Source organism: Pontibacter populi (genome assembly GCF_040278685.1).
Classification (GTDB): domain Bacteria; phylum Bacteroidota; class Bacteroidia; order Cytophagales; family Hymenobacteraceae; genus Pontibacter; species Pontibacter populi.
This window is the reverse complement of record NZ_JBEOKT010000020.1, coordinates 1-57,671: the sequence shown is the minus strand read 5'-3', so window position 1 is coordinate 57,671 and position 57,671 is coordinate 1. Positions and strand designations below refer to the sequence as shown.

43 protein-coding genes and 1 pseudogene (1 of these 44 running past the window's edge) are annotated in these 57,671 nt (G+C 44.5%); 15 read left to right on the top strand and 29 right to left on the bottom strand.

The features are described from left to right. Together ABS362_RS17045 and ABS362_RS17040 are read left to right on the top strand one after the other, a co-directional pair. Nucleotides 1-689: the final stretch of a BCCT family transporter gene (locus ABS362_RS17045; RefSeq protein WP_350413954.1), read on the top strand. It extends 976 nt beyond the left edge of the window; 689 of the gene's 1,665 nt are visible here — the last part of the coding sequence; the start codon falls outside the window, past its left edge; its stop codon occupies nucleotides 687-689. Next, entirely contained in the window at nucleotides 686-1,564 is an 879-nt protein-coding gene (locus ABS362_RS17040) for a universal stress protein (protein WP_350413952.1), read from the top strand. The genes ABS362_RS17045 and ABS362_RS17040 overlap by 4 nt, the downstream gene beginning before the upstream one ends. A 1-nt stretch (nucleotide 1,565) precedes the next feature. Here ABS362_RS17040 and ABS362_RS17035 read toward each other — a convergent pair whose 3' ends face one another. From ABS362_RS17035 to ABS362_RS17000, 8 genes are all read right to left on the bottom strand, one after another. Continuing rightward, complete coding sequence (locus ABS362_RS17035) at nucleotides 1,566-2,174, bottom strand: MarC family protein (protein WP_350413951.1); 609 nt, start codon at nucleotides 2,172-2,174, stop codon at nucleotides 1,566-1,568. A gap of 22 nt (nucleotides 2,175-2,196) precedes the next feature. Next, complete coding sequence (locus tag ABS362_RS17030; RefSeq protein WP_350413949.1) at nucleotides 2,197-2,877, bottom strand: site-2 protease family protein; 681 nt, start codon at nucleotides 2,875-2,877, stop codon at nucleotides 2,197-2,199. A gap of 544 nt (nucleotides 2,878-3,421) precedes the next feature. Further along, nucleotides 3,422-5,749: an ABC transporter permease gene (locus tag ABS362_RS17025; protein ID WP_350413948.1), complete on the bottom strand. Its 2,328-nt coding sequence runs from the start codon at nucleotides 5,747-5,749 to the stop codon at nucleotides 3,422-3,424. A gap of 1,195 nt (nucleotides 5,750-6,944) precedes the next feature. Next, on the bottom strand, nucleotides 6,945-7,310 hold the full coding sequence (locus tag ABS362_RS17020; RefSeq protein WP_350413946.1) for an oxygenase MpaB family protein: 366 nt from the start codon (nucleotides 7,308-7,310) through the stop codon (nucleotides 6,945-6,947). Between the two features lie 93 nt (nucleotides 7,311-7,403). Then, entirely contained in the window at nucleotides 7,404-11,009 is a 3,606-nt protein-coding gene (locus tag ABS362_RS17015; RefSeq protein WP_350413945.1) for an ABC transporter permease/M1 family aminopeptidase, read from the bottom strand. After that, complete coding sequence (locus ABS362_RS17010; protein ID WP_350413943.1) at nucleotides 11,006-14,671, bottom strand: ABC transporter permease/M1 family aminopeptidase; 3,666 nt, start codon at nucleotides 14,669-14,671, stop codon at nucleotides 11,006-11,008. The genes ABS362_RS17015 and ABS362_RS17010 overlap by 4 nt, the downstream gene beginning before the upstream one ends. Continuing rightward, the gene (locus ABS362_RS17005) at nucleotides 14,668-15,567 is read right to left on the bottom strand and encodes an ABC transporter ATP-binding protein (protein WP_350413941.1); all 900 of its coding nucleotides are present in this window, start codon (nucleotides 15,565-15,567) and stop codon (nucleotides 14,668-14,670) included. Before ABS362_RS17005 ends, ABS362_RS17010 begins: the two co-directional genes overlap by 4 nt. Before the next feature lie 55 nt (nucleotides 15,568-15,622). Continuing rightward, a complete protein-coding gene (locus ABS362_RS17000) occupies nucleotides 15,623-17,602 on the bottom strand; it encodes a serine hydrolase domain-containing protein (RefSeq protein ID WP_350413939.1) in 1,980 nt (659 codons plus the stop codon). A gap of 915 nt (nucleotides 17,603-18,517) precedes the next feature. Between ABS362_RS17000 and ABS362_RS16995 the strand changes: the two genes are divergently transcribed. Beyond that, entirely contained in the window at nucleotides 18,518-20,518 is a 2,001-nt protein-coding gene (locus ABS362_RS16995) for a TonB-dependent receptor (protein WP_350413938.1), read from the top strand. An 18-nt stretch (nucleotides 20,519-20,536) separates the two neighbouring features. Beyond that, nucleotides 20,537-21,541 (top strand): AAA family ATPase, encoded by a 1,005-nt coding sequence (locus tag ABS362_RS16990; RefSeq protein WP_350413937.1) that lies wholly within the window; start codon nucleotides 20,537-20,539, stop codon nucleotides 21,539-21,541. Nucleotides 21,542-21,836: 295 nt separating this feature from the next. On the opposite strand, the gene ABS362_RS16985 is transcribed toward ABS362_RS16990, so the two are convergent. The 3 genes from ABS362_RS16985 to ABS362_RS16975 form a co-directional block, all read right to left on the bottom strand. Next, nucleotides 21,837-22,028 (bottom strand): serine hydrolase, encoded by a 192-nt coding sequence (locus ABS362_RS16985; protein ID WP_350413935.1) that lies wholly within the window; start codon nucleotides 22,026-22,028, stop codon nucleotides 21,837-21,839. Nucleotides 22,029-22,258: 230 nt separating this feature from the next. Continuing rightward, a complete protein-coding gene (locus ABS362_RS16980) occupies nucleotides 22,259-26,164 on the bottom strand; it encodes a hypothetical protein (protein WP_350413934.1) in 3,906 nt (1,301 codons plus the stop codon). Nucleotides 26,165-26,434: 270 nt separating this feature from the next. Then, complete coding sequence (locus ABS362_RS16975; protein WP_350413932.1) at nucleotides 26,435-26,848, bottom strand: hypothetical protein; 414 nt, start codon at nucleotides 26,846-26,848, stop codon at nucleotides 26,435-26,437. A 335-nt stretch (nucleotides 26,849-27,183) separates the two neighbouring features. Here ABS362_RS16975 and ABS362_RS16970 point away from each other — a divergent pair, with 335 nt between their 5' ends. Together ABS362_RS16970 and ABS362_RS16965 are read left to right on the top strand one after the other, a co-directional pair. After that, the gene (locus tag ABS362_RS16970; protein WP_350413931.1) at nucleotides 27,184-27,624 is read left to right on the top strand and encodes a hypothetical protein; all 441 of its coding nucleotides are present in this window, start codon (nucleotides 27,184-27,186) and stop codon (nucleotides 27,622-27,624) included. Between the two features lie 91 nt (nucleotides 27,625-27,715). Then, a pseudogene (locus ABS362_RS16965) lies at nucleotides 27,716-28,094 on the top strand (transposase family protein); the annotation flags it as partial. Between the two features lie 5 nt (nucleotides 28,095-28,099). Here the strand turns inward: ABS362_RS16965 and ABS362_RS16960 are convergent. The 11 genes from ABS362_RS16960 to ABS362_RS16910 form a co-directional block, all read right to left on the bottom strand. After that, entirely contained in the window at nucleotides 28,100-28,816 is a 717-nt protein-coding gene (locus ABS362_RS16960) for a DUF4328 domain-containing protein (protein ID WP_350413928.1), read from the bottom strand. Between the two features lie 34 nt (nucleotides 28,817-28,850). Continuing rightward, nucleotides 28,851-29,468, bottom strand: a complete 618-nt coding sequence (locus ABS362_RS16955; protein ID WP_350413927.1) for an immunoglobulin domain-containing protein — start codon at nucleotides 29,466-29,468, stop codon at nucleotides 28,851-28,853. A gap of 363 nt (nucleotides 29,469-29,831) precedes the next feature. Continuing rightward, nucleotides 29,832-31,409, bottom strand: a complete 1,578-nt coding sequence (locus ABS362_RS16950) for a DUF6770 family protein (protein WP_350413925.1) — start codon at nucleotides 31,407-31,409, stop codon at nucleotides 29,832-29,834. A gap of 26 nt (nucleotides 31,410-31,435) precedes the next feature. Then, complete coding sequence (locus ABS362_RS16945) at nucleotides 31,436-32,755, bottom strand: M48 family metallopeptidase (protein WP_350413924.1); 1,320 nt, start codon at nucleotides 32,753-32,755, stop codon at nucleotides 31,436-31,438. 799 nt (nucleotides 32,756-33,554) lie between these two features. Then, a complete protein-coding gene (locus ABS362_RS16940; protein WP_350413922.1) occupies nucleotides 33,555-34,130 on the bottom strand; it encodes a helix-turn-helix domain-containing protein in 576 nt (191 codons plus the stop codon). 192 nt (nucleotides 34,131-34,322) lie between these two features. Beyond that, nucleotides 34,323-35,027 (bottom strand): hypothetical protein, encoded by a 705-nt coding sequence (locus ABS362_RS16935; protein WP_350413921.1) that lies wholly within the window; start codon nucleotides 35,025-35,027, stop codon nucleotides 34,323-34,325. A 123-nt stretch (nucleotides 35,028-35,150) separates the two neighbouring features. Continuing rightward, entirely contained in the window at nucleotides 35,151-35,567 is a 417-nt protein-coding gene (locus tag ABS362_RS16930) for a hypothetical protein (RefSeq protein ID WP_350413919.1), read from the bottom strand. 169 nt (nucleotides 35,568-35,736) lie between these two features. Next, complete coding sequence (locus ABS362_RS16925; RefSeq protein WP_350413918.1) at nucleotides 35,737-37,206, bottom strand: FAD-binding oxidoreductase; 1,470 nt, start codon at nucleotides 37,204-37,206, stop codon at nucleotides 35,737-35,739. A 122-nt stretch (nucleotides 37,207-37,328) separates the two neighbouring features. Next, nucleotides 37,329-43,151 carry a carboxypeptidase-like regulatory domain-containing protein gene (locus ABS362_RS16920; protein ID WP_350413917.1) on the bottom strand — a complete coding sequence of 1,941 codons (5,823 nt, stop codon included), beginning with the start codon at nucleotides 43,149-43,151 and terminating at the stop codon, nucleotides 37,329-37,331. Nucleotides 43,152-43,352: 201 nt separating this feature from the next. Further along, nucleotides 43,353-43,862 carry a hypothetical protein gene (locus ABS362_RS16915; RefSeq protein WP_350413916.1) on the bottom strand — a complete coding sequence of 170 codons (510 nt, stop codon included), beginning with the start codon at nucleotides 43,860-43,862 and terminating at the stop codon, nucleotides 43,353-43,355. A gap of 50 nt (nucleotides 43,863-43,912) precedes the next feature. Continuing rightward, nucleotides 43,913-44,380: a type II toxin-antitoxin system RatA family toxin gene (locus tag ABS362_RS16910; RefSeq protein ID WP_350413915.1), complete on the bottom strand. Its 468-nt coding sequence runs from the start codon at nucleotides 44,378-44,380 to the stop codon at nucleotides 43,913-43,915. Between the two features lie 482 nt (nucleotides 44,381-44,862). Here ABS362_RS16910 and ABS362_RS16905 point away from each other — a divergent pair, with 482 nt between their 5' ends. Genes ABS362_RS16905 through ABS362_RS16875 form a run of 7 tightly spaced genes read left to right on the top strand, consistent with a single transcriptional unit; the run spans nucleotide 44,863 to nucleotide 51,347 of the window. Continuing rightward, nucleotides 44,863-45,345: a DUF4178 domain-containing protein gene (locus tag ABS362_RS16905; protein ID WP_350413914.1), complete on the top strand. Its 483-nt coding sequence runs from the start codon at nucleotides 44,863-44,865 to the stop codon at nucleotides 45,343-45,345. Beyond that, nucleotides 45,332-46,639 carry a DUF4178 domain-containing protein gene (locus tag ABS362_RS16900; protein WP_350413913.1) on the top strand — a complete coding sequence of 436 codons (1,308 nt, stop codon included), beginning with the start codon at nucleotides 45,332-45,334 and terminating at the stop codon, nucleotides 46,637-46,639. The genes ABS362_RS16905 and ABS362_RS16900 overlap by 14 nt, the downstream gene beginning before the upstream one ends. 9 nt (nucleotides 46,640-46,648) lie before the next feature. After that, the gene (locus tag ABS362_RS16895; protein ID WP_350413911.1) at nucleotides 46,649-46,831 is read left to right on the top strand and encodes a hypothetical protein; all 183 of its coding nucleotides are present in this window, start codon (nucleotides 46,649-46,651) and stop codon (nucleotides 46,829-46,831) included. Between the two features lie 5 nt (nucleotides 46,832-46,836). Beyond that, nucleotides 46,837-47,055, top strand: a complete 219-nt coding sequence (locus ABS362_RS16890; protein ID WP_350413909.1) for a DUF350 domain-containing protein — start codon at nucleotides 46,837-46,839, stop codon at nucleotides 47,053-47,055. A 16-nt stretch (nucleotides 47,056-47,071) separates the two neighbouring features. Further along, nucleotides 47,072-48,583 carry a polyamine aminopropyltransferase gene (locus ABS362_RS16885; protein ID WP_350413907.1) on the top strand — a complete coding sequence of 504 codons (1,512 nt, stop codon included), beginning with the start codon at nucleotides 47,072-47,074 and terminating at the stop codon, nucleotides 48,581-48,583. A 56-nt stretch (nucleotides 48,584-48,639) separates the two neighbouring features. Next, nucleotides 48,640-50,277: an NAD(P)-binding protein gene (locus ABS362_RS16880; protein ID WP_350413905.1), complete on the top strand. Its 1,638-nt coding sequence runs from the start codon at nucleotides 48,640-48,642 to the stop codon at nucleotides 50,275-50,277. Beyond that, nucleotides 50,277-51,347 carry a hypothetical protein gene (locus ABS362_RS16875; RefSeq protein ID WP_350413903.1) on the top strand — a complete coding sequence of 357 codons (1,071 nt, stop codon included), beginning with the start codon at nucleotides 50,277-50,279 and terminating at the stop codon, nucleotides 51,345-51,347. Before ABS362_RS16880 ends, ABS362_RS16875 begins: the two co-directional genes overlap by 1 nt. Before the next feature lie 628 nt (nucleotides 51,348-51,975). Here the strand turns inward: ABS362_RS16875 and ABS362_RS16870 are convergent. From ABS362_RS16870 to ABS362_RS16845, 6 genes are all read right to left on the bottom strand, one after another. Continuing rightward, complete coding sequence (locus tag ABS362_RS16870) at nucleotides 51,976-52,053, bottom strand: hypothetical protein (RefSeq protein WP_350413978.1); 78 nt, start codon at nucleotides 52,051-52,053, stop codon at nucleotides 51,976-51,978. Nucleotides 52,054-52,156: 103 nt separating this feature from the next. Beyond that, nucleotides 52,157-52,513: a cupin domain-containing protein gene (locus ABS362_RS16865; RefSeq protein ID WP_350413901.1), complete on the bottom strand. Its 357-nt coding sequence runs from the start codon at nucleotides 52,511-52,513 to the stop codon at nucleotides 52,157-52,159. A 3-nt stretch (nucleotides 52,514-52,516) separates the two neighbouring features. Beyond that, nucleotides 52,517-53,476 (bottom strand): adenylate/guanylate cyclase domain-containing protein, encoded by a 960-nt coding sequence (locus ABS362_RS16860; protein ID WP_350413899.1) that lies wholly within the window; start codon nucleotides 53,474-53,476, stop codon nucleotides 52,517-52,519. 23 nt (nucleotides 53,477-53,499) lie between these two features. Further along, complete coding sequence (locus ABS362_RS16855) at nucleotides 53,500-53,796, bottom strand: GNAT family N-acetyltransferase (protein ID WP_350413898.1); 297 nt, start codon at nucleotides 53,794-53,796, stop codon at nucleotides 53,500-53,502. Continuing rightward, nucleotides 53,780-54,436 carry an alpha/beta hydrolase gene (locus ABS362_RS16850; protein ID WP_350413896.1) on the bottom strand — a complete coding sequence of 219 codons (657 nt, stop codon included), beginning with the start codon at nucleotides 54,434-54,436 and terminating at the stop codon, nucleotides 53,780-53,782. The genes ABS362_RS16855 and ABS362_RS16850 overlap by 17 nt, the downstream gene beginning before the upstream one ends. Before the next feature lie 116 nt (nucleotides 54,437-54,552). Next, a complete protein-coding gene (locus ABS362_RS16845) occupies nucleotides 54,553-55,488 on the bottom strand; it encodes a ring-cleaving dioxygenase (RefSeq protein ID WP_350413894.1) in 936 nt (311 codons plus the stop codon). Nucleotides 55,489-55,770: 282 nt separating this feature from the next. Here ABS362_RS16845 and ABS362_RS16840 point away from each other — a divergent pair, with 282 nt between their 5' ends. Both ABS362_RS16840 and ABS362_RS16835 read left to right on the top strand, forming a co-directional pair. Then, complete coding sequence (locus ABS362_RS16840) at nucleotides 55,771-56,031, top strand: alpha/beta hydrolase (protein WP_350413893.1); 261 nt, start codon at nucleotides 55,771-55,773, stop codon at nucleotides 56,029-56,031. 152 nt (nucleotides 56,032-56,183) lie between these two features. Then, on the top strand, nucleotides 56,184-56,846 hold the full coding sequence (locus ABS362_RS16835; protein WP_350413891.1) for an NADPH-dependent FMN reductase: 663 nt from the start codon (nucleotides 56,184-56,186) through the stop codon (nucleotides 56,844-56,846). 275 nt (nucleotides 56,847-57,121) lie between these two features. Here ABS362_RS16835 and ABS362_RS16830 read toward each other — a convergent pair. Further along, nucleotides 57,122-57,671 (bottom strand): OmpA family protein (locus ABS362_RS16830; protein WP_350413889.1); only part of this gene is annotated, 550 nt, incomplete at its 5' end.

Genomic DNA, 57,671 nt, shown 5'->3' with positions numbered 1-57,671 from the left:
ATTGGGCCTGGTGGATCTCCTGGGCACCGTTTGTAGGCATCTTCATTGCCCGAGTGTCTAAAGGACGGACTATAAAAGAGTTTGTGCTAGGTGTACTTATTGCCCCTTCCCTGCTGTCATTTTTATGGATGACGGTATTCGGAAGCACAGCGCTGCGAGATGTTCTGGTTGGGAATACGGCGGTGGCAGAAGCCGTTGCCGCAGATATATCCACTGCATTATTTGTCTTTTTCGAGCAGCTTCCTTTTTCAACTGTACTGTCTGTAATTGGTATCATTCTCATTGCAGGTTTCTTCGTCACATCTTCAGATTCAGGCTCGTTGGTAGTAGTTAGTCTCACCTCCGGCGGCAGGCCTAATCCATCGGTCGGCACCCGTGTATTCTGGGCTCTGTCAGGCGGAGCCATCGCAGCGGTATTACTAGTGGGCGGTGGTTTACAGGCATTGCAGACTGCTGTAATCATCACGGGGCTTCCTTTTGTTTTAATATTACTTATGATGTGCTATAGTTTGTACAAGGGACTAAGCGAAGAACTGGAAGAAGAAAATAAGTTAGGTAGTGCTCAGCAACGAAAAGAATACCAGCAGCTAATGGCAGAAATGCTGGCCAAGCGGGCTCAGAAGCAAGAAGCAAAAGCGCAACAAGTAAAACCGGATACTTCCTTACCACCAAATACTGAGAAACTATGATTGCAATAGACTCCATGATGGTCTGCCTGGACCTGAGCGATATTGATGAAAAACTGGTAGCTTTTACCCGCACCATCTGCGAGCGCATGCAGGTGGGTAAAGTATACTTTGTACATAACATAAAAGTGTCTGAACTAAGCGAGGACTTCAGGGAATGGTTCGGAGACGTGGACCTGGCCGGCGAAGTGGAAGGCAACGTAAACGACATCGTAACAGAGCAATTTGGAAACGCGGCAGCGTATGAAGTATTGGTAAGCGAAGAGCCGAATACCGAGGTTATACTTGCTGATCTGGTAAAGCGCTACAAGATAAAACTGACGCTGCTGGGTAAGAAAATGAGTGACAAAAGCACCGGGGCACTTGGCACCAAACTGCTCCAGATTCTGCCGTGCAGCGTCCTTGTATTCCCTGAAACAGCCACTTCCAACATAGAAAAGGTACTTGTTCCTATAGACTTTTCTGACACTTCGGTACACGCTCTGAGGCTAAGCAAAAACCTATCTGACCAGTTGGGTCTTCAGCTGGAGATACTGCACGTTTACCGACTGCCAGCACAATACTTTCCGCTGATCTCAGAAGAAAAAGCAGAAAGAAAGGCAGAAGAAATTGTAAAGGAGCGGTTTGCTGCGCTTCAGAAAAAGCACCGTGAAACAGCCGGAGTGCCTTATACCTTGGTGCGTGCCGCCAATAAAAGTATTGCAGAACGCATTCGCCTGCACCTGGAAAAGGGAAAGCATGACTTGCTGGTGCTCGGACTGAAAGGGAATAATCCGTTGCCTTCTCTAAGCTTTGGCGGCGTTCCAAAAGAGATTTACAACATGGACATGCACATTCCGCTATGGCTGGTTTACTCTGAAGAAGTAATAAAAAAGTAGCTTATTGTGCAGCCAGCATAACGTTACTGACGCCTGTGACCACCATGTCAACACCAATAGCGCCTAAGAAGAAGCCGTTGATGCGCAGGAGAAGTTCCATGATCTTGTCGAAAGCCATTTTGAATTTCTGTGAGCGCATCCCTCGGCGAACCAACTTAAGCCCCATGATGATCAGGTAATTGATAATCATAATCAGCCCAAGCGCTACAAATCCCTGCCATAGTTGCAACTGCTCCGACATCAGAACGGTGAGTGAGATGGTACCGGCGCCTACCATAAAAGGCAAGGCAATTTCTGAAGCAAGGTCGTGGAGATCTCCTTTTATCTGGATGAACGCCTTCTTGCCCTGCACTATAAACATATAGGAAAAAGAGAAGAGCACAATGCCTCCGAAAATACGGAAGGATTCGAAATTAATCCGGAACACTTTCTGAAAAACGAGATCGCCGAAAAGTAGAAAAACCAGGTAAATGCAGAAAGAGATTATACTTGCCTTTATGAACACTGACCGGAAATCCGCATCTGAAAGATCCTTCATTACAGGCTTCAGGTACAGGAAAAGTGCGAAAGGGTTCAGCATTACCAGGAAACTAACTATAGCTGCTATCATAGGTTCGGGTACGAATTATGAACTATAAAGGTATTGTTGGATAGTGGTAAACTTCTGATTCTTTTCCGCTCACGGAGTTTAGCAGCCGGCTGGGGCGATTAGCTGCTGCTACTTCATGCGCTTTCTCCAGTGCTTTTTTCTCGTCATCAAAAGCTTCTATCAATTTCCTGTTGTGGTCCAGCACGCACCATTGTTTCTTTTCTTCGTCCCAGTGTATCCGGTACGTTTTCTCTTGCAAACTTGCTTTCCTCCTTATCAGGTCAAGTATGACTTTGCCATCACTGTAGTGGCCGTCGGGGTATGGCATAGGAAGCAGTGCAAAGAAAATATAATACAGCGAAAAGTATGTAAACTGATAGGTGAGAATACCCGGCTCCAGCACTTCGTTTTCAATCATACTGATGACCACCACTGCTGCTATGGCATTGAAAAGTGCCCCTCCAGAAAATATCAGGATGTTGGCAAACTTCTCCCTTCGTCTAAGATTATCGAAGGTGCAGAGCCCATACCAGAAATAGTATTTCCGTACTTCCAGCATACCCACTCTGAACAGTACCTTCCCTGAGCCAATGGTTACCTTGATGTTCTTACCCCCCATCAGCCAGGCAAAGAATACATGCCCTGCCTCGTGCACTAACGAGATAATAGGTAGCACAAGGAAAAAGGCCAGGAAAAACTTAGGAATATCTTGAATACCAACCATATGTTCCTGTTACGCGAATCAGGCGACGAGTTATACTTAAACAGCAGTTTAGTAATCCGGTAATTCATTAGTTGGTTATAAGGGTTTAAAATAACCGTTTTAGCACATCTAATGAATTATTAGTTTGATCACTATGTATCGCTGATAAAATCGGCAAATGCCGACAAATCGCTATGAAAATGGTTCGATAATTCCATCCTTTGGTCTACCAAAAAGCCTATTAGAGCAATCTAATAGGCTTTTTTATTTGGGTACGGATACTATTCGGACACCCATTGATAATAAATACTGCTAACGTTTGTGTTTCTGCAGTGGTACGCTTCCGGAGCCGCATCCTGTCCCACGAAACCAAACTTAGAATGAAGATAAAAAACTTATAGCATACACCTAACCGCACAATTGCAGAAACATTTTGTTAGTAACATGGGCCTAGGCCGTTATTCTCGCAACTTGTAGTCGGTCGTTACATTGTTGTCATGGTGTCGCGGAATAGAATTAATTGTCTCGCCATCGTCATAACCTGCCAATGCATGTTTTACCTTTTTTACTCTACTTTTAAAACTGTTACAGGTTCAATATGCGCCGCTCGAATGGTTTGGGATAGTACAGTCAGTAGCCCGACTATGGCAACCAAACCAAAGCCTATGCTTGCATTTTTAAAACTTAACTCAACAAGACTGCTGCCTAAATCTTGTCTAATTAAATCACCGCCAAACAAGCCAGCTGGAACACCAATAAGTCCGGCAATTAGGATAAGAATGCCAAAATTTCTGGTAACTGCCCATACCAATTCTATGTTGCTTGCTCCCATTACTTTTCTTATACCCAGTTCTTTAACGCGTGTTTCTACGGAGTAACTTGCTATGCCTAAAATACCCAAACCAGCGATTATCATGACGATAAGGGCTAAGCCTCCAAAAGAACTTAATCTATCTCCAATTCTTAGATAACCATCTTTTAAATTCTGAAGATTTGCTGTTTTTTCAGGAAAATGGTTTTCCCATATGGATTGAATAGCTTTGGTTGCTTCCAATTCTGTATTTGGATTTATTTTTATGGTCAAGGTGGATATTTCATTTGGCAAATACCTATATAGTAAAGGAGCTGTTTCGCCAATAATTTCATTGGGCATGATGCCAATGACTTGTACATAGGCAGAGTCCAGTAATAGCGTTTGTCCCACTAAAGTCTCCGAATCAGATTCCAATAATTTTGCGGCAGCTTCATTCACCAACACATATTGCTCAGCACTTTGGGGCATATTTTTAGGAAAATTCTGTCCAGATTTTAAGCTTATACCTTCTGTTTCAATTGTTTTTGGATCAATACTTACGTAATACATTTCCAAAATTTTATCATTTAATGTTACAGAAGATTTGCCCTTTTTCATCGGTTTATAGTACCAGTTAGTCGCCAAAGTCGTTTCAACCTGGCTTAACTGGTTTATTTCATTTTGCAGGTTTTCATATTTTTCACCCTTCAAATCAAGTGTCAGGACATTGGGTGACACGGTTGAGTTAATGATTGCATGATTTTTTATTTCATAATCGGCTACTATGACAACCACTATCATCAGCATGATGGTCACCGAAAACTGTACGACAATCAAAGCTTTGTAAATAGCAATACTCCGGAACAGCTTAATATTCTTCATTTTACGCAAAACCTGTATGGGCTGAAACGCTGACAATAGCCATGACGGAAATGCCCCAGCGACTAAGCCTGTGATAACGGCGTAGGTTAACAAGCCTAAGATTAAGGCTGGATCATAAGAAAACGCCACATCCATATCGGGTATATAATATGTTAAAATCTCAACACATGGCATTGTAAACAACAAAGCAAACAGGGAAACAAGGGTCGACTCCATTAAAAACTGACCAATAATTTGTCTTCTTGTTGCGCCTAACGTTTTGCGAATACCTACTTCTCGCGCTCGAGTGAGGGCACGCGCCAATGTCAAACTGATATAGTTGAAGGCAGATAAAAGGGTTAAGGCTAGAATCAAAAATAGCTGTGTTTTTATGCCCATCCAATCGGTGCCCGCATCGTGGTCATTTTTAATGTCTTTGTTTCGAGGGGTGATATCTTCTATGGGTTGTGCCAAAAATTGAAGATTGCTCTTATCCAGTTTGCGATTATAGTTTTGGAGTGTGGTATTGAGCTGCTTTAAATCATCTTCTGATTTTAAACGTGCGTAAATTGCCGCACTATTGAAGTCTCCCCAATTTTGTGAAATATTACTGATTGCTCCTTTTTTCTCAAGCATTTCAGCAGCATTAATAGAAAGCATTGCCTCAATGGGTAGATGGGTTTCTAAAGGCGGGTCCTGGATAATTCCCTTAACGGTATAAAAACCTAAGTTTTCAAATTGAACCGTTTGCCCTAAAGCATTGGTGTTGCCAAATATTTTTTGTGCTGTTTTTTCAGTTAAAAAAAGGGTGTTGGGATTATTGGTCAGGCTTTGTGCATTATCTGACAACAATTTGAAGCCAAAAACATCAAAAAAAGAAGGCTCTGAAAATTTTATGTCAATAGGTACATCACCTCCGTCGGTTTGCAGGTTATGTTTTCCTGCCAAACGTACTTTTACTATTTTTTCAACAAAGGAGACGCTATCCATTTGAGTCGCCAACGGCAATGGAGCTGTTGCCCATTTGGTTTGTTCCACCTCATTTGTTTCCTGCGTGAGTATCCGTACTGTTTGATTTAATTTTGGATGAAAATGGTCTGTGTCGTGAGTGGCTTTTATAAATGTAAACAGAATAACACCAACCGCCATACTCAGTGACAAGCTCAGTATATTGACTAATGAAAAAAGTTTGTTTTTCATTAGTATCCGTATAGCGATTTTTAAATTGTCCTGCATCATGACTTAAAGTGGTGATTTTTAATGATTAATAAGCCAAATACTGAGGGGAATCCCTGTCAATTATATTGAGAAATTTGTGCTTAAAATACAATTAATTATCGATATTTTAAACAAATATCTATTAGAATTTGTACGATTTTTCGCACTTGTTGTATCGATATGATACAGCCAAATACAAAATATTTTACAACCAATGAGATTGCGGCACTTGCTTTTATTTCAGTGGGTGTTTGCTGTAGAGAAACTTACTGGTAGGATTGTTAAACGTTTCTTTGTTGTCTGGGAAAATTTGTCGGGTTACACGGAAGGGCATTGTTACTAAGTAGCGGATATGCGTAAACATACGATCATTGCCACTATGTGCGAAAGTGGTTGAGCCTGTTTTATAGCAGCTGTTTTTCTCTGTTCGCTTCTTTTCCACGGGCTTCCTATCCATAGTATATTCTTTAGCTATATTTAGGAATTAATCACAGGTTACCAACTCCAATAGGAAAAAATAAACTATCCATTCTTTCCATTAGATGATCTTCCAAAGCTGCCAAATCCTTGTGTAAAAAGTTCGATAATTCCATCCTTTGGTTTACCATAGGAAAAAAGCCGCTCTACATCAAAATGGAGCGGTTTTTTTTCGAAATACTTCCTCCTATGATTGAAATATCTTCTATTATTAAACATTAAACAAGGGACCTTTTCGAGTTTATACAGATAAAGAAGCTCTCACGGTTACTATTTAAAGTAGTACAGCTTACGTAATTGATAATGAACTTAAAATAGCTGCGTGTCCCAAAGTGTTGCTTGCTATACAGGAATGCTATCCAATTCATTAATCTCTATTCTGTATATGGGTGGAAGTATAATGTTTTTTAAGATCGATTCTGCGTTTATATTTCTGCTGAATTTGTATAAACAAATCATAGGTCCTAAGAGAGACATTTTCCTAAACCCCAACAACACCCGTAATTTTGAGGCAAGATGAGTGCCTGCGCTTCCAGCATAAGGAGAAAACGGAACATGCCAATGAGATTCCGATATTGACTGAACAAATCCTTTGTATACTTAATGTACATTAAATTCTGTTCCAGGTGCTTGTTACGCATCTGGAGCCATACTTCAAATGTATAGGACAAATCAGCTAAGCCCATGGGGTGCCCTACTCTATAAAACACATGAAAGACTTCTTTCTTTTCAGCGGTGGTCAGTTTTCGTTCCAGAAGCTCATATGCCCTGATGGAGTAGTCGATGAGCATGAAGAGTACGTCGCGGTAAGCCCAGTCTGGTATTTTATACCACGTTTCGCTTCTACACCGGCATGTATCGAAGCCATGGCATCTATAGTTCGCAAAGCATCCTTTTTGGGTGAGAATACAATCCTACACGCATACGAAACCGTTGAGAACAATCTGCCCAAGGGATCGGAAGGAAGATGCCCTGTAAAGAATAGCCAATCAACCGCTTTGTTCAGGGCAAACTCCGCGGCTGCTCCGGCAAGGATTAAAAGTATGGCATCACCCTTTACCCAAATCTGCCGCACCACCGAGTCATTTTCCACGAAATCCTCCATGTTCTGCCAGTTTATATTTTAATCAGAATGCGCAACAGTTCCTTGGCAGTTTTTCATACAATTAGAAAATTATAATCCATCTGCATACTTATTCTAAATAATGCCTTCTTCACCCCCTAACTGCTCAACGTTGTCATCAAGATCCAAATCAATCAGCAGGTGGTTAGGGTCGATGCCAGCGCGGTTAGGCTTAATTGGCACTGTCACCTTTATTGTCTGCTTACCGGATCGGATGCGGTGCTTCTGTAAGTAGAGCGGTTTGTCTGTCACTCCACTTGGGGCAAAAACTCCAATCTCAATCCAATCATTCATCGGTACTTCTGTTTCTACTCCCGCTTTGTCGATTACTACCTTGCGTGCCTTTACCTCAAGCGTTACCTGCCAGGCACCTGCCTTAGTTTGTTCTGTTGCGAATTGCTCTGTTTCCAGTTCCCAATAAGTGTTTTTCTCAAAGAGGTCGTGTAGCATGTAGTGGAGCGAGTCAGGAGTAACCACTTTCAGTTCCCGGTAAAGGTCAAGCGTAGTAGGCAAAGGAGGCTCATGCGAACGGTGCTTTTCGAGCAGGTGCCGCAACGCTTGGTTTACCTGATCCTTTCCTATGTATTGGCTCAGCGCATACATCGCCAGACCACCTTTGCGGTAGTACAGGAAGGCATCGTCGGCACGAAGCAAGGAAGCGGTAGCACGTGAGCGGGGAACTTCATAAGATTCTCTTAGAAACTTCAGGTATTGGCGCAGATGGCCTTCTCCGTAGTTTTCTTCTAAAACCTGCATTCCAGAGTACACTGCCAGGCCCTCTACCAGCAAGCCGCCACCTTCAACGCTCGCAGGTACCAGCCCCGCGCCACCCCACCACTGGTGCGCCACTTCATGTGCAATTACATAAAATGGCAAATTAAAGCCCTGCGGACCATCATTTGGGTTTAAAAGGGCAAATTGTTCTCCGTAATCAACCATACTTGCTTCGGCATTCAGTTCACCACCTGCATCTGCTCGCTCTACAATTGTAATGTGACCATAAGGGTAAGGTCCGAACTGATCTGTGTAGTAAACCAAAGATGCTTTTATACTTTTCAGCATTCGGCTCACATTAGCAGCATGCTTTGGGTGATAGTATAGCTTAATAGCAACATTCTTCCATTGTGCCTCCTGCATGGCGTAGTTGGCGGAGAAAAAGGCGTACTGGTTTTGAATCGGATAGTCTGTAGCGTAGTGAAAATAGCGACGGTTGCCTTTCTGCCATGTTTTATGAAGCTTTCCTGGCGCGACGGCAATCTGATCTTCAGCAGTTCCTACTGTTGCTTCGAAAGCCATAAAATTTCCTCGATGCGACCTTTGGCGTGCCTCAGCATCGTAAAGAGACGGGATCATAGGTCGCGGGGGCATCCCATACTTTTTTCGGGAAGCAGCATCTCTGAGCCCTCTGTACCATTGATAACCAATGGCGGGAAGCAAATCATGATTCAGGAAATAAGTGCCGTTCGCCAGCACAAGAGACTTAGCTCCGTTATTACTGAAGCCATTTTGCTTCACGTATACTTCAAAGCTGAGTTTAAGTGAGTCGCCAGGTTGTAGAGGATTCTGTAAAGTATAGATACGGTGGCCGTGTTCTTCGTCTGTAAGTATGCTGGTGGTTTTACGATCAAGGGTAACTGCTTTCGATTCAACACCCGGAACAGTAGCCAAATAGATAGAGTTAATTGCAGCTTTACTCTTGTTTACAAGCTGGTAAGTACCACGTATTGCTGCTTCCTGTCGTTTAGGGTAAAGCTCTACGTGTAGTTTAGTACTCGTGATACTAGGCTGCGGAACATGCTCGTACCTGCCGTAGCGTTTTTCATAATCTGCGCGCGTATCTTTTAGTTCGGAGGCCGTAGAGTAATCATTCAGCACATTGGTATTGTAGAAAATGAAACCGCCTAGTATAAAGACAAGTCCAACTGCTACTGCTGTAAATAGTGCTGTTGACCGTGTAAAACGGCGCTGCGCGAGTTGTAACCGAGACTTTATACTTTCTTCCCTGCTTCGCACCCAAAGCAGCCGCGCCACCACCGCCAGCAGTAGCGTCCAGGCTATCCAGTAGCCTTTGAACCACAGCCACGGCCCCAAAGAAGGTCCAAAACCGCGCATATCTGTATACAACCAACCCGGATTGGCTCCAAAAACAAGCAGGTTGTGTTCAACACCAAACTTAGATGGAAACACGATGAACACATAGGTAAAGAGTACGACAAGATGGGCCATGTATTTCTGATTCACTACTACATGCACCACCAGTACCAAAAGAGCGAAGAGCAGGTATTCGATGAGCTGAAGTCCTAAAATTGTCTGTAAGTATAGCCCGATTTCGAAATCCTGGTAGTCTAAGACCACCTTCATCAGTATTCCACCCAACATCAAAATGAGCAACCAAACTATGATGGCCAAGCCCAGGCCCAAGTACTTGCCCATGAAGAATACCCATTCCGTCACCGGCGCCACATTGGAGATCTCGTTTAAACCCGACTCCCTCTCCCGCCAGACCAGCTCTCCGGCAAAGTATATGATCAGGAGCGGGATAATTATCCAGGGCGTTTTTATACTATCAACAGGACTTGTGAGATAGTCGGCAATCTGCTGTGTTGTGGGGAGTAGCGGAATGCCAGCATGTGTCATAATTTCAACTCCAAAAATAACAGAGATCAACGCCATGGCTGCAACTAATGTAATACCGATACGGCTCTTAATGATCATCCCACACGAAGACCACGCAATAGCAAACGCCTGGCGTGCATGGGTTAAGAAACCAAACATCCGTTGTACCTGTGGAACAGAGACAGGATTGGCTCCAACTAGAAATGCCCTTGCAGATGATTCGGAATTTGCATTAGGCTTTTTCTTTAACCGACTCCACCAGCTGCTCTCTGTAGGGTGGGCAAACCGAAAGCGTAGGTAAATGAACAACAGCATCCCCACTGCCATACCTAGCCAGAGGACGCGATTCCACAGAAACATGCCTTCCAGCAGGATCAGCCGTGTATTTTTTTCGATTGGTGTCCATGTTTCCAGCTCTGTGCTTATGATGCCCAAAATTCCAACCGGGTCCAGTAGTTTTACCAGATCCCAATTGCCTATGAGCTTTGCTAACGAAGTTCCGATAATCTGGGCAAATACGACGAGAAGAACGCTGGCAATGTAACTGGCTATTGCCCGGCGTCTGGATACCGCAAAAGAAAACTGTATAGCTGTAGCGATAAAGGCATTGGGCAAGGCAATAAAAGCATAGGCAGTTAAATAAGCACCTGGCCGGAACGGTCCCATAAGTTCAGGATTGATACCGGGCAAACTAAAAGAAAGCAGCATACCCACCGGTAGAGCAAGAAGTATAAAAGCATTTAAGGCGAAGGCGGCAATAAAGCGCCCTCCCAGGTAGCTGGCTTTGCTTATTGGCAAAGTATAAATTAGTGGGTACATCCGCGTCTGTACGTCTCGTGCCGCTGCATATCCAGCAATGGATGCTGTCATCAAAAGCCATAACATGCAGCCTAAAATGGTGACGAAGACAATCCCAGATGGTGCATTAGCATACACTCCATCAGTAGGTGTGCCCAGTCTTGGCATAAGTGAGGCAAATACAAACAGGATTACAAAGTATAACCAGGCAGATACTGTCCGAAGCTGGTAGGCAAACTCATAGCTTATAATTTTCTGGAGTTTCATGGATTTACTTCCTTATTTTGTCTTTTAGCATTCTGACCAGAAAGCCCTATTGCCCTTCCTGTCGCTTCTATCTTTACTTCCTTCATGTTATTATCCGTATCTGAATCAATGAGCAGGTTGTTTGGATCAATGCCGGCACGTGCGGGTTTGCGAGGCACGGTAACCTTGATTGTTTGTTCGCCTGAGTGGATGCGGTACATTTTCAGGTAGAGCGGTTCATGAATACTTTTGCCTTCCTCAAGCACGCCAACCATTACCCAATCCTTTACAGGTACCTCCGTCTCAACGCCTGCGCTGTCAGACACTTCTTTTCGTGCTTTTACTTCAAGCGTTACCTGCCATTGGCCTGTTTTGGTTTGCTCTGCTGTGGCTTGTTTTGTTTCCAGATCCCAATAGGTGTTTACCTCGAATAGGTCGTACAGCAGGTATTGTAGCGAGTCTGGCGTAACTGCCTGCAGTTCCCGGTAAAGATCAAGTGTTGTCGCCGGGGCAGCTTCTGTTATGCGGTGCTTCTCGAGCAGTTGGCGTAGTGCATGGTTTACCTTTTCTGTTCCTACATACTCACTCATCGTATACAGTGCAAATGGTCCCTTACGGTACGACATGTATGGGTCCAGGCCCCGGAGCAATGGCTCACCACGACGGATTTCCGCTCGCACATTTGACTCCCGCATGAAATTTATTAGTTGTCGAAGCTGCCCTGGGCCGAGAGCGTTCTCAACGGCTTTCATAGCGTAGTACCAGGCTATACTTTCAGACATTACCGGCGCTCCCTCCACGTTGGCATAAGGAACAGTCCACTGGTGGGCCATCTCGTGTGCTACTACAGCAAAAGGAAAATCAAAACTTTTCGGTTCTTCAGGTTTCAGGAAAGTGAATCCTTCTTCGTAAAAGAGCAGGCCTGGTTCAGCATGTATGCCCGCACCGTCTCCATCGCCGGGGTATTCTACAAAACTGACGTGCTTGTGCCGGTAAGGACCGAACTCATTAGTGTAATAGTCCAGGGAGGCTTTAATGCTCCGCACTATGCCCTCCAGGTGCGTTGTGTGCTCCGGGTGATGGTATACACGAATTGCTACAGGATGGCCCGAGTTATCAGTATTTTTCCACTGCGCTTCATGCACTTTATACCTGGCGGAGAAGAAATAAAGTTCATTTCCAATGGCTGCATCGGTGGCGTAATGGAAGTAGCGGCGGTTACCTTCCTGCCATGTCCGGTGCAGCGCACCTGGCGCAACAGGAACTTGGTCTTCCGCAGTACCTACCACTGCTTCAAAAGCGAGTCCACCGCTGCCACCCTTTCTGGCTTTTTCGTCATAAAGCGAGGCGATCATTGGGCGCGAAGAAAGCCCCTGATCTCGTCTGTCGCTGGAGCTCATAAGCTCACGGCTCTCCTGGTATCCGATGGCAGGCAACCATTCGTTTGAAAAGTAGGTGCCATTTGCCACCACAGGTGCGTCAGCTCCGCTTTCACGGTAGCCCCGTTGCACCACCTGCACCTGGAACTTTAGCTGTAGCATGTCGTCGGGTTGGAGCGGCTTCTCCAGCTTGTAAATCTGGTACCCAAGCTCTTCGTCAGTTAGTACTTTAGCAGATGAACGATCAAAGGCTATTGTTTTGGTTTTAACTCTGGGCACAGTAGCTACATGTATCGAGTCGATTGCCACGGTGCTGCGGTTTACGAGGCGGTAGGTACCAGTAATGTCTGCGGCTCGCTGATCCGGATAGATTTCCACGTGTAAGGTCGTAGCTGCCAGTTGGGGTTGTGCTATACTTTTATACTTGCCATAGCGACGCTCATACTCAGCACGCTGCTGATTAATTTCAGAGGCAGTTTGGTAGTTATTAAGCACGTTTGTATTGTAGAAGATGAAGCCACCCAGTATGAAGAGAAGCATTGCCGCCACAGCCGCTATCCAGGCTGTGGAAGGCGTGAAGCGCTGTTTAGCCAACTGTAGGCGAACCTTTATGTTGCTTTCCTTGCCTCGGACCCAAATCAGCCTTGCCACCACCGCCAGCAGCAGTGCCCATGCTGCCCAGTAAGCCTTAAACCAGAGCCACGGCTCTATGGATGAGCCAAAGCCACCCATGTCGGTGTAAGACCAGGCCGGACCAGCGCCGTAGACAAGCAGGTTGTGCTCAATCCTAAACATAGAGGAAATTGCAATGAACACGTAGACGATGATCGCTACCAGGTAACCAACATACTTCTGATTCACTAGAACGTGCACTACCAGGGCTAGCAACGCGAAGAGTAGGTATTCCGGAAGCTGAAGCCCGAAGAGTGTTTTTACATATAGCCCGATCTCAAAATTCTGATAACCCATCAGGAGTTGGGCCAGTATTCCGGCTCCCATTTGGAGTGCGGTGAACACAACCAGCACGAGGCTTAGTCCCAGGAATTTACCCAGGAGTGGGGGCCATTCTGAACCAGGCGTTGTGTCTGTGATTTCGCCCAGTCTTGCTTCCCGCTCCCGCCAAACCAGTTCGCCAGCGAAAAAAATGAGTAGTAACGGAATGATTACCCAGCGGCTCAGTTCAGCAGAAAGTGGAGCAGTTAAGACACTGATGACACGAGCAGTTACAGGAACCAGTGGCATGCCGCCGGATACCATTTGATCTGCCACTATCAGAACCGTCATGAGCGGAATAGCTACCAACATGGCGAGACCAGCCCAGCTTGTTTCAATTGTTCGGAACGAGTCCCAGGCAAAGGCAAGTGTTTTGCGCACATGCATGGTAAGTCCGAAGGTGCGTGCTACCTGTGATACGGTAACAGGCTTACTATCTATAACACCCAAATTGGTTGGTAGTTGAGGATGTGCCTTCTGGCGTCGCAAGATGCGGTTCCACCAACTGCGCTCTATGCGGTGGGCAAAGTGAAAACCAAAGTAGGTAATACTAAGTGCCACAAGCGCTACACTAAGCCACAGCAGACGGTTCGTAAGTATATTACCTTCTAACCCGATCAGGCGTGTACTCTGCTCCGCTGTTGTCCATAAATGCGCCAGGTCCTCTACTATAAAACGTATACCGATCGGATCTAATAGGATGCCCAAACTGCGCTTCCAGAGCAGGGCACCGGCCACGAAGAAGCCCAGGAAGACTAGGAGAAAGCTGCCGAGGTAACTGGCCATAGCCTTGCCGCTGCGCACAGCCAGCGAGAACTGAATGGCAGTAGCGATGATGGCATTTGGTAACGCAATATAAGCGTATGCGGTAAAATAAGCAGCCGGACGAAAAGGACCTAGTATCCCGGGGTCTACGCCTGGTGCATAATAGCCCAGCAATATTCCTGCCTGCACGGCAAGTATGATTAAGCCATTAAGCACAAGGGCAGCACAGAACCGGCCTCCCAGGTACTCCAATTTACTGATGGGAGCGGTGTAGGTTAAGGGATGCATCCGTGTCTGCACGTCACGGGCGGCAGCTTCGCCGGCTACTACAGCAGACATTCCTAGCCATATCAGGCAGCCCATCACCGTAGCGCCTGCTATAAAAAATGGTGTGTTTACAAAAGAATCCGAGTAGAGTGCGTCAGCAATAAAGTTTACCCTTACAAACAGAAATCCAAACCCAACCAGCGCAATGAAGATCAGCCAGGTCCAGAAACGCTGTAGTTGGTAGGAGAACTCATAATTGAAGATGCCCCAGAACCTCATAAGGCAACTTCCGGTTTGAAGTATCCAACAAGGCCAGCCATAGTGGTAAAGTATACGTCTTCCAGGTCAGGGGCCACGGGGTCAAAACCATTGCCGGGATCTTCTTCGCTGTAAATATGCACGACGGTACGGCCGCTTAGTAGCTTGGTAGAGATAATGTTGTACTCATATTCTACCAGGGATAACATGTTCTTATCCACAATTTTACGCCAGATGCGCCCCTGTAGCCCCTCCACAGCTTTTATCGGCTCTGCTTCCAGCAGTATCTCTCCACGGTTAATGATGGCCATGCGCGTACATAGCTCACTTACATCTTCCACAATATGCGTGGAAAGTAAAACTACGCTGTTCTCACCCAACTCACTTAACAGGTTAAGAAAACGCACACGCTCAGCAGGGTCCAGGCCGGCCGTAGGCTCATCCACAATCATCAGTTTTGGGTTACCCAACAATGCCACTGCCACGCCAAAGCGCTGCTTCATGCCACCCGAAAAGCCCCCAAGCTTTTGTTTGCGCACGTCCCACAGGTTTACCTGCCGCAGCAGCGCTTCTACTACCTCTTTGCGTGCCCGACGCTCGGTTATACCTTTCAGGATGGCAAAGTAATCGAGCAGGTCCTCGGCCTTTGCCTTCGGGTAGACACCGAACTCTTGTGGCAGGTAGCCCAGCGTTTCGCGCACCTTGTCCTTCTCGTTCAGCACGTCTATCTCGCCTAACTGTACGCTTCCGCTGTCCGGGTCCTGCAGTGTGGCCAGAATGCGCATCAGCGTAGACTTACCCGCTCCGTTAGGACCAAGCAGGCCATACATGCCGTTCGGAATATCAAGCGACACATTTTTTAGTGCCTGTACCCCGTTTGAATAGGTTTTGGAGATGTTGGTGATTTTTAGTGTCATATCTTTTTCTGATTTGAGGAGAATGTTCGGGAAAGTTTAGAAGAACCTGCTGTACCTATGCCCATGTCCTTAGTCCAATGACGCCGTACCATAAAAAGTATAAGGCAACGAGTAAGTGCAGCACAGATAAGAAAATAGCAGGAATATAAACTGCCTTCTTGATGCCTTTACTCCGGTAGCTGACTGCCATGACAACAGCGAAAATTGCAGTAACAAAGAACGCTATAGTTGCCAGCATGACAGAGATGGAAATGAAGCTAGGCTTTGCCAAGTATATTTTTCCTTCCATAGCACCAAAAGCAAGAAACACAGCAGCTATCATGATGCACACGACAGGTAGTAGCGGCCAGATCCGCACCAGAACATTAGCACCACCGGGTATTTTACCTTTCCAATAACGGTAAAGCCAGAAGGGCAGGAACAGAAAAGCCTGAAGTATAAACAGTACCCAAAGTATAAACATGGCAATTCTACCAAATACAATGGTTCCATGAACCGGTGCAAGCGTAACTGTTCCGCTTTCTACCCCGGCCAGTTCCAGAACCTCACCCTCAAGCGGGTCATTAACGACAATGAAATCTGGTCTGTCGGTTTCCAGGTTGTGGTACAAACCCTTGCCAACAGGCACAAACTTTACTATTTGCCCAACATGCGCAGGAAACTGGTTGTAAATGGTGTCTCCCTCTAACCAGATCCTTTCCGGCATCAAGGACGGTAATTTGAAAGGCAGTTGTTTGACAGGATTTACCTGCTCGTAATAACCAGTCACAGGTTTTGTGATTCCTCCGGATTTAGAGATGGCAGAAACTACTGCAACAGGCTTTGGCAGCTGGCTAGTCTGGTATTCCCGGATAAGGGTTCCTATTTTTCGGATGGCCGCTGTATTGTCTGAGTTGGTTTGCACAGAGTAGCCTATACCATACTCCGGCAGGTAAGAGAAATCAGATTTTCCGGCACCTACACTGCCGCCGTGCTTGTAGTAAGTATAGCCATCGTAGTCAGAAGTATAAAGGCCCAGGCCATACCCATACTTTAAGCCAGCCTTAGCGCCTGAAGTAGTTGAAGGGCTTTCCATTCTTTCTAAAGAGCTTTCGGACACCAACTGATTACCGTTAACATTACCGCGATTGATGAAAAGCTGAATCATTTTAGCCATATCCTTTGGAGACGCATTGACAGCTCCCGAAGGACGTGTGATCAGATGCCAGTAATCATTTGGCCTTCCCTCTTTGTATAATGCAGCTCCTTTCTGCTTATATTCATCTGAAAGAAAATAGGTCATTGTCTCTGCACCCATAGGAGCGAAGAAGTTTTTCCGGATGTAGTCTTCATAGGTTTGGCCAGAAACCTTCTCTACAATGTAAGCGGCCACTGCAGGTCCTGAGTTTGCATAGGCCATTCTTGTGCCCGGTACCCACTTAGAAGTCCGGGAATGGGGGTGAAAGTCTAATCCTTCTTTAAGTGTAGTGTTGGGATCATTATGAATAGCCTCTGGCAGATGAATGTCATCCCATCCGGTAGTATGTTCCAGCAGATGCTCTACAAGTATAGGGTTGGTGGCTTCCCAAGGGTTTGTGAATTCTATCTCAGGTACTAAGTCCTTAACCTTATCCTTCAGACTCAGTTTTCCCTGTTCCTGTAGTTTTAAAATGGCAAGCGCAACAAATGCTTTGGAAGTAGACCCGATTCGGAACATGGTTTCTTCGTCAGCAGGAATCTCTTTCTCCCGATTAGCCATACCAAGGCCTTCTATCCAAACCGGCCCGTTTCTATCTACCAATGTCACACCTGCAGCAGGAGTACCTGTTTCCTTTAGAACCTGAAGTATAGCCTCTCTTAATTCTTCAATAGTCCTAGGTACCTGCTTTTCTGCAGCTTCCTGACCGCTTACTCCATAGGAAAGTAGTATAAGTAGAAGTGTGAGCAAACAGGTTTTGATAAAGTTAAATTGTTTCATAATAGCATTGCCGATGTTAATCAATGGGTAGCTCAGAGAGAATGTAACCATGTCATTATATACATGCTTGCAGATCATAAACTTACTTGCTTCAGCCCCTGCTCCCTATTAAAATAGTTTTTGTAGATGCGTATAGATTCTGACTCCATACTTACTGTTTATGGGTTTCTGTCTCATCATAACCACACAATCATAAAGTTCTTTGCATTTCAAAGTGTAAATAAATATTAATACCGACTACTTGCATAATCTTCAAATTCACCTCTATGAATTCTTAAATTGTAGTGATGTTCATTGAGTTAATCCCGATAACTATAACAGGAACTTTCCATTACATAAAACTTAGAGACTCTTAACTCTCTTTGCTAATGCCAACCCGCAAACCACATATTGTACTTCCTTCTCAAAAGAATATTAAAGTACTTTGCGTTTCAAAGTTAATATAGATACTGAGATAAAAAAACTTAGTTTCATAAAGTTTGACAAATTCCCGGTAAAGCTCAACCTTTATAGTGTCAGGGGCAGCTTATCAATTTCATTGCTATCAATAAAATAAATAGAAATTGATACGTATTGATCCTTATCAGCAAGTTATCTTGGCAACAAAAAATAGTCGGGCAGATTTATAGCAAGCTTAAGGGAGTTTAGACACACAAGCCTCTCTCGATAAAAGCAAATCTAAAGCTGCCAAATATCTGTGGAAATGGTTCGATAATTCCATCCTTTGGTCTACTGATATAAAAAAGCCGCTCTACATAAAATGGAGCGGCTTTTTTGGTTCGATAAATTTAACCGAAGGGGAGACTTATCGAACTTTTCGTAAAAGTCAGACATTTTTGCTGAAAACAGCTCTCCTATTTCCATATAACAATAACACATCAAACTTTAACGAAATTTTATCAAGCTGAAACATATGGTATTGTGGTGGGTCTGAATAAACCCTATAAATTTACAGGCCTTTTCAATAAATAATTAAAAACAGAAAACAGCTTAATGAAACACCTTTACTGTACTGTGCTTATACTTGGACTATCACTCATTACTGCAAAAGCACAGGAAGCACAACAAGCCCCGATTGACAGTACCCAAAAACTAAAAGAAATTACAGTTACGTTTCAGGCAAAAAAATTTACTCCGGTTACTTTCCTGGAACTATCAAAAGAAGAAATCACAGCGAAAAGTGTTGGCCAGGAGCCAGCCTTCATTCTGGCAGAAACGCCATCTGTTACTGCTTACTCTGATGCAGGTAACATGCAGGGCTATTCCTATTTTAGAATGCGTGGCATTGACCAGACCAGGTTAAATATGACATTAGACGGTATGCCACTGAACGAACCGGAAGACCAAGGCGCTTATTTCTCAAACTATCCGGATATACTGAGCTCTATGAGCACCCTGCAGGTACAACGGGGTGTCGGAACTACTAAAAATGGTAATGCGAGTTATGGCGGAAGTGTAGAGCTTAGTTCACCTAACCTGAACGCTCCCAAATCCTTCTCTGTAAGTTCTGGCTATGGCTCATTTAACTCGTTCAGGTTAAATGCAGAATATAATCACGGGCTGCAGCACAATAAAGGCTTGTATGTAAGAGTCTCTCACCAGCAGTCAGATGGATATAAGCACCGCTCAGCCAATAACGCCCAGTCTGTTTTTATCAGCAGCGGACTGTACGATAAAAAAGCGAACTGGAAGCTGAACGCGATGGCAGGCAACCAGCGCAACCAAATGGCATGGCTAGGAGTTTCAGAGCAGGAAATAGCGCAAGACCCTAGAACAAATGCGAATGCCGAAGAAGACGATCGGTTTACACAGGCCTTCTTACAACTGCAAAACAATCTTATACTTAGCGAAAGACAAACTCTGAGTTCAGCTGTCTATTTTACTTTTCTGGATGGTAATTACGATTTTGACTATAACAATTTCTTAGGGCAACCCTCTACAGACGAAATGTATAACTATGCTTTTCGTTCCAATTTTGCAGGCTTTTATAGTAACTATACAGTAGATTATGAAAACTTCATCTGGACTTCCGGCATCCATACCAACCTATATAACAGAAGACACACAGGAAGTGAACGTAGTATGGGCCAACTGTATCAAAACACTGGGTACAAAAATGAGTTTAGCATTTTTAGTAAGGGAGAATATACACTGAACAAATTGCTGTTCTATGCTGACCTGCAGTATAGGGCTTCCAGCTTTGACTACCTTGGCTCCACTAAGTTCGATAAATTAACCTGGCAGTTCCTAAATCCCAAAGCAGGTATCAGCTATGCGGTAAACCCTAATACGGTTGCGTATTATAGCATTGGCATGACGGGCAGAGAACCAACTAGAAATGATATTTTTGGTGGCGCAGATGATCTGCCTGCTGATGAATCTGGTGAAGCTATTCTGGCCAGTACTTCTCCTGAATATGTAGTAGACCAGGAATTAGGCATCAGGCATTCCACCGATAAGGTAAAACTGAGTGCGAACCTGTTTTACATGGATTTTAAAGACGAGATCATCTTAAATGGCAACTATGGTCCAAATGGATTAGCGCTGACAAGTAAGGTCGACAACAGCATCAGAGCAGGGATAGAGCTTGCCGGAAGCTATTCACTTACAGATAAGATCAACACCTCGCATACTTCATCCTTTACCCATAGCCGTATAAAAGAACAAGGGATTACGTTCCACCCGCTTTTAACCCCAGCAGTGATTCTCAACCAGGAAATAGCTTATACTACGGCTCGCTTTTCCACTGGCCTTGGAGCAAGGTATCAGAGTAAATCCTACATCGACTTTGCTAATTCCGCTGTAGTAGAAGATTACATCCTGCTAAATGCCCGGGCAAGTATGAAACTCAACAAGTGGGAAATATCTCTTCACCTGAACAACCTTACCAATACTAGGTACTATAACAATGGCTACGTAGATTATGATGGCACAAAAAAACTGTTTGTGCAGGCTCCAACCAATATCTTTGTGGCAGTTAAATTCAGCCTGTAACCCACTGATAAATTGGTTATGGTAAAAGCATTCGTTTTTGGTAAGTTCTTACCCTTTCACAAAGGCCATCAGGCCATGATAGACTTTGCCCTGACGCACTGTGATATATTGACAGTGCTTGTGTGTTGCAGCGATAAGGAAACCATACCTTCAGAGGTCAGAGAGAAATGGATCATAGACACTTACAAGCAAAACAGTAAAGTCTCTGTAGTGGCTTACAATTATAGAGAAGAAGATCTTCCAAATACTTCTGAATCCTCACAGGATGTATCCGAGATCTGGTCCCAGATATTCAAAGAATTACTCCCCGATTATACGCTACTTATTACATCTGAACCTTATGGCAATTATGTAGCATCTTACATGGGTATTCGCCACCTATCATTTGACCACAGCAGAACAAACTATCCTGTTTCGGCTACAGCCATTCGCAACAACTTATTTGACAATTGGAGTTACTTGCCCCTTGCCGTAAAGCCCTACTTTCTCATAAAGATCGTTATACTTGGTACTGAGTCTACTGGTAAAACCACGCTTACAGAAAAACTTGCAGCATACTTTGCTGCAGCCAAAGTGTTGGAAACAGCACGTGATATTATAAAGGATTCCAAAGCATTCAAGTTTGATGATTTGTATACGGTAGCGCAGGAACATGCCAACAAAATTTCTGCCTGTCCGATTGAAGCCTCGCCCCTACTTTTTATAGATACGGATGTGCATATAACAAACTCCTATGCACGCTTTATGTATGGTAAAGAATTAGAACTCTCTCGCGAAACCAAAGAATGTAATAAGGCAACTCTATACCTTTACCTGAACAATGATGTACCACATGTTCAGGACGGTACTAGACTTAGTGAAGTTGATCGTAACCAGTTGGACCAGTCGCATAGGCAGACCTTGCATCATTCTGGAATAAAGTATCATGAAATAAAAGGTGATTGGCAGGAACGGTTTAAGCAGGCTGTAGATGTCATTAAAAGCCAACTGGGCATTCCATTTGACCATCTACAAAGTCTCTAAATAGTCTTTTACAACCGCAAAATCCCTGTGGAAATGGTTCGATAATTCCATCCTTTGGTCTACTAAAAGGGAAAAGTAATCATTCAGATCGCTTTTCCCTTTTACTTTTTCTACCAAAAACCCTTGTATCTGGCTGGAAATGGCAAAAAATCCATTTATCCTCTGGGTTCGATAACCTTCCTATTCACAGTCATAAAACATCATCGCTTGCAGTTGTTTACGCGCTTGCACATTTGCTTTACTCCATGTTTGTGAGACAGTTACCGCTTTTTCTAAGCCCATATTCATGAACTCTTTAGGGTTCGATAACGCTGGCACGCACTTTTCTAACCTTCTGCTGCAGGTCAAGCTTACCCTCCTGCACCAGCGTAATGGGGGCTGTCGCTGCAATAAGCTTGGTATCGGAGGCAAACTGGAAGGGTGTACCATTGGTGTTGGGGATGTTGTATCCGAGGTTGGCTGTGCCGTACGTTTTGCTCAGTACCACTTCCCATAATCAATTATGGCAACAGATACCGCGGAAATATGAAACTTCTGCATCTGGTTCAGCAGAAAGGTAACGATCTATGAAAACTGTGCGCGAGCCGTCACACTGCCAGTGGCCAGCAAGATGACATTAATACATTTTAGGACCATGACTACCACCTTAATTTTTTAAAACATTATACGATAGACTATAAATAATTAAATAATTCTATCACTAATGTCGGAAGTAAATTACAAATCCACAAAGATAGTCACGATTCGCTCCACACATTTGCTCATCAGGCTGGTGCCAACGCCATCGAACAGGGACTGGCTCATGTGGTGGAATACCGACCGCTGCATATCGCGCTCTTCCTCCACATACCCTTCCCTGAACTTGCCCAGCGTGGAGGGGTTGTTGGTCTTCACGATCAGCGTGTTTATAAGCCGGGTGCCCACCTTGAGCAGCAGGCCGGGATTGTCCGGATTGGTTTTGCTAAGGAGCTGGATCTTCAGGTTGTTGTACGGAAAATGCACTTGCCCCGTGGAGGCTGTCCGGGTTGACTCAATCGAGAAAGAGGCTTTGCCGATCTGCCCGCTCTTTACCCGGATAAAGAGCATGTTCTCAAACAGAGGGTTCAAGGCCGTGAAGTCCATCGGGTCCAGCGTGCCCTCGTAGGTATAGCGGTCCTCCGGATGGTCCATCTCAAATTCATAGCGTCCCTGCAGGGTGCTCGCCCCCATCAGCCGGGCCTTCACATTGGCAGTAATAATGCTGTTCAGGCGGATAAGCATCGTGTCGTTCGTGACGTTAAAAATCTCCAGGTGAATATCTTCCAGCAGAAACACGCCCGGCTTAATGGCATTGACGGCGATAACCGGATGCACGAAATCCTTTTTGTTCACTATGATCGTGTCCAGCCGGATATACAGGTCGGCATCGCGCAGCATCTGCTGCAGGGTCGGGGGCCTGCGGTCCGGATCAAGGCCAATGCTGTTGTCGCGGTAGATTTCCACTTGCGGATTACGGATCAGCATTTTGTGCGCGATCAGGTCCTGATTATTGAACAAGGCCCGCAAGCTAACATTCATTAACTCCACGCTGGGCACTTCCAGATTGGTCCGGTCTTGGGCATAGTCAAACTTAGCGGCATACTCCCCCTTACTGAAAAGCGGCCGCAGACGAAGGCTTTCGAGGCGCAGCGAACTCTGCTGCATGGAGGCGGTGATCTCCTGTATCTCCAGTACATACAAACTGTCGGGCAGTTGGTAGGAATAGCCTTGTATCAACACATCGATATCGTCCACATCAAAGATATCCAGCGGGTCGTTTGCCTCCAGCGACACCAACCTGAGCTGATCTATACCCAACGCCACATGGGCCAAGGTATGGCTGGTGCGGATGGTATCGTTTCGGAGAATCTCAAAGTCAAAGGCGCCCTCCGTTACATCGACTCGCCCCACCCGCAAGGTCGACACAAGTTCCTCTATCTGCTCTGCTGCGCCATTGCCTGAGGCGGTGTCCTGCTCGGCCAGTGCGATGCTTTTGGTCGTGGGCACGTCTTGGTCTTGCAGAATGGCCACCTCGGGGCCGGCGAGCAGCACCCTGTCCATGTGGTACTGCCCCGTGGCGTAGGCGTGTATCAGGTTAAAGCCCGTGATGCGCGATCTTTTCGCGGAGATATTGATAAGGTTGTGGCTGGCCAGATCAGGACTGTTGACTTTCAGTCGCTCATTCACCTCCCTATCGGCATTCACCTCCAAAGTGCGGGCAACCAGCTCCTGCTGCCTGCTGGAGTAGTGCAGACTGTCCAGCCGGATAGTATAAAGGCTGTCGGTGGAGCGGTAGGTATAATCCGTTGCCTCTAAGGTCAGCTCCTCCATAGGGAGCGTGTCGTTCAGGTTTTTAAAACTGGTGGGCGTCAGCTCAAATCCGGAGATTGTGGTGGTGGCGTGCTCCAGCTGATGGGTACGCATGACGGGCCTTAGTTTTTCGCTGAAGGTAAAGGAGCCGTCTTCGAGCCGGATGGTGTTCACCGAAATTAAATCCACCATTTTAAAAAGCGCCTTCCCCGCCTCCTGCTGACCTGAGGAAGATTCCGTCACCTCACGGTCGAGCAGCATGGCCACAGCCGGCTGCCGGAGCACAAGCCGGTCCGCCTCCAGCCGCCCCGTATTCATGGCGCTAATCAAATCCAGCCCGGTGATCTGCAGCGAATGTGCCGAGAGGTCGATGAGTTTGCGGCTGGCGTTATTGGTGAGCTTCTGCAAGTAGTTGGCCCGCAGACTCGAGTTCACGTCCAGCGACTTGGCTAAGAACTCCTGCTGCCGGGTGGAATAGCGGAGTCCGCCCAAGGTGAAGGTATAGGTGTTGTCGGGCATCCGGTAGCGGTAGTTCCGGGCCGTTACCAGGAGGTCCTGCAGGGGGATCACCTGATCCGGGTCGAAGACAAAAGCGGAATCCAGTTCCAGACCAATGGCCACCAGCGAGGCATGCTCCAGCTGCTGCAGGCGCTGTATGTTCCTATTGTTGCTGTGCTGCGTGAGGGCGGCATCGCGTATGCGAATCTCCCCTACTTCCAGGCTGCTGACTATACCTGACACCTGCCGGTACAGCGCCTGCAAGTCGGGCCCTGGGTCTGACTTCGGCACGCGCTGGTCGATGCGCACATCGATCACAGGCTGCTCTGCCGCTATACTGCCGATCGTGAGTCTGGACGACCGGATGGCCTCCAGCAAATCCATTTCCTGAAAACGCAGTTGCGGCAGCCGGATGTCGTAGAGCGTATGCTTCGCCATGTTCTGACTTTTCAATGCATCGTTTCTATCCCAGTCGCCGGACAGGTGCAGGGCCTTTGCCTCCAAACTTTTGTCGAGGGTAGACAGCTGCATGCCGGCTGTCTGCAAGGTATAGGGACTGCTGGCCGGCTTATAGGTATAGTTGCCGGTGTTGATGCTTACCACTTCTGCAAAAACTTTTTCCTTGGGTGCAAAGAGCGTAAGGGAGTCGAGCTGCAAGTCCTGCAGATATATGTTTGCCTCGGCCAGCAGGTGAATGGTATCCACCGCAAGGCCATGCTGCTGATAAGTAAAATCACCATTCCGCAGGCGCAGTTCCTTTATACCGATCGCACGCAGGTAAGGCGAGAGCTGAGTATAGCGGTCCTTTAGACTGGAGCTTTCTGTGCTTTCGGGTACGTTCAGGTTTTCGTGCAGCTGCAGGGTGCCGCGCTCCAATAGCAACTCGTCAAGCTGCAAATCCTTTGTTTCCCAAGCAAAGGCTATATCCAGTCCCTGTAAGGCGAGCAGTGGCGCGCTGAACTGGTAAAGGGTACGATGGGCCTGGTCTTTGGGTAGTGCCGCATTGGCCTGCAGGTTTGGTTGCACAGCTATATGCTGCGCTTTCAGTTCCTGCTGCCCCGAAGCGTAGGTAAATCGCCCGACCCAGATGTTATACACGCTATCGGGTGCACGGTAGGTATAGCGCCGGATGTCGAGGTCAAGGGCATCCGCCTGAAACATCTGACTGATAGCCTCCTGCGTCTGCAGGTCCAGTTGCAGACCCTCTACCTGCAGCGACAGTTGCGGGATATCGTGTTGCGGCATCCCCTGCTCCCCCAGCAGCTGGTAACGGTAGCTGGCATCCTCCAGATCAAGCTCCCGGATGCGCAGCGCTTCCAAGCCGCCACCACCTTTGGAGCCCTGACGACTTTTCTTCGTGACAGCCGCATCGTGCCAGTGCGTGATCTCGGGTTTTTCAGCCACGACCTTTCCCACCGTCAGGCGGTTGTTGAAGATGAGCGCTCGGAGGTTGATGCCCGTGATTTCGAGTTTCGGGCTTTGCAGCTCCAATAGGCTTGGGCTGGCCTGCCCCTTCTCCTTTTGCTGGCGGTGCAAGGCGGTATCCGGGTATAGATGCACGCCATGCAGGGTGACGCCCCAGTTGCTGAAGCTCACATCCAGTTCGTCGAGGTCAAGTTGGTAAAGCCCCTCGGTTTGCTTGGCCACCTGCTTTTTGAGATAACGCTTCGCCAAAGGCTCGGCAAAAAAGAAAAGGACCAACAGCGCCAACAACAGCAAACCAGCCAGACTCACAAGCACGATGCTTGCAATTTTGAAGGCTTTCCGGTCCTTGCCGGGCGTAGCTGGTTCTGACATAAATCGTCGCGGTTCGGGAAAAAGGTGAAAGGCATAAAAAGATGCCAGTGCCTTGTTTTACGGGATGAAGAGTTTTGGGATGTTTTTTGGCTGTGCTGAACCATCTACGCTTATCATTAACTAGATGATTTACATAGTCACAAAAATTTTACAATATTTTAAGTAATCTATACTTTTCATCATAACACGATACAATTTCCCTACCTTACTTTCAGCAAAATTAGATACAAGAAATAGCGAGTGAAAAGGAATATTATAAAGGCTCCTTATTTAAACTTTGAATTTCGGTAACAACTGAGCGTTATCCAGATTTTTGAAATGCTTGATCTCAAGCGAAGGGTAAAGCAAACGTTCCACTTGCGAGAGAATATGTTGCATATGTGCATTTGTACCTTCATCCTTAAAACCTATGATGGTTAAACACTTAACATGAGCCATTTTTAAACCAATAGCTAAATAGTTTATCACCAGGTTAAGGGTATTCTCCCGCATGGATACATCTGCAAATGAAGCATCGACTATGACTGTTGATACTCCATAGTTTTTAACCTTCACCAATAAGGTGTCTATACTTTTCTTTACAGACGAAAAGGTGTGTTCATGGAGGGCGGGTAATGCAAAATAAAAAGCTTCTGTAAGCGGACTCCGCTCTATAGTATTTGTGGATAAAAAAGATGCTGCCATCGGGTAAAGGTGATCGTGAATGTAATGGGCAGCAAAAAGATGGTCTAACCTACTTGATGAATTTCTGCCTGAAATGGATTAATTATAAGACACCTTTACATCAAAACAAGGCAGATAGTTACCATTGTCTTTAAAATGCAAAAAGGTATATATTGATTTCCCTATAAGTCAGATATTTACATTTTTGAAAGTTTCTTTTCACTTATATTGCAGGACAAGCTATTTTAGCGGTTACTTTTTAAATTAATTGAATTAAATATATAGTTCTCATAACCCTGCACTCTCCTTTTGTCGTTACAAAGGAAGCATGTTAGTGCAATTTTAAAGTTTAAACTATGCTTTTTTATAAATCTGAATTTGTTGAGATCTATTATTACCCAGAAGATAAGATGGTGGAAACACGGTGGTTGGGCTTTGCTTCCAGCAGCGGGTATAGAGATGGTCTTGAGCATTATTTGGAAGTAGCCAGAAAGCATGAAATTAAGCTTTGGTTGGGCGACTATCGCTTGGCTCGTGTCGTGCGAATGGATGATCAGGAGTGGGCAGCCAAAGAATGGTTTCCCAAGTTTTTGCCTGTTGCTACTGGTATCGAGAAGATGGCACGGGTGCAATCTGATGATGTATTCAGCCAGATGAGTTCTGATTCGATGAAAGAAAAACTAGACATCAGCGGTCTGCCGTTTCTTTTCAGCGAGTTTAAAAATTATGAGAATGCCCGAGCATGGCTGTTGGAAGTTGAAAGCAACACTTCAGAGCAAACCGAGATGTTTGGCTAATTGATTCTTTAAAAGCATTTGTCATCGCACACCTTTTTTTTATACTGTGCTTATAGTCAACCCGTAAACTGCTTTACGCCAGGAACTCCACCTGCCGGTCCAGTTCTTCATCCATGCCGGCTCGTTTGTAGACATCACTGCCCTGAAAGCCATGCAACTAGACCTTCCCCAGGGAAGCTGCCATTATGCTGATGCTGGTTACACCTGTTATGAGGTGGAAGACCTGCTCAAAGAATGTGACCAGGTCCAGCTGGTCTGCTGTCGCAAGTTCAACAGCAAGCGCAAGGAAGAGCCGCACATGGCTTTTCTAAAAGAGCAGTACCGAAAGCGTATTGAAACAAATTTCTCAGGTATCACCAGCTTCTTTCCTAAAAGGATCCATGCCGTTACACCCCAAGGCTTCATCTTAAAACTGATCCTGTTTTTTTTACTATACCTTAAACCGAATCGTACAACAACTCGCAACTTGAGTTAACTAGGAAACAGGAGCGAATCCGGCTCCTGAGAAGCCTTCTTCAGAAGACCCTCTTTCCATCTCTTGATTACCCTCTTCCAAGCTCCAAAGCAATTCTTCGGCACGTGCAAAGTCCCTAATCACCTTTATTGTTATAAACGCGAGCGGAATACCAATTAGATTCCCAAACATGCTGGCCACAGTAGCGTTTGTCAGCCCTTCCAATGTTTCAGTACTCTGATCAGAACGAAACAGAATATGTCCGAGGAAATTACTAAAAATCCAAAGCGCCCACCATGAACCAAGGTAAGTAGTTTTCAAGGCATAATCCTCCCCAAACTCAGAAAGCATCCTGCTGGTATCCAAATACAGTTCCCGCATAATCTGGTATGGCCGGTAAAGGCACAAAATAGGCACAAACCAACTACCTGCTGCCCACCCGTCCGAGAAGGAATTTGCTCCCGTACGCTGCTGCAGGTTATAATAGGCTCTTCTAAACCAAAGCACAAAGGCTAAACCAGATCCTGCAAATAGTAAGAAATAAATACCTGCTACAAGCTGCTCCCTGGCATCATTAGCAGCTGCCGCTTCTTCTGAAAAAATACCCAAGGCTGCATCTTGAAGCAAGTTATACTGCAAATAGCTAGAGCAAAAGGCTAGTATTTCTGCAGCCAGCACACACCATATCAAGGCAACGGCCATTTTGGCACGCTGCCCGTTTGGTTTGGTTGAAGTCATGTTTGTTGAAGATGTAATTAAAACAAGCAGGCCTTTACTTTATGTCGTAGCTTAGCAGCGGCCTGGATTCCATACCTACAAATTCGGATAAGATAAGCCCTACCCCTTTGGCGTAATAGTAATTTGTTGTAATGGGATCCATTACTTCATAGCCCATGTAGGTATAAGAAGAGACCATTTCCACATGAATCACATCTTTATAAGAATTTCCTTCTACCGTTTTGGCTAAGCCTTTTGCTTTGATGGCGAACGCCATCTTGGTATTTATACTATTTACCACCATAGCTACTTCCCACGTGCCGCCCACTGGCAACTGTTCCTTTAGCATCGGAATGGCAACATCAGGAAAATTAGGCAAATAATTCACTGCAGAATACACCCCGTTTTCTTTGTGGATATACGAAGCGTTTACTTGTGTCCCAACCCGTGCTTCAATCCTGGTGTAGGTTTTACCGTCAATGACTTTGGTTTCCCCCGTAGCAATGCAGGTATAGGGCGTGTTACCGCCATAATTCCAGGTGCTGCCTTTGGTAGTAGGAAGATAGTCTTCGGCAGTATTCGAAGTCGGTTGTACGTCATCGTCTTTATCGCCGCAGGAAATTAGGGTACCCAGACACAGGCACCAGATTAGCAAGTAATTAAGTTTGTTCATGTTAGTGTAGTTAGTTGAGCTCTAAAGTTAATATAAAAGAGTATATAACAAAAGATGAATATACTATTTATACTATACTATTTAAGCCTCTCTAACCGGACGTTTGTTATTTACATCCACCCTTAGCAACTTACAACTTCTAGTTTCGACAACTGTTCTTTTAATTAATTTTACCAGAATTCAAGGTAGGACAATGCAAACTGCTTAATGTCTTTTAACGATCACGTTTCACCAAGCAAGTTCTTGTTCGGTTATCAAGTACATGTGTAAGGTCCAGGGGCAGTGCAGAGATTGGATTAAATGTAATGTCCCCATTAAAAAAGACCAGCTATAACTGGTCTTTTTTAATGGGGTAGAGAAGAATTATTTATTCAATTTAACTAGCTTCATCTCTAACTTCGAGGCTTCTACTTCGTTGTTGAGTACCAGTACATAGCCTGGTTTGGCTGGATACACATAAGAGCGTATTCCTTTTGCCAATGTCATCTTCATTTTATCTGTTACAGGAGCAGCTTCTCCAGAATAGATGATGTTAACCAACGTCTTCTCGTCTACCTTGCTGTTCTTTACATCTCTATAGTTAAGATAAGCCGTATTAAAGCTGATTTGATCTTTCTCTAATTGTGTGAACTGATAGTCAAAGCCTCCTGTCATATTGATTACATGTCCGATCAAACCGGCACCATAAAAACCTGATCCTGGGATAAGGGGCCAGTCTGTCTGGTCCTTTTCAAAAAAGCTAACTTTATCGATTTTATGATCAGCATTCAGGGAATAGATCATCATGTTGCCGATCACTCCTTTTGCAGTACTGGTACCGCCGCCCATGACAGCAAGCGCGATGCCCACACCATCTGCTTTTACCTTGTATTGTTCTGCTACGATGTGCTGCTTTCCATCCGCGCTTCTGATGATTTTGTGTACAAAGTTGACAAACCCTTCCTCTATGCTTTTCTTCGCCGCTGCGGGCAGCAATGGGTTAATGTCTTTGCTCCAGCTATAAAACTGCTTTCCTTTTTCTTTACCGTCCGTACCTACTCGCTTCACATAGAAGCCCTGACTCTTGTTTATCAAAGGTTTGTCATCTAAAGCATAATACTCTCCCATGGCCACAAACTCTTTGTTAACTTCATCAAAAGTAAAAGAGCTAAGCGATAGTTGTTCCTTGCTATCATTTTCAATGGCTATGTCAAACAGGGTCTTGCCTGTTTTTATATCAATGGCAATCATGGAAAAAGAGAACTTTTTAGACATCATGTTGGGTCTGCGGGCAAGGGTAGCCAACACATAGTTGTTGGTTACTTCATTGATCAGGACAGATTCATACTCCTTAGACTTTTCATCCGACTTACTGGTCCATAATAAGTTGAGTTTATTGTCTAACATTTCAAGCGAATAACCTTTCATCATGCCCGTAAACCCGTTCTTGATAAACCCTTTTCCCGGCACAGCATAGATGTTCAATCCTCCCATCGCTTTATTCTCTCCATTACCTGGCATCTGGATTTCCTGGCCTGCCATCTGCATGTCTGCCTTTGAAATATCTTCAAAGCGTTTTGAAGCTATTTTTGTAAGTGATTTGTCAAAAACGTCTAACTCAAGGCTTCTTGATTTTGCGTTATAGAAATAGAAACTGAAAGCCTCCCCGTTGTAGGCGCTTCTGATCAGATGTGTGAAATGCCGCTCTTTGGGAATCAGCACTGTTTTTACTTTCTGCAGGTTCTGGTCATAGAAGTCGAGCCCAAAGTTGTCGTTTTTCTTATCGGCTTTATCTGCCCGATAAAACATGGTGTAGCCTTTTACTTCGCTCCCATCATAAATAGGTGTCAAGGCTTTTTTACTAAAACTTTTAAACCCGGTCAGGGTTTGGGTTTGTCCATAGCTTGCAAGAGTACTTAGTACAAAGAAGCAGGTTAATAAAAGGTGTAAAGATTTCTTCATAAAAAATGATTAAGTTGAAAATGCGATTAAGGTTGTTCAGGAAAAATAGCAGCCTGCAGCCTGCCTAGCTTGAAGCGGGAAGTGTAGGCATTCTTTGCCTCTGCCGCTGCGCTAACATCGTCCTGCAACCTCGCCAGGGCATAGCGTGCGGCCAAGGTGTATTCATCTGTGGCTGAACGAAGCGGAGCAGCTTCATGAAAGCACTGACTTAAGTTTTTGTATGCTGAGGTTTCAAGAGACCCAAACAGCCGAATTAGCTGGTTGAAACTTTCAGGCTGTCTTGGAGACTCCACCGATAGGATTTCGGAGAAGGTATGTGCTTTTAAGTGTTGCTGCATCGCATATAGACTCAGCATCACTATTCCTCTCAGGTAATTACTTTCCGGGTGCTGCTGCAGCTGCAGCAGCGCTTTGTAGGCAGCATAGTCATAATTTTGGGCATCAAACCAGCTTTGAAGGGCTTCTCTTTGGCATATGGCTTTCACCTTGTTATCACCTTCTGCTTCAATAGCTGCCCCAGTAGCAGGCATGCTTCGCTCGAGTTCCGCAATAAAGCGCAAGCGTTTGTCTATATCGGGATGCGTCTGCAAGGTGTCATTGTTAGCAGCAAAAGGAGATTCATCAGACACAGCACCAAAGATCGACGTCTCTGTGCCTGACTTTATATACCCATCAAGGGTAAAGCTTGGGCACCCAAAGAACGCGTTTAAGTTTAGGTGTGGTACCGCTGCTGGATCATCTACACGAGCTAAAATTTTTAAAGCGGTAGCAGCTTGGCTAGGATCATAGTTCGTTTTGGTAAACAACAGGAAGCCCACTGAGTCTGCCTGCTTTTCTAAAGAACGCTTGTGATATAGATGACTCAGGGATTTTTCTTCAAAAAAGGTAGCTATCTTAGCTGACCTGTTATACTTTTCGCGTGCTAGCTGACTATACTGTTTTTTAAACGCTTTACTATGCACAGTCTCCAGATATTCTACTATACCCTGCTCCATATGCTTTAGCTTAACATGAGCAAGTTCATGGCAAAGGATAAAAGCTATCTGGCTTTCATTCTCCAATTCAGCCAGCAAGCCGATGTTGAAAAAGATCGTCCCATCGGCCAGGGCATAGGCATTCTCTATTGGGCTTTTGGTGAGGATAAGGGTAGCTTTTCCTACCATCTCTTTATTGGCATGCAGTACCTTTTTAAAGATTCCCTGCAGATAGGGAGCTATAATAGTATCCAGTATGGCCTGCTGTCGAACAATTTGATAGCTGTTTTTTGCACTGCTTTCTACAATTTCTAAAAAATCCTTCCTATAGGCAGCACTTGCATTCGGCGGCACTGTCAGCCGTTGCCGCATGGTTTGGGCATGTGTTAAGGCAAGGGAATGCACCTGGGTAGTGTCAGCAGAATAGTACGGTAAATATTCCTGCTTCTGTGCCAGGCAAGGTGAGGCTGTCAGCAAGAAGAAGCAGCAACACAGAAAGAAACTACTAATTGTAGTTCGACAAGGGGCTAATAGCATTTGAGTTTGTTTTCGGGCAGGACAAAGTAATAAAAAAAATGAGTATATGCCTTACTTTAAGGTTAATAAGTATAAATTTTTCCCTATACTTCTAAAAACCTGATGCTGAAAGCCCGGGTAAAGCGGTCTCAAGCACCTTTTGGTCATATACCAAGCTACATTCTTTCCTATTCAAGCTTGCTGAATCATACCTTAAAAGTACAAAAGCTTTAACCTACTACACCCTACGCCCCGTGTTAAGCTATTATAAACTAAGGCATGTTTGGTACATTTTTTACAAGGAAAACAATGTACAGGTCTAAGTAAACAGTGGCCTTAGTGCTATTGATTCAACCCAATGTACATCACTAAAAACTTGTTCAGTTACTAATTCGTGGAATACCTTATCGATTAATTCAATATGTTTTCTTCTAGGGTGTGTTATGGTTCCAATGCAAGCTTCAACAAGAGCATATTCAGATTCATTTTGTCGCTATCCTTATGGCTGTAAACTGGTGACGCTGATGTTGTTATTTCCACGGGTATAATTAGCACACCATTAAAGCTAATACTTCGTTTAGGTTGTGTACCAGGTATATCATGTATGAAACTCTGTGCCTTATTGAACACGGTTCTTCTTTCAGCTTTTCCTACGCTATTGGCGTGTTTTCATGCTGGGATAATTCACGAAACTATTTCCATAATATAAAACTGTTAATGCGATGGTTAAACTTGGTATCAGCCCTTTGATAAAAGCGGCTGGAAAACCTACCACAACGGTGGCCAGCAGGATATAGCCCAAAAAACCACTCCCAAATTGCAGCACCCGTTTGGTTGGGGAAAAATCCTGCGTGAAAGCAACCACCAGCAATGGCATAAAAATGCTCAGACAGTAAGCTCCTACTCTGCTATTCAAGTTGGCAGCTGTATCTAGGGTTAAGAAGCCAAAGATTGCCATCATCGCCGAGTTAAGTACTCCCACGAAGAGACCATTGAGCATCAGAGAACCCCACTTGTTTTCTTTCTTGGATGGGTGTTTTGTTTGCACATCCGCCATATCAAGTTGCAGCACCTCACATAAACTACTCAAAGTACTTCCACGGGGCGTGTTTTCACTGTTCTCTATCCGCTGAATAGTTCTTAAGTTCACGTTAGAAAGCTCCGCCAGCTCCTCTTGTGTAAGCCCTTTCGCTTTTCTGCTTTCACAGATCTTTTGTCCGATTGAATTCATCTTTTGATGGATTAGTTTCGCTTAAAAGTAACACCTTATTTTCCTAATGCTAACGTCTTGCCTACGGCATTTGCTGACATGTTTCATTTGTCATCGTTTGCCATAACATACAATGAGGTGATAGAAGGCGCTACAACCCGCTGGTGCATTTAAAGCTTAGCAAGGGTTGGGGCTGCACGCGGTTAGGCTAACTTATTCTTTCTTTTTCCAGTTAAGCTGGTACCCCACCCCAAATCGGATGGTGTTGTTCTTGGAATTAAACGCATAGCTTTTACCCCACACTTGTATAGGATTGGTAGCAGTTCTAGCCAGATCATACTGCCATCTTGCCTCCAGTCTTAATCGCCAGATGGTAGCCCCCGCACCCAAAGCATACTTCCAGACGACAGGCTTAATGGAAGACCTTATAGCGGGCAGTACATCAGATACCCCTTGTCCAGCATCAGGATAGTAAAAATAGGGATCTCCTTTTCTGGAGAGTCGGAAATTGGGGATGATGCCAGCAGAAAGGAAAACACGTCCAATTGGTAAGGGAAGCTTTGCCTCTACTAGCAGCGGCACTTCAATAGAACGATGTGATACAGAGCCAGCCTTCATAAGTGGACAAAAGGCACATTCTTTTTTGGCATTATACACAAGAAAACTGGTGCCAGCATTGTAGTAGTTTATACCAGAGGTGAAGGTAAGAAGCTGGTTAAGCTCATAAGAGATATACCCTCCATAGTAGGGTTGACGATCATTATCCCCTTGTAAAGTAACCTGTACTGAATCCAGCAGAACAGTGCCTGTCGGGTTGTCGAAAATCAGCCCTGTCGTTAACCCATAAGAGATTTTTTGGGCGACAGCAGTAGATGAGCAAAAGAGGAAGCAAATAAAAAGGGTAAGTCTTATTTTCATAAAGTGAAATAAAGGTGGGGCTTAAAATTTTGCCCAACGGACTTGACTATAAGATGGCATAGCTAACTTATAGTTCTTGTTAGGCTTGTGTTGTTCTTTTTTCTTCTAATCATGAAAGGTATTTCACCTGTTTAACAGAATATCCCTATCACCAGAGTAGTATCTCCACTTATATTTTTTACCCTGCGAGTGCTTGCTGTAGTAAGTTAATTTATTTCTATCAACCACATATTTTTGAACAACCGTTAAGCCATCGTCATTGGGCGAGTGGGTTAGAATCAAAGTATCTTGTTTAATCTGCCGCTTACCTACACTAATCTCTGTATTAACTATCTCTTCTCTACCTAACTTCCTTCTCAGCAATTGTGTCGTTTGCTCAAATATAGAGTCTGATTTGCAAATTCTTATTATGTCTTGGATATGGCTGTAACCAAAATCTTTCTTTTTTTCAACACTTCTGTATTCAACACAGTTATTGCCTATTGATGACAGACTAAAGAGTAGAGCAGAGAGTATTATTATAAAATTTATCACGTTCATTTTTAATTGCAATACAGCCTAACTATAGGATAAACATCAACATACGCTTATTAGCATTATATGCGTAATTGCAGCAGTAGCTAGTAAAGATTAATCTTAACCCTAGTAATTTCAACAACTGAAAGTAATTGTTAAATTAAAAATTTTAACATCTTAGGCGTTTACAGTTTTACTTGTAATGTTCATAAAATTTGTTGCTGAACATCTCCTTCGGGTCGTATTTCCTTTTCAATTCAAAGAATGCATCAGTTTGCGGATACGCCTTTCTCATTGTTTCTTTATCAATGTGCAGGCGATAAGGAAGGTAAAAGGTACCATCGTTTCTGATTGCCACATCAACCAACCGCTTGGTTAAAATTCCCATAGCATCTTCTTGCTCTTTAGTCTTCTTCTGATTGAAAAGCAAGACAAAGCCAAATACATTCTCTCGTGCATAGTTCATGTAGCTGTCATTATCTTTATGCACACCCCGGATGGTGATATTCAGCAAGTCAAGTTTTGATGTGTTCAGGATAGGTTTAATCTCGTTTATAAATTGCTTGAAATTCCTTTCCGGGATAAAGTATTCATGCAACAGATCAGTAGAGCTTGTATCCTTGTTCTCAATTAATGAAACGTGATCATTTAACAGCTCATTTCGGGAGTACACATTGTTTTTAGAGACTTTGTTCATGCCAGTTTCTAAGTCCCAACGCAATCGCTTCCCGTATTCGCTACTGACACTACTTCTGAAAACCAAGCGTTTACTTTCTGTATTTTTCTCATGTTGCTGCTGAATAGGCAGTGGTGTTGCGTTTACTTTTTCGAAAAAGTTAAGGGTTGCTTCTTCTAAAAATTGCTTATCAGAAATGCGTAAACGACCGAAAACCAAATCTACATTTGGATTAGCAGAAACAAACTTCTTATAATGCTCCACATACTTCTCGGGACTTAATCGGACATACTTGAATTGCAGGGCTGAATTGTCTACTACCTTAAGCTTAACATCTAAAATAATTCCAAAGAGCCCATACCCACCCAACACCAGTCTGAACAACTCTGGATTTTCTGTTCGACTACATCGTAAAATGTCACCTTTATAATTCATTAAAGTAAAGGAAAGTACGCTCGAAGAAATGGGAGGTAAATCCTTTTGCCATCCGTGCCCATTCACGCTGATAGAACCACCTACAGAAAAAGAACTGAAAGCTTGCATGACCGCGATCGACTTACCATAGTTGTCTAAAAACTTAATCGCATCTTCCCAAAGCGCACCCGAACCAATAGTCAGCACATTGTTGATCGTATCCAATGACATATGCTTGTAGGGAAGCATGTTGACTACAATGCCACCAGGATACATGGTATGCCCACCCATACTATGCTGTGCCCCTGCTATTGAAATTTTTAAATCATTTTCATGGGCATACTTTAGAACCTGGCGAAGTTGATTTTCAATGTCTGCTTTTTGGGTTGGGACTTTAATAATAGTGTCAACTTTCGTTAGGTTAAGCTGACTGGCGTCATTAGTATAACCAGTTGAGATTGTTATATTATGTTCAGACTCGTTCCATTTGGTGTTTAACACATGAATGAAAGGAATTGAAATAAAAATCAAGGCAATCAGGATGCCTGAAAGCCAAAAGTATTTCTTCTGCATCTAGTTGAAGGGTGTTTATTAAGTTGTTCAATTTTTAGAGTAATCCCAGTAACCCTTTTAGGTAAATTATTTAAAAAAATACCTAAGGAGTAATGTGCTGCTACCAAGTTCTATATTGTAGGTCATTTCACATTTACCTGCTTCAGTTTATTTCTGCCAAAGAAGGTCGGGAAGTACATCAGCTCAGCTTTGGCCGGGTTAAGCGTATAAGTGCCGGTGTAGCGTGGCAGCAACTTTATAGTATAGGTGTACTTGCCTTTAGGCAGCTTATCGCTGAAGATGTTTACTTTATTTCTATAGTACTCCCGGTGCACTTCATACAGGCTTCTGTCATGTTTAGACTCATAAGAACAACTGGCAGGTATGGGCACTTCGATCATCACATAATCAGCGTCTGCTTTTACTTCTACTTCCACTAGCATCTCTATAGGTTTGCCAGCCTGCAGTACAGTGTTTTCTTTTAGCCCTTTAAGCGTAGTTTTCACTATAAAATCCTTTTCTACAGCTTGCGGGGCTTTGTTCCAGGTAGTTTGATAGGCGGTAAAGTATAGTGGTAGTTTGCCTTTTTTCTGCACCGTAAGCGGCTGTCCGGCTACAAATGTTGTATCGGCTCTAAAGCCTTTTACCTGCATGTTCACTGCACCTGAAAAGCTCAGGATATTCGATTCCCCACCCTTGTTTGCAGTTCCAGTCTGCAGCAGGTCCGGTAATAAGGTCTCCAGAACTCGGGCTGACTCAAAGGTGTTGCGCCAATGGCCGGTTTGTCGCTTGCTTAACAGGTAGGCTCTGATCCGTGCAAGTTCACGCTCCTGTCCGCCTGCAGCACTTAATACCTGGTAGGCAAGCAGGGTGTTGCTGATGCTGTTATCAAACAACGTATACTTTTCCTTACCCCAATAAACTCCGCCCAGCATCGTCTGCTTTCTATAGTGCTGTAACGTATCTAGCTGTACAGGCAAACCGATCTGCTGTTTCAACCTGGTCAACCTGAACTGATCTTCCAGTGATGCATTTTTTTTCTTTTCCAGTTCCTTTATGTAACGGCTATAGTTAACATCGGCTTTCAGACTATAGAGTGTTTTCAGTGCCGTCAGTTTATCAGTTGGGTGTCCGCTTTCCAGGGTATACACCAGGTAGTCTGTCAGTTTCTGTTCCTGGAACTTCACACTATAGTTTTCAGCTTTCGCCATAGTCAGTGCTTCTGCCACATGGTTTGTGATCCAGGTATAGGCAGGGCCTTGCTCCCACCACGTCCAGGCGCCGTTTTTCAACTGTGTCTTCTCCAGGTGTTTTATCAGGCGGTTAACTATGCGGTCGTGTTCGAAAGGCTGGTCCAACTGTGTCCTGATTCTTTTCTCCAGCAACAAGCCTTTCAGTTTGGATGCGGCCTGTTCGCTACACCAGTAAGGATACTTTCGCAAAAGCTCTATTTCATCCAGCATCACCTGCAGCAGATCGCTTTGTGTCTGTAGCGTTACAGGTCCTTTTGCCGGGTCAAAGTTTAGGGTAAAAGTAGTGTCAGCGTAGAGTGGCAGGAAATGACCTTGGGTTTCTTCTACTCCCTTCGGATACACGTTCACAAAGCGACGCTCGCCATCTGTAAACCTTGATGCCTGACGCAAGCCAAAAAGCACTTCTACCGAATCTGGGGAGGCGGGAGCTGTTAGTTGCAGGGTATCTGTAAAGCTTTTATTCAGCTGCTTCTGTGTTTCCTGTTTCTTTTTGCCATCCACTTCAAAATACGTCGTCACTGCAGCAGAATCAGGCAGGTAGTTCAGGGCTTTTCCGACTACATGCGCCTTGTCACCTTCCACTAAAAAGCGCGGCAGGTGCAGGGTAGCCATCATGGCTTTAAACGACTTTATATTACCTGTAAAAATGCCGCTCTGCATCCTGTTGTTCATGGCTAAAACATGGGTATTCCAACTGGTAATGTCATCCGGGAAAGTGACACTGAAAGCAGCTTCGCCCTGCTTATTAGTCATCAGGCGGGGCTGCCAGAAAGCGTAGTCGGAGAAATTATTGCGGATAGAATTTGCCTGTTCCGCCAGCATGTCACCTGCTATAGTGGCGCTACCGGTTTTGGTCGTAATAATGACCACTCCGGATGCGGCCAGAGAACCATAAATGGCAGTTGCTTCTTCTCCTTTTAGAACAGAAGTGGTTACAATATTTTTGACATCTTCCAGGGAGCCGCTATATGGCACACCATCCACAATAATCAATGGTTTGGCATGATCAGCATTTACACTACCCACACCCCGTATCCTGATCTGGGCTGGTTGTCCTGCTACAACACCTGCCACAGCCCCTGTTAATGCTCTTCTTTCCTGTAGGCCATATGCTACAACCACAACTTCCTGTAGCGCCTGAGTAGAAACATCGAGCGTTACATTGATGCTTTCGCGGTGGTTCACATTTTCTTCCCAAGGATTATAGCCTACATATCGATATACCAGATTCCCATCTGCTGGCACATATAACCTGTAGCGGCCGTTCAAATCGGTGGCGGTACCTATGGTTGTACCTTTCAATATAATAGCTACACCGGGCAAAGGTTCGCCGGTATTTCTATCTGTAACATAACCCGTAACTTCGTGGTCGTAATGCTCTATGCCGGAAGTATGGGTATAGGTGGTTTGCTGATTGGCTTGCATTTCCTGTTCCCTTTCTTCTGTAGCCACCTTTTCTGTTTTTCTCAGTTGCTTTATCTTTTCTTCTACCAGTTTTAACAAATACCTGCTTTCGGCCGATGCCTGTTTTATAGTTGTGGAATCGAAGTAAACATGCGTCTGTCCATTTGCTTTAATCTTGACATTTGCCGATGTATAGCGACCGCTCTCGAAAGCAAGTGTAAGGGTATAAGTAACCGGCTTCAGGTTGTGGAGTAAAGTAGTGCCTTTAGGGTACAGCAATACGCTATCCGGCTTACCTGTCCGGTGCAGCAATACCAGTTTTACATTTTCTTTTAGCTTGGGCTGCAGCTCCCACCCTAACCTGCCGGCACCTGTGCCACTCGGGTTTGGGGTATAGAGCATGCTGAGCAGGCGTTGGTGTTGTACGGCTTCCCAGTTCTCCAGTATCTTTCTCTCGGTCAATGCTTCGTGTTGGAGTAGCCCTGAAAACCGCTCCGACTTGTTCCACATCGGCAACCGCACCTTGTTATCTGCCATTTTCATTTCCCGCATCTTCAGCAAGCCGGGCTCAAAACTATAGCTATAGTCTGGCTCCAGCATAAAGTTGGTGGTAAAGCGGTTAAGCCGCACATACTGCATCCAGTTCGGGCTGAACGGACCGACAAAGAGTGTTCGCTCATGGTTGCGGTTATAGTAGTAACCCGTTGTTTTATCAGAAAGCAGCAGAAGTTTGTTGCCTTGCTTCAGGTAAGAAGCATAGTCGCCGATTTTATAGGTTACATGCAGCAGGTATTTAGAGAGCGTTCGCCTTTCGTAATCGGATAGCTTCCATCTTTCGGCTGGTTTTACCATCGTATTATCAGCTGCTGATATATCTGCACTAACTATAAGTTTGTGCTGGTGTTGCAGGTACACACTGTCCAGGGTGATGAGCTTGGTGGCGGTGCGTATTTTTATGTTGTGGTAACCGCTGTCTGCAGCAAAGGCATAGGCTGGCAGTACATCTGTCTGCGAGAAATATACCGGCACATTATCAAGATACACTACATGCACCGGCACTACCCTACCAGAATCTACCACAAACGGCGACACCTGTGTAATACCGTCCATAGTTTTAGCATAGTCTGTAAATACGCCGTTTTCAGGGTACAGAAACTTGTAGTAGCCAATGCTGTCCAACCCCATCCGGCTGCCCCAGTAATTCCAGTTCATAAGCTGCTTTCCGTCTACTGTTCTGTCTTGCAGTTGTAGCTTACGGAAAGGCTTTTGCTTTTTATACCTGTCCCAGCTGGGCAGGGCTGGTATAGTTGTGTTTTTAAACTTGGATGTAAGGCCATAAGCGGTCAGGTCCACATTTTGCACGGGCTTCCCTTTGGCATCCGTTACGGCCACTTTCAGATCAGCTTTCTGGCCCGGGTAAACTACCTGCGGGGACTGCAGGTCAATAGTTAGCAAATGTTTTCGGAAAGGAACATCTTCCTGTAGTTTGTGCATAGTACCGGCCCACACGTATTGTACTGCCACAAAGTAAGGTTTGTCGCCTTTTGCCTGTAGTTGCAACACGATTTCCGCAGCTTTTCCGTGTCCCTGCTCCACCAATTTTTCACCGCGATAGATGGCATACCAATAAGGCAGTCTTCTCGGGTTCTGGATGGCCATGTATAGGGAGTCATTTGTCCTGGCTGTCTGTAAAGATAGGCTAGCGTCTTTATCATCTTCTGCAAACTCCAGATCATCAAACAGCTCCCCGGAGGTAACTTCGTATCCGGCTGCAAAAGCATTAAGCGCCACTTTAGCAGGCAGCATTATGTTAGAACTATAGATGTCATCATAATCCGCATTATAAGCAGAAAGTGTAGCTGCACGGGGTTTTGACTTGTCTCCTTCCCGGTACTGCACCAAAAGGCTGTCCTGCTGTAATTCTATACTCAGGTAACCGCTGGTGTGGTGGTAGGTGGCATTCCTGGTTTTAGTAGTACGTTCGTTACTTGCGTTCAGGAAAGTAGCTGTTACGGCATATTCTATACCTGCATCGGGGAAAATACTTTTTGGAATCGTGATGGTCGTTTCGCCAGTTGGGTTTAAGGGCTGCTGATGTTGCCAAAGTGTATCAGGCACAAACAGGAGTGGTTGCTCGCTCTTGATTATACGCCTGGTTTTAACCACGATCTCCACGCGGGCATCGAGCAGGTTCAGGCCATTGGCATTTACACCCCTTGCTTTTACCAGATTTTCCTGACCGGTATAGTGCCTGTCATGGGCTAAGGTTAAAGTATAGATATTCTCTTTCAGCTCATAATCTTCGTAGCTGAAAGACGCGGATACGAGCAGACCCTCTTTTTTATTCGGCCTTTCAAGCGAGAGCGTCAGCACCTGGTCAAGGTCAAGTCTCAGGCTATCGTGTAGCACAAAAAAACCATCGAAACCACCTTTCCGGTATGCCTTTATTTCGCCTAAGCTTTTCTGTTTGGTGCGGTAACTTCCTAATTTAACTATAGCTTTCCCTTTATAGGGCTTGCCGTGCTTATCAACTATAAACGCTTTGTACATTACGGTATCCCCGGGCATGTACTTGGGCTTGTTCAGTGCCAGGTAACCTTTGTACTTCTCCCGTTCATCATACCGGCGGTACTGCGGATCAAACAAGGAAATCACACTTCTTACCCAGCCTTCGGGATACCAGCCACGCACAGAACGATAGGTATCGTAAAATGGACGCCAGATATAGTACACAGGAAAGGAATAAATGATCTTATTCAAAAAGCTTCTCTCCCTGGTCGGGTTATCTGCTTTCTCCAGCTTTACAAAGTGTGTAAACCCATTCAAGCTGACTGCTAACAGGGCATCTTTTGGCTTATAGTTCAGGTGGTAGGTTTGCGTGGCCGGGTTATAAGTGGTTTTTTTCTTATCCACAAGCACTACAGCATTGGGTAACGGATTTCCCAGGCTATCGTGCACCAGCACGTTCAGGTCAGCTCTTTCCTGGATCAATTTAACAGCAAAAGGCGTTACGGTATGCAGCGAGTAAATCAGGTCGGGGCCGCTGCTGTGCACATACAGGTAATGCCCCTGAGCTAAGGTTCTGCTATAGTTTGTGTTAACTGCAAACGAATCAACTACCGATTGGAAAAAAGAAGGCCTGACAACCTGTGTTCCTTCTTCGTGGATAGATCGGGCTTGCTGTTCGGTGAGCTGGTAAATGTAAGTATAAGGGCTGCGGTACAGCGAGTTGGCTAGTTTATGTTGTGCAATAAGTGATGAAGAAAAGCAGAGCAAAAGGCAGAAGCCCAGTATAAGTTGTTTTAGCATAGCAGAGGCAGTATGAACATAAATATACAAATTTATATATTAACCACCTCTAATATGTACGTTAACCTGCTGCTTAACCTAAGTCTTTTGTAAACTTAGAATTATGTTAAATTTTATGTGCTTATTAATTAGAATTCCACATACATTGCTCAATCATGAAGTGTACGAGGCCGTTTTCCTTAGTTTGACTTAAGCACAATGTCATTCTACTTCAAGTAAATATCTCGGGGGAAATGGTGGTGCCCACATCTCTATTTGCATCCTTATCTCGTCTGCCTCTTTTTCATTCTTCACCACGCCTCCGATGTTCAGTTCCTTTGGGTCAATCATACTTCTGCCGATAAATATCTTCTCCCACCCTTTATCTGAGATCTTACTCCTTATGTTGAGTACCCAATCCTCCAGCTTTTGAATGAATTTCCCATCCTTCGAATTGCTCCATTTAAAGTCTTCTTTGATTTCCCTTAGCTCCTCAATGCAAGATTCATATAGTTCGTAATTTTGGTGTTTTATTTCTCTGTCCAGAAATTCTTTTAGATTTCTTATTTCCTCTTTGGAGTTTAGCTTAACCTTTAGAATCGACTCATCATTGTAATTTTCATTAAGGCCTAGTATTTCTTCAATTAGCCAATCAGAAAGGGCTTGTTTTATTAACTCGATTCCAGAAAATAGAATGGTATGTGACTTTAGTAATTCTACCTCTTTATTCATCTGCTTTAAATTATTGCTAACGACTCAGCTAAGACACACCTTGTTTTGCTTTAGATCTGGTTAGCGAATCGTGCTTTTAATTTAATATTTGTTTTAAGATCAACAAGTCTTTGCTTGACATTTGACTCCAAACTTTTCTTTATCATTCCTTTAAACAGATTGAATGGGAAACGTAGCTTAAATGAATATAAAAAGATTACTTCTGTCGAGTCTGGTTTTAATTCTTTAAATGTCCAGGAACCTAAGAAGGATTTGAACATAAAAGGCCCTTCTGTCATTTTGATTGCTGTTGCCTTAGGTCTATTGAACGTTACGTACTCGGTCACCATGCCAAGGCCATTTTTAGCTACACAATAAGCTTTTACTCCTTTCTCTGCCTTTGTAGCTCCTTCAATTAAATCAGCTTTTTTGAGAAAAGTATCCCAGCTTAACCTTTGTTTGTAATCTTGTGTGTAATCGAAAACAACTACAGGTTCACAATTAATCACTATCGTTGCTGTAAACTTTATGCTTTCCATTTACTCGCTATTTTATAATTGAAGTCAATAAATACTGCTGAAATTGATGTACCCTATTTACGTTTTCTTTAGCTGCCTGTATTTGGCATAAGCAATCAGTGTATGCAGAGAAGTATACACTTATGCTAATGTACCGGATAGCTTGTGTTTCTCCAAAAGCTATAAAATTCTATCCAAGCAAATCCCTTATGTTTCTTAATTGCATTTGATTTCTCTATTTTATTCTTAAATCTTTAATTGTAATCAATTCTACTTTTATATAGCTTATCTAAAATGTATATTCGGCCTTTATAATAGAACGATAGCTCTAGTCAGGCATCTTTTCCATGCTCTTGAAAACAAATGTGCCCTTTTCCTGCCAAACCTGCGGGAACAAGTTAATTTTTAGAACAGAAGCATCTACCGCGTTGGTTTGCTCCCGCTGCCAAACAATAAGCCGGCGTGCTACTACGGAAGTCAATGCCCCTTTAGTGCAGGAAGAAATGAGCCTTATACGCATAGGCACAACCGGCCAGTATCAAGGTATATCGTTCGAAGTTATTGGTCGTATCCAGCACTTTTTTAAAGAAGGATACCGTAACCATTGGTATGTAATTACCGGGAATAACGAAGCAATGTGGCTTGGAGACTGGGCTGGTAACTATAGTTTTTTAAAAGAAGTGCCTCGAAGAAGTACCGATAAAATAGCTGGCTCCAAGCCGGGAGATAAATTATCAATTGCTGCTATTGACTTTCAGGTTGAACTGCTGGATGAAGAAACTGAGACTTATATAGAAGGAGAAGTGCCTGAGAGCAACTCCTTTCAACAAGGGTTCATTACGATTGAACTGCTTAAGCCTGACACATTCGGTATGGCTATTCTTAACATCTATAATAAAAATAATATTCAGGCTTTTGTTGGCCAGTACCAACATTTAGAAGATCTCCAACTGCAAAACCTGCGCGAGCACCATGAGTGGATTTGATTTAACAGAGAAGGGGAAGGTGCCTGCAACTGCCCTTTTAAACTGTGCTCACTGTAATAATACCGTAAGGCTGGTAACGCATGCCCAGGCGGTTAATGTTGGCTGCCTGCACTGTGACTCTTTGCTGGCACGTCAGGGCAACAGATGGAGCAGGGTAAAAGATCAGAAAAGCCAGGTAAGGGTGCCTACTATCCCTTTAGGCACCAAAAGTTTATTCAAGGAAATTAGATATGCTGTAACTGGATTCATAGTTTACCAGGAAACTACCGCACCGTACCAGTGGCGTGAATATGTGCTGTTCAGCCCTATACATGGCTATGCATTCCTGTCTGAGTATGATGGGCATTGGACCTACTTTCGATTTGTGGCCGATATATCCCTTACCAGGAATAATACCCATTCATTAACTTACCAGGAAAAAGATTATAAACTTTTTCATAAATATAGCAGCCAGGTGGTCTATGCTGCAGGTGAATTCCCATGGAGGTTACTGGACAACAGAAGTCACTATACCGAATTTGTTGCGCCTCCTTATATGCTTACGCTTGAGAAAAGCCAAGATGAGATTTGCTGGATGCAAGGCGAATATGTAACCCCTGAAGAAATTCAGGAAGCATTTGGAGTAGCGGAATATATGCCGGAGCGTATTGGCGTGGGTGCTGCAGAGCCATTCGCAACGGCTTTCTCTTACAAAAAAGTGATGGCAGCAGGTGGAGCAGCTGTCGGGGTGCTCTTCCTGTTGCAGATTCTGTTTTTAATTTTCATTCGCCCGCAAGTGCTAACTGACCAGAGTTTCAGTGTGCCGATTGCCCCGGAGCAATATGGCGAAGTGACACTGACTGCTTTACCCGGGCCTACCTTTACACTAAGCTCACTTACCGGAAGCAGTAACCTGGAACTGGAACTATATGCTCCTGTGGATGACGAATGGTTTGAACTAGGGGTTACGCTTATCAACATTAAAACAAATAAAGCTTATGACTTTGAAGTAGGCACTGAATACTATAGTGGCTACGAAGGCGGCGAATACTGGACGGAAGGCAGCCAGAAAAATAGTGTCACCCTTTCGGCAATGCAGGATGGGGAATATACACTTATAGTTCAGCCTTACCGGGGCGCACTCAGTAAAGTGGATCAATTCAGGCTTTGGGTAAGACGGGATGTGCCACTCTGGTCCAATCTCTGGATATTGCTTTTATTTATAGCTGCAGCGCCTGCAGTGCAATGGTTCAGAAATCAGTCTTTCGAAAAGTCGCGGTGGATGAACAGTAATTACTCCCCTTACGATTCTTAGCAACTGCTTATGAAAAAGCTATCTATTTACAAAGTCTTTATTGCTTACCTGGTGTTGGTGCTCTCCTACTTTGTGTATGTAAATGCTACAGGTACGCGCATACTCGGGGATGATAAAGAAGAGTTTGACCCAAACGAAGGTAGAACAGGAACAAGCAGCGGGTACCGCGGCAGCAGATATTATCATAAATAAACTATATGGAACCTCTACTAAACTTAAAGTACATTATTGCGTCGCTGGTATACTCGCTGATAGGTATACTCATTCTTGTCATCACTTTCTGGATTGTTGAAATAGCTACTCCGGATAATCTTTGGAAAGAGATACTGGAGAAACAGAACAAGGCACTGGCCATTATTTTCGGGGCTTTTATTATTGCTATTGCCATTATCATAGCTTCCGCGATTCAAGGTTAATTTATTTTTTTAGCTTATGCGCATTAGTGTAAGAGCCCTGTTGTTGTTTTCCGTGTTTGTGGTGGCTACGTGTGGGCTCGTGTACGAACTGGTAGCCGGTACTTTAGCAAGTTACCTGCTCGGCGATTCAGTTACACAATTCTCCACCATTATCGGTGTGTACCTGTTTTCGATGGGAATTGGCAGTTACTTCTCAAAGTTCTTTAACCGTAATCTGATTGCCTGGTTCATCCAGATAGAAGTTCTGGTGGCTGTAATTGGCGGCCTGAGCTCCACTATCCTATTCCTGCTTTTCAACCATGTAGTATCTTTTAGGATCATACTATACATGCTCGTTTCGACTACGGGCATACTGGTTGGGCTGGAGATTCCGCTGATCATGCGCATCCTTGAAGACAGGTACGAGTTCAAGGACCTGGTATCCAAGATCTTTACTTTCGATTACATTGGAGCTTTGCTAGCCTCGGTGGTTTTCCCGTTGTTGCTGGTGCCCTACCTGGGCCTGTTGCGCACTTCATACCTCTTTGGGTTGATGAACGCCGGTGTGGCACTGTTGCTGTGTTTTTTCTTTAACAAGGAAATTCGTTGGATCGGGTATCTTAAAACAACCTGCATTTTAGCTATAGTTGTGTTAGTCGCCGGTTTTATACTTAGCGACCGCATCATGAGTTTTACAGAAAGCATGGCGTATACTGATAAGATCGTTTACTCGGCACAATCGCCATACCAGCGCGTGGTGCTTACCAAAAACGATCGTGAAACGAAGCTTTTTCTGAACGGTAACCTACAGTTTAGTAGCGCGGACGAGTACCGATACCACGAAGCACTGGTGCATCCGGGTCTCAATTCTATATCAAATCCTAAGAATGTGCTGGTACTAGGTGGCGGAGATGGGCTTGCTGTGCGCGAGGTACTGCGTTACCCGGACGTAAAGAAAATTACACTGGTTGACCTTGATCCTATTGTTACAGAAATATTCCGCTCTCATGCATCGCTGGCGTCTTTAAATGGTAAATCCCTGGCTTCTGATAAGGTGGAAGTGATAAATGCTGATGCTTTCCAGTGGCTTCGCACTAACACACAGCAGTATGACTTTGTAATCATCGACTTTCCCGATCCATCGAACTATGCCATCGGTAAACTATACTCTAATGTGTTTTATAACCTGTTAAATGCTTCGTTAGCACCGGATGGTATTGTTGTAATTCAGGCGACTTCACCATTTGTAGCCCCAAATTCTTACTGGTGTGTGGTAAACACTTTACAGAGCTGCGGATTTAACACCTTGCCATATCATGCACATGTGCCCTCATTTGGCGACTGGGGTTTTGTAATGGCACAGCGCAGCCCGAACTGGAAGTTAAATACCAACTATTCAAATGACCTCAGATTTTTAGATGGCAAAACCTTTGCGCAGATGGTTGTTTTCCCGAAAGATATGCCAAGTAGGCAAACGGAAGTTAACAAGTTAAACAACCAGGTACTTGTGCATTATTTTGAAGAAGAGTGGGCGCAACTTGTGAATTGATCTATACTAAAACTATTACTCTGTTTCAGCTTTAGGATGAAGTTAGCGAGACACGTATGAAAAAGCCGGGAAGAAGAAATTTCATTTTTAAAAGTATAACTGCGTTGGGTGGGCTGGCTGCTACTGGCGGAAGTATAGCAAGTTGTACTACAAGTTCAAAAAAAGCAATTACTGGCAAGCTATTAGGCCCATCCTTTAAAGCAGGCCACCTGCTTCGCAAAGGCATTAGTATTATACCTACTCAGGTTGAAGAAACGGATGTAGTTATAGTTGGTGGCGGAGTATCTGGGTTAGCTGCTGCCCGTTGGCTTAAACAGAACTCGGATAAAGAAATTTTACTGCTCGAACTGGAACAGGAAACTGGTGGCAATGCTGCAGCAGGTAAAAACGAACAAACATCTTACCCATGGGGAGCACATTACCTGCCACTTCCAAATAATTCTTTTACCGCCCTTTTAGATTTCCTGCACGAATGTAAGGTCATCACAGGCTACAACGAAGCAAAGCTGCCTGTCTATAACGAATACTACCTGTGCTTCGATCCGGAAGAAAGGCTTTACATCAATAATTACTGGCAGGAAGGACTAGTACCAAGATGGGGAGTACCCCAAAAAGACCAACAGCAGATCAGCCGTTTCCAGGAGCTGATGGATGAATTGAAGGATGCGAAAGGGAGTGATAGGAAGTATGCTTTTGATATACCGTTGGCTAATTCTTCTGCCGATACCCAATACCGTGACCTGGATAAACTGACCATGCTGGAGTGGCTGCTGCAGCATGAACTGACATCAGAATACCTGCACTGGTATGTTGATTATTGCTGTCGTGATGACTTTGGTTCTTCCCTGGAGAATACATCAGCCTGGGCGGGCATCCATTATTTTGCATCCCGTAAAGCGGAAGCAGCCAACTCGGAACCGCACCGCGTACTTACCTGGCCCGAAGGAAATAACTGGCTGGTACAATGTTTACGCGAAACCTGTGCAGACAGCATCCGCACTAATGCCATGGTTTACAATGTAACGGAAGTTAATGGTAAGATTGCTGTAGATTTTATGGACCTGCGTACACAAAAGTATAAGCGCTTACTGGCAGAAAAATGTATCATGGCTACGCCACAGTTTGTAAACCAGCGGTTACTGAACAATATACCTGCCATTTCAGCACAGAGAAAGTATGAGCGGTTTAACTATGTGCCCTGGCTTGTAGCAAATATTACTTTAAAAGACGTACCGCAGGGCAAAGGCTTTGGCTTGTGCTGGGACAATGTGATTTATGGAAGCAAGTCGTTGGGGTATGTGTATGCCAATCACCAACAGGTTGCCTTATTTCCTGAACGCAAAACCATAACATTCTACTACCCTCTGGCTGATGATAAGCCGGCTGTTGCCCGCGGCAAAGCTTATAGTAGTGGCTATGATTATTGGCAGGAATTTGTTTTGCATGAACTTGAGAAAGCACACCCAACTATACGTGAGCAGGTAGAAGCCCTGGACACATGGGTATGGGGGCATGGCATGATTTGTCCGGTTCCGGGTTTTATCTGGGGAGAAGAAAAAAATACCTCTGCTACTCCTTATGCTGACAAACTATACTTTGCGCACTCAGACCTTAGCGGTATTTCTGTTTTTGAAGAGGCATTTTACCAGGGAATATCTGCGGCACAGCACGTGTTAAACATTACAGTCGCCTAATGCAACAGCAGTATAAACAACCATGGTTACAGTCGGCAGTTATAGATGGGCTTTTTATCCTGTCTCCACCTTTTCTGTGCTTACTGGCCATCATTTTATTCCCGGGTTTCTTTCAGCAAAAAGATAATGACATACCTGTAGCTGCCTGGGTAGTGCTGATCCTGCTGATAGATGTAGGGCATGTGTGGAGCACGCTTTTCAGGACTTATTTTGATAAGAAAATGCTGCAGCAGAACGGCCAGTTGCTGGTGTGGGTACCGTTACTGGCCTTAGCCGGAAGTATGATGTTATATTCGGTAGGGGCTGGTTTATTCTGGCGGATGCTGGCTTACCTGGCTGTGTTTCATTTCGTGCGCCAACAGTATGGCTTTTTACAGCTCTATGCCCGCACTGAAACCAGAACTAGGCTTGAAAGGCAGATTGATACGGTTACCATTTATACTGCCACCATCTTTCCGATAGTATACTGGCATCTGGAAGCTAACCGTCGCTTTAACTGGTTTCTGGATGGAGATTTCTACTTTGTGCCACAGCCAAACTTACTACCTGTATTAACTGGTTTATACTTGTTAATTATACTTGCCTACCTGCTAAAAGAGATCCATATTATCTGGCGCAAAAAGTACCTGAACCTGCCACGTAACCTAGTTGTAATTGGGACGCTTCTTTCGTGGTATCTGGGCATCATACATTATAACGGCGACCTTATTTTTACCACTTTTAATGTACTATCGCATGGCATCCCTTACCTGGCCTTGGTCTGGATATTTGGAAAACGCAAGTATAAAAAAAGTAAGGTAAACACTACCAGTTTTATGGAACGGATCAGTTTTGGGACTGCTGGCATCTTATTTTTCCTGGGCTTGGTTTTTATACTTGCTTATATAGAAGAAGGCTTTTGGGATGCTTTGGTATGGCGTGATCACGAAAGTGTTTTCGCGATTTTTGCGTCACTACCTTTGGTTAACGATGAGCTGATTTTAACAGTATTGGTACCTCTGTTGGCTCTGCCGCAGCTTACCCATTATATCCTGGATGGTTTCATTTGGAAGGTCTCCAGAGAGAAGTAAATCTTTCGATGGCAGCTAAATCCCTGTGGAAAAAGTTCGACAATTCCTTCCTTTGGACTACAAATTATCATACTAAAATCAGCAAAAAGCCTGCAGATTCAATGTTTGCAGGCTTTTTACATTTAGGTCCTCACCGGATCATTCACCTTTTCCTGAGAATAAGGAGCGCGATTAGGTGCGTCACTTTTGACTGACTCACCTAATCAGGCGTAACTCACTAGCTTAAAAGGTGTACAGACTCTGTCATCTTGCTTTCGGCTGGCTGCAAGGCTAATTTCAGTAACCTTTACAGCTATGAGCTAGCCTATCCGCATCATTTTTTACATCAAAAATCCAAAAAACTACACACTGGGCCCATAACCGTTTACCTGTGCATCACCGCCATCGATAAGTGGTGCGGACGGATGGCAGGCAGGTTTAGTATGATCGACTCAATGCGCTCTATCTGAATGTCTTTCATGCAATTATATGTACTAGTATCACCTTGTAATGAGTATTTACTTACTATAGAAAGTAACCACTCACTAAGTATTACAAATGTATTCGTACAGCAACCCCGGGAGTAGAACAATTGCGCTATTACCTAAACAAATCGGACATGATGAGTTTAAGTGGGTTTTACGCCGATCTATTTACGGAATTCCTGTGGGTTTTCGCCGTTTTTTTTGAAAAGCCGGGCAAAATAGGCGGGATCGTCAAAGCCCAGTGTGTACCCTATATCTGTGATGTTGCTGTCTACATCCGGGAGGGTCAGTTGGGCTTTGGTAATGAATTAATCTATGAGGATATCTTTAGGCAATTTGCCGGCTTTACTTCTGCAGATCCGGCTCATGTGCCCGGTGGAGATGAACATGTCGCGGGCATATTCTTCTACTGTTATTAATGATCCAGCCGCTCACGTCGCCCAGATGCAGAAAAATATGTTCTATGTTTTTGGGAGCAACTATAAACGCAGGGGCTTCTATTGTTAACTTTTCCGTAGCATAATGAAACTCAGTCTGGCCTTCCTGCATCAAAAATATCTGCAGAAAATTATTATGCGCATGCAGTTTTACCTGGCCCTGGCACTGTCTCCCGATCTCCCCGAAATGGTACACATGAATAAGCCCTTTGGCAAATTCTATGGTGGTGCCGTAAAGCCCTTTGTAAAGCCGTTTTTCCTGCATGGGCTAAGTTGCCTTAATATCCGGGTTCACCTGTTTTACTTCATAAGGCTTACCGATCAGTTTTACTTCGTAAGGTGTGCTGACGCCTTTCAGGTTGAGGTAGTCACAGGCAAGCGAATAAGGTGGATTTTTAAGTAGCCGGTAAGCTGCCTCGGAGATCACGAAACTGTTATTCAGCTCTTTGGTGGCGGCCTGCAGCCGTGCCGCGATATTTACAGGAAAGCCCATAACCGTCAGGTTCTGACTCAGCCCGATTCCCACGTTACCAACTATAACTTTACCTACATGCAGACCGATGCCAACCTCAAAGGTATGGCTAAAGTATGGCCGCATGTAGGTGTTATTAAAAATCCTGAGGTCAGATAGTATCTTGAAACCGGCCAGCACCGCCGAATCGGTAGCTTGCTTTATTTTACTGTTCAGCCCGAACACTGCATAAAGCCCGTCGCCGGCTGTATCTATAATTTCGCCGTTGTACTGTGCTATCGCATTTTTGAAAAGCGTAAAGATCCTACGCATGATGTGGATTACATCGAAAGGCAAATTCGCCTCTACGAATGGTGTGAAGTTTCTGACATCGATAAAGAAAAGTGCCAGTTTCCGGCGTTCTCCTATTTCTCCTATGGTATTACCTTCTTCTTTTCCGTCAATAAAAATATAGCGGTCCGTCTCGTCCCTGACCAGGCGTTGAACCTGAACCCCTTCTCCATTCACCCGGGTCTGGCAGGCAAGGCGTACGTTATCCGGAAATTTTTTTACATTTTTAACAGTTCTTTCGCAGCTGGTGGCCGGTGTAAGATTCCCCTCTCCTTCCAGCACAAGTACCCGGCAAGTGGTACACTGTCCTTTCCCACCACAGGCGTGATAATGCGGTATACCTGCTGCCAGCGATGCCTGAAGTATCGTCTGGCCCTCTTCTACCGGTACCACTTTCTCGCCCTTAAAATTTACCAAGTGGGTCATCAGCGTTTATAGTTACATAAAAATCATATCGTTTTAATGTCTTCTTTTTTCACAAGGTAATGATACTCCGGGTGATTTTTAAGGTAAGACCGCATATAAGGGCAGATCGGAACCAGTTGCAGATTATTAGTTGCGATGTAATCCAGCACATATTTGGTAATGGTGCCCGCTATACCACGGCCTTCCAGCACTTTTGGCACCTCGGTATGCAGCACTGTCATCACGCCTGGCCGCAATTTATAGTCAATAAAAGCTGTCTGACCTTCTATAGTTGTCTCAAACCTGTGCTGTGCCGAATTATCTTTAACCTCTATCTCCATTGCTTAAATCATTGTTTGATAATTTTATAAGTTGACTTGCCAGGTCCAGTTCTTCCTGCAGAATGGTATGAGGTCGGCCAGGGTATATCTTTTTGGTAACAATTGCTCCCAGTTTATCCATCACTTCTACAGTCTCTTCAATTCTGCTTACGGGCACGTGGGGGTCAGGGTCGCCGGTAGTTATGAGTACAGGTGTACCTGCAAAGTCTCCCTTATACCTGTTCGTATCGACTTTCTCCCCGATCAGTCCACCAGTAAAGATCAGCAGGCCGCCATACTTTTGGGCATTTCGTGCAGCATATTCTGAGATAAGACAAGCTCCCTGTGAGAAGCCTACAAAGTATAGATCTTCGCTTTTTAAGCCTTGCTCTAAAATACTTTTTACCAACTCATCCAGTTGCTTCAGGGCAGAATCCAGGGCAGGTTGGTTCTGCGCTTCCGGGGCCATGAAACTATAGGGATACCAACTGTTATTCGTAGCCTGAGGTGCAAACAAGGTAAAGTCCTGCACAGGCAGGTAGTTTGCCAGGTCCAGTATACTTGGTGCGGTAGCGCCACGGCCATGCACCAGTATAAGTGCCTTTCCTGTTTCCGACAAGGGCTTACCTTTGGTTTTGAAATCCTTATTATGTGTATACATTCTGTTCTGTGCTTATAAAGTATGGATGACACCGTTTACTTCAGAATTACGACTTCTCCGTTATTCCATAAAAGCCGTGGGCCTTGATAATCCCACAAACTTTCTAAACTATAGTTTTAATCCACTTTCGGAAGTACAGCTTCAATCTCCGCTCTGCGGGACTCGTACTGTGGCGGAAGCAATAATCCAGAACCCAGTTTATCCCAGGGCTCGTCAATACCAAAACCCGGGTTGTCGGTTGCAATCTCAAACAGCACGCCACCCGGTTCACGGAAGTATAGCGAGTGAAAATAATTCCGGTCTATCTTGTTCGTGATGTTATAGCCAAGCCCCGCGATCTTGTCGTGGAAATACATCAGCACATCATCGTTTTTTACACGGAAGGCAATATGATGATTAGTGCCAGCTCCGCCGATCCCGCGCGGTTCGTTTGGCAGCTCTACCAGGTCTATGATGTTGGCTGTGTCCACGGCGTCGGTGATATAACGATATCTGTTTCCGCTTTGCTCCTGCAAACTATAGCCAAAAATATCGGTCAGAATCTTAGCCGTTTTCTCTTTGTTCTGTAGCGTGAGTGTTACCCCATGAAAACCTTTGGTTGCCACAGCCGCCTTCACTTCGTCTGTTTCCCAGGGCTTTCGGTTGTCGCCGTTCTTCGGTATCACCAGTTCCAGTTTCAGGCCATCCGGGTCCAGGAAAGTGAGGTATTTTTCTCCAAACTTTTCAGAGGGTTTGTTATAGATCACGTTGTGCTTTTCAAACCGGTCTATCCAGAAATCAAAACTGCCTTCGAGCACGGCATAAGCAATGTTTGTGGCCATACCTGTTCCGGCACTACCCCTTCGTGCTCCCTCATGCGGAAAGAAGGTCAGGATAGTTCCTGCACTACCTTTTTCATCCCCGAAGTAGAAGTGATAAGTGCCCGGGTCGTCAAAGTTCACAGTCTTTTTGAGCAGACGTAAACCCAACACGTTGGTATAAAAATCAAGATTTTGTTTGGCCATACCCGCAATCGCTGTGATATGGTGCAAACCTGCTATTCTGTTTTCCATGTTTCTACTTTTTTTCAGCCATTTCCTGATGTACAGGTATACGGCATAGGTTAATTTTTAATGGTTTAAAGAACGATCAGGCAATTTTTATTCACAAGCTGAACTTCGGCATGCAATTTTATTTTATCTCATCGCTTACCACCATACTGCCCGCTTCAGTAACAGCGTTCCATATCAGGCCAAAGTTTTGCGGCTTATTATGCCATCTATAGTAAAACCGGTTTTCTCTGGCCATAAGAGCCTACTACTATACTATTAAACTCAACACCTACTATTACAGGCTTGGTAACAGGCATACTGGCATTTAGCGGAAGAATACTACAGGAAATCAGGCCCCTGGTGCAACAAAATGCCCCTTTGCAGCAACTAAAAGTATACATTTCACATGGCACACAGGATAATACATTGCCTGTACACTATGCCCGCGAAGCAAAAGAATATCTTTTGAATTTAGAAGTGCATCTTACCTACAACGAACAGAATATAGGTCACCAGATAAACAGTCAGGTAATCTCAAGTATGATAAACTGGCTACAGGCATAAGCAGCTTTTCTGTTCCTCTCTCTCATTGCAGATAATCCTCTTCTTCCTGACAGATTTAAGCTGATTTCCTTTTCTATAGTTTGACATCAAGCGGTGGTTCTGCGTAACGCATATTATAGTTTTGATTAACAGTATACTCTAAAGATTTTCTGATGGAAGAGCAACTAAAAAATACGGGTAGAGGCCAGACAAGCTTTTTGGTCTTTTCGGCATCGCTGCGAAAGGGTTCACTTAACACAAAACTCGCAAAACTGGCCGCCAAGATTATTGAGAATCATGGCGGCACTGTAGACTTTGCCGACATGGCCGAGTTTGACTGCCCTACATTTAACCAAGACCTGGAAGTAGACAATTTTCACCCGGATGGGGCTGAAGCGCTGCGAAAAAAGATATTGGAAAACGATGCTTTTATTATCTCGTCGCCGGAGTACAATGGTTCTATGCCCGGCTATCTGAAAAATGTAATAGACTGGACATCCCGCTTTCGTCCGCAGCCATTCCACCAGCACCATGCGCTGCTCATGTCAGCGTCCCCGTCTATGGCCGGCGGTAACCGGGGGCTTTGGGCCTTGCGCGTGCCTTTTGAGCACCTGGGCACTAGGGTTTACCCGGATATGTTCTCGTTGGCTACGGCCCACGAAGCTTTTAATGAAGACGGCACCCTGAAAGATACAACGCTGGCCAAGCGGTTTGAAGATAACCTTGTTGCCTTTATGAACCTGGTGGAAGCATCCAAACATTATCCGTGCATCAAAAAGGCGTGGGTAGAGTTCCTGGGCGAGAAACCTGCCAAAGAAACGGAGCGGGTAGAGTAAGCTAAGCCAAATTGCTTATGTATTACAAAACCTGATTAATCATACAGCTATTGATTATGAGCACAGGAACCAAACAGAAAGATATGCTTGTCTCCAAGGTGGAGATTGAATTTCCTGACTTTACAAAGCTCCCGTAAGCAGTAAGCCATACTTATAAAATACCATGGGTAAAGAAAAGCCTGTAATGTAAACTAAATCAAACTATAGTCTATTTCTGAAAAACAAAAGGCTCTCCCTATCCGGAAGAGCCTTTTTAATTTATAGTTCTGTACCTGCTATTGCATCAGGTATAGTTCCGTTTTGCGGTTGTCTTTACCTTTTTCGTCGCGTACTTCGTTCTCCAGTGTTACTACAAACTTTTTCTTGCTGAAATACTTTTCGATATGGTTCTTGACCTGCAAAGCGCGGTTGCGGCTAACGTAGTCTTTTGCCTCGGCGGTACCAAATCCATCTGAATAGCCTTTTACCACAAGTTCAGTGCCTTCGGGCTGCTTGTTCAGGAATCTTGCTAAAGCTGATACTTCTTCCAGGTTCAGGTAGATACTATTGAAGGCATAGAATAACTTAAGCGCAGGTAGTGCGGCTTTGGTTTTAACTACTGGTTCAGGAGCTATAGTTTCTTCTACAACTATACTCTCTTCTTCAACCGCTGCAAATACCTCTTTTTCTGGCTGTACTTTCTCCAGGATGTAGGCAGTATAGAAATAGTCCTGCTCATTCGAAGCGGAGATCCACATCTGGCGCTCATCTACTTTTTTATAGTAGGCATTGTAGGTACCTGCCACGTTCATCACAGGGTCTGCTTTCACCGGCGTACCTGCTTCA

What these genes read in the sequence shown, in the direction of transcription:
- ABS362_RS17040 (WP_350413952.1), top strand. Translation starts at nt 686, where the DNA reads ATGATTGCAATAGACTCCATGATGGTCTGCCTGGACCTGAGCGATATT.
- ABS362_RS17035 (WP_350413951.1), bottom strand. Translation starts at nt 2,174, where the DNA reads ATGATAGCAGCTATAGTTAGTTTCCTGGTAATGCTGAACCCTTTCGCA.
- ABS362_RS17030 (WP_350413949.1), bottom strand. Translation starts at nt 2,877, where the DNA reads ATGGTTGGTATTCAAGATATTCCTAAGTTTTTCCTGGCCTTTTTCCTT.
- ABS362_RS17025 (WP_350413948.1), bottom strand. Translation starts at nt 5,749, where the DNA reads ATGATGCAGGACAATTTAAAAATCGCTATACGGATACTAATGAAAAAC.
- ABS362_RS17020 (WP_350413946.1), bottom strand. Translation starts at nt 7,310, where the DNA reads ATGGAGGATTTCGTGGAAAATGACTCGGTGGTGCGGCAGATTTGGGTA.
- ABS362_RS17015 (WP_350413945.1), bottom strand. Translation starts at nt 11,009, where the DNA reads ATGAAACTCCAGAAAATTATAAGCTATGAGTTTGCCTACCAGCTTCGG.
- ABS362_RS17010 (WP_350413943.1), bottom strand. Translation starts at nt 14,671, where the DNA reads ATGAGGTTCTGGGGCATCTTCAATTATGAGTTCTCCTACCAACTACAG.
- ABS362_RS17005 (WP_350413941.1), bottom strand. Translation starts at nt 15,567, where the DNA reads ATGACACTAAAAATCACCAACATCTCCAAAACCTATTCAAACGGGGTA.
- ABS362_RS17000 (WP_350413939.1), bottom strand. Translation starts at nt 17,602, where the DNA reads ATGATCTGCAAGCATGTATATAATGACATGGTTACATTCTCTCTGAGC.
- ABS362_RS16995 (WP_350413938.1), top strand. Translation starts at nt 18,518, where the DNA reads ATGAAACACCTTTACTGTACTGTGCTTATACTTGGACTATCACTCATT.
- ABS362_RS16990 (WP_350413937.1), top strand. Translation starts at nt 20,537, where the DNA reads ATGGTAAAAGCATTCGTTTTTGGTAAGTTCTTACCCTTTCACAAAGGC.
- ABS362_RS16980 (WP_350413934.1), bottom strand. Translation starts at nt 26,164, where the DNA reads ATGTCAGAACCAGCTACGCCCGGCAAGGACCGGAAAGCCTTCAAAATT.
- ABS362_RS16975 (WP_350413932.1), bottom strand. Translation starts at nt 26,848, where the DNA reads ATGGCAGCATCTTTTTTATCCACAAATACTATAGAGCGGAGTCCGCTT.
- ABS362_RS16970 (WP_350413931.1), top strand. Translation starts at nt 27,184, where the DNA reads ATGCTTTTTTATAAATCTGAATTTGTTGAGATCTATTATTACCCAGAA.
- ABS362_RS16960 (WP_350413928.1), bottom strand. Translation starts at nt 28,816, where the DNA reads ATGACTTCAACCAAACCAAACGGGCAGCGTGCCAAAATGGCCGTTGCC.
- ABS362_RS16955 (WP_350413927.1), bottom strand. Translation starts at nt 29,468, where the DNA reads ATGAACAAACTTAATTACTTGCTAATCTGGTGCCTGTGTCTGGGTACC.
- ABS362_RS16950 (WP_350413925.1), bottom strand. Translation starts at nt 31,409, where the DNA reads ATGAAGAAATCTTTACACCTTTTATTAACCTGCTTCTTTGTACTAAGT.
- ABS362_RS16945 (WP_350413924.1), bottom strand. Translation starts at nt 32,755, where the DNA reads ATGCGGCAACGGCTGACAGTGCCGCCGAATGCAAGTGCTGCCTATAGG.
- ABS362_RS16940 (WP_350413922.1), bottom strand. Translation starts at nt 34,130, where the DNA reads ATGAATTCAATCGGACAAAAGATCTGTGAAAGCAGAAAAGCGAAAGGG.
- ABS362_RS16935 (WP_350413921.1), bottom strand. Translation starts at nt 35,027, where the DNA reads ATGAAAATAAGACTTACCCTTTTTATTTGCTTCCTCTTTTGCTCATCT.
- ABS362_RS16930 (WP_350413919.1), bottom strand. Translation starts at nt 35,567, where the DNA reads ATGAACGTGATAAATTTTATAATAATACTCTCTGCTCTACTCTTTAGT.
- ABS362_RS16925 (WP_350413918.1), bottom strand. Translation starts at nt 37,206, where the DNA reads ATGCAGAAGAAATACTTTTGGCTTTCAGGCATCCTGATTGCCTTGATT.
- ABS362_RS16920 (WP_350413917.1), bottom strand. Translation starts at nt 43,151, where the DNA reads ATGCTAAAACAACTTATACTGGGCTTCTGCCTTTTGCTCTGCTTTTCT.
- ABS362_RS16915 (WP_350413916.1), bottom strand. Translation starts at nt 43,862, where the DNA reads ATGAATAAAGAGGTAGAATTACTAAAGTCACATACCATTCTATTTTCT.
- ABS362_RS16910 (WP_350413915.1), bottom strand. Translation starts at nt 44,380, where the DNA reads ATGGAAAGCATAAAGTTTACAGCAACGATAGTGATTAATTGTGAACCT.
- ABS362_RS16905 (WP_350413914.1), top strand. Translation starts at nt 44,863, where the DNA reads ATGAGCCTTATACGCATAGGCACAACCGGCCAGTATCAAGGTATATCG.
- ABS362_RS16900 (WP_350413913.1), top strand. Translation starts at nt 45,332, where the DNA reads ATGAGTGGATTTGATTTAACAGAGAAGGGGAAGGTGCCTGCAACTGCC.
- ABS362_RS16895 (WP_350413911.1), top strand. Translation starts at nt 46,649, where the DNA reads ATGAAAAAGCTATCTATTTACAAAGTCTTTATTGCTTACCTGGTGTTG.
- ABS362_RS16890 (WP_350413909.1), top strand. Translation starts at nt 46,837, where the DNA reads ATGGAACCTCTACTAAACTTAAAGTACATTATTGCGTCGCTGGTATAC.
- ABS362_RS16885 (WP_350413907.1), top strand. Translation starts at nt 47,072, where the DNA reads ATGCGCATTAGTGTAAGAGCCCTGTTGTTGTTTTCCGTGTTTGTGGTG.
- ABS362_RS16880 (WP_350413905.1), top strand. Translation starts at nt 48,640, where the DNA reads ATGAAAAAGCCGGGAAGAAGAAATTTCATTTTTAAAAGTATAACTGCG.
- ABS362_RS16875 (WP_350413903.1), top strand. Translation starts at nt 50,277, where the DNA reads ATGCAACAGCAGTATAAACAACCATGGTTACAGTCGGCAGTTATAGAT.
- ABS362_RS16865 (WP_350413901.1), bottom strand. Translation starts at nt 52,513, where the DNA reads ATGCAGGAAAAACGGCTTTACAAAGGGCTTTACGGCACCACCATAGAA.
- ABS362_RS16860 (WP_350413899.1), bottom strand. Translation starts at nt 53,476, where the DNA reads ATGACCCACTTGGTAAATTTTAAGGGCGAGAAAGTGGTACCGGTAGAA.
- ABS362_RS16855 (WP_350413898.1), bottom strand. Translation starts at nt 53,796, where the DNA reads ATGGAGATAGAGGTTAAAGATAATTCGGCACAGCACAGGTTTGAGACA.
- ABS362_RS16850 (WP_350413896.1), bottom strand. Translation starts at nt 54,436, where the DNA reads ATGTATACACATAATAAGGATTTCAAAACCAAAGGTAAGCCCTTGTCG.
- ABS362_RS16845 (WP_350413894.1), bottom strand. Translation starts at nt 55,488, where the DNA reads ATGGAAAACAGAATAGCAGGTTTGCACCATATCACAGCGATTGCGGGT.
- ABS362_RS16835 (WP_350413891.1), top strand. Translation starts at nt 56,184, where the DNA reads ATGGAAGAGCAACTAAAAAATACGGGTAGAGGCCAGACAAGCTTTTTG.